The 57,671-nt window shown below is 36.8% G+C and carries 30 protein-coding genes and 1 pseudogene; 16 read left to right on the top strand and 15 right to left on the bottom strand.

Annotation, left to right across the window (positions count from 1 at the left end; translation table 11 throughout):
• Nucleotides 1–705: 705 nt before the first annotated feature.
• From ptsN to rlmN, 3 genes are all read left to right on the top strand, one after another.
• A complete protein-coding gene (ptsN, locus tag ACFINA_RS00605) occupies nucleotides 706–1,170 on the top strand; it encodes a PTS IIA-like nitrogen regulatory protein PtsN (RefSeq protein ID WP_375606109.1) in 465 nt (154 codons plus the stop codon).
• A gap of 1,886 nt (nucleotides 1,171–3,056) precedes the next feature.
• Nucleotides 3,057–3,560 (top strand): invasion associated locus B family protein, encoded by a 504-nt coding sequence (locus tag ACFINA_RS00600; protein WP_375606225.1) that lies wholly within the window; start codon nucleotides 3,057–3,059, stop codon nucleotides 3,558–3,560.
• 42 nt (nucleotides 3,561–3,602) lie between these two features.
• Nucleotides 3,603–4,829 carry a 23S rRNA (adenine(2503)-C(2))-methyltransferase RlmN gene (gene rlmN / locus ACFINA_RS00595; protein ID WP_375608992.1) on the top strand — a complete coding sequence of 409 codons (1,227 nt, stop codon included), beginning with the start codon at nucleotides 3,603–3,605 and terminating at the stop codon, nucleotides 4,827–4,829.
• 801 nt (nucleotides 4,830–5,630) lie between these two features.
• Here rlmN and ACFINA_RS00590 read toward each other — a convergent pair.
• Nucleotides 5,631–6,272 (bottom strand): LysE family translocator, encoded by a 642-nt coding sequence (locus tag ACFINA_RS00590; protein WP_375606111.1) that lies wholly within the window; start codon nucleotides 6,270–6,272, stop codon nucleotides 5,631–5,633.
• Between the two features lie 166 nt (nucleotides 6,273–6,438).
• Here ACFINA_RS00590 and ACFINA_RS00585 point away from each other — a divergent pair, with 166 nt between their 5' ends.
• The 6 genes from ACFINA_RS00585 (at nucleotide 6,439) to trxA (ending at nucleotide 18,766) form a co-directional block, all read left to right on the top strand.
• Complete coding sequence (locus ACFINA_RS00585) at nucleotides 6,439–7,674, top strand: argininosuccinate synthase (protein WP_375606112.1); 1,236 nt, start codon at nucleotides 6,439–6,441, stop codon at nucleotides 7,672–7,674.
• 371 nt (nucleotides 7,675–8,045) lie between these two features.
• Nucleotides 8,046–9,707, top strand: coding sequence for a lysine--tRNA ligase (locus ACFINA_RS00580; protein WP_375606113.1), 1,662 nt, complete (start codon nucleotides 8,046–8,048; stop codon nucleotides 9,705–9,707).
• Entirely contained in the window at nucleotides 9,707–11,281 is a 1,575-nt protein-coding gene (locus tag ACFINA_RS00575) for a peptide chain release factor 3 (RefSeq protein ID WP_375607918.1), read from the top strand. The genes ACFINA_RS00580 and ACFINA_RS00575 overlap by 1 nt, the downstream gene beginning before the upstream one ends.
• A 385-nt stretch (nucleotides 11,282–11,666) precedes the next feature.
• Nucleotides 11,667–14,786, top strand: a complete 3,120-nt coding sequence (gene addB / locus ACFINA_RS00570) for a double-strand break repair protein AddB (protein WP_375614916.1) — start codon at nucleotides 11,667–11,669, stop codon at nucleotides 14,784–14,786.
• 2 nt (nucleotides 14,787–14,788) lie between these two features.
• Nucleotides 14,789–18,265: a double-strand break repair helicase AddA gene (addA, locus tag ACFINA_RS00565; protein ID WP_375614915.1), complete on the top strand. Its 3,477-nt coding sequence runs from the start codon at nucleotides 14,789–14,791 to the stop codon at nucleotides 18,263–18,265.
• Nucleotides 18,266–18,442: 177 nt separating this feature from the next.
• Entirely contained in the window at nucleotides 18,443–18,766 is a 324-nt protein-coding gene (gene trxA / locus ACFINA_RS00560; RefSeq protein WP_375606117.1) for a thioredoxin, read from the top strand.
• A gap of 668 nt (nucleotides 18,767–19,434) precedes the next feature.
• On the opposite strand, the gene tsaE is transcribed toward trxA, so the two are convergent.
• The 11 genes from tsaE to gyrB all read right to left on the bottom strand — a co-directional run bounded on the left by tsaE (nucleotide 19,435) and on the right by gyrB (nucleotide 37,861).
• Entirely contained in the window at nucleotides 19,435–19,905 is a 471-nt protein-coding gene (gene tsaE / locus ACFINA_RS00555; RefSeq protein ID WP_375607922.1) for a tRNA (adenosine(37)-N6)-threonylcarbamoyltransferase complex ATPase subunit type 1 TsaE, read from the bottom strand.
• A gap of 51 nt (nucleotides 19,906–19,956) precedes the next feature.
• The gene (locus ACFINA_RS00550) at nucleotides 19,957–22,422 is read right to left on the bottom strand and encodes an ATP-binding protein (protein ID WP_375606119.1); all 2,466 of its coding nucleotides are present in this window, start codon (nucleotides 22,420–22,422) and stop codon (nucleotides 19,957–19,959) included.
• A gap of 34 nt (nucleotides 22,423–22,456) precedes the next feature.
• Complete coding sequence (gene ahcY / locus ACFINA_RS00545) at nucleotides 22,457–23,854, bottom strand: adenosylhomocysteinase (RefSeq protein WP_375606120.1); 1,398 nt, start codon at nucleotides 23,852–23,854, stop codon at nucleotides 22,457–22,459.
• A gap of 713 nt (nucleotides 23,855–24,567) precedes the next feature.
• Complete coding sequence (locus ACFINA_RS00540; protein ID WP_375606121.1) at nucleotides 24,568–25,566, bottom strand: complex I NDUFA9 subunit family protein; 999 nt, start codon at nucleotides 25,564–25,566, stop codon at nucleotides 24,568–24,570.
• 44 nt (nucleotides 25,567–25,610) lie between these two features.
• Nucleotides 25,611–26,930, bottom strand: a complete 1,320-nt coding sequence (locus ACFINA_RS00535; protein ID WP_375614328.1) for a bifunctional folylpolyglutamate synthase/dihydrofolate synthase — start codon at nucleotides 26,928–26,930, stop codon at nucleotides 25,611–25,613.
• Nucleotides 26,931–26,934: 4 nt separating this feature from the next.
• The gene (gene accD, locus ACFINA_RS00530; protein WP_375606123.1) at nucleotides 26,935–27,855 is read right to left on the bottom strand and encodes an acetyl-CoA carboxylase, carboxyltransferase subunit beta; all 921 of its coding nucleotides are present in this window, start codon (nucleotides 27,853–27,855) and stop codon (nucleotides 26,935–26,937) included.
• 993 nt (nucleotides 27,856–28,848) lie between these two features.
• Nucleotides 28,849–29,568, bottom strand: coding sequence for a sulfate transporter family protein (locus ACFINA_RS00525; protein WP_375608984.1), 720 nt, complete (start codon nucleotides 29,566–29,568; stop codon nucleotides 28,849–28,851).
• A gap of 1,879 nt (nucleotides 29,569–31,447) precedes the next feature.
• The gene (coaBC, locus tag ACFINA_RS00520; RefSeq protein ID WP_375606125.1) at nucleotides 31,448–32,869 is read right to left on the bottom strand and encodes a bifunctional phosphopantothenoylcysteine decarboxylase/phosphopantothenate--cysteine ligase CoaBC; all 1,422 of its coding nucleotides are present in this window, start codon (nucleotides 32,867–32,869) and stop codon (nucleotides 31,448–31,450) included.
• Between the two features lie 69 nt (nucleotides 32,870–32,938).
• A complete protein-coding gene (ubiB, locus tag ACFINA_RS00515) occupies nucleotides 32,939–34,525 on the bottom strand; it encodes a 2-polyprenylphenol 6-hydroxylase (RefSeq protein ID WP_375606126.1) in 1,587 nt (528 codons plus the stop codon).
• A 2-nt stretch (nucleotides 34,526–34,527) separates the two neighbouring features.
• Nucleotides 34,528–35,310, bottom strand: coding sequence for a bifunctional demethylmenaquinone methyltransferase/2-methoxy-6-polyprenyl-1,4-benzoquinol methylase UbiE (gene ubiE, locus ACFINA_RS00510; RefSeq protein WP_375608981.1), 783 nt, complete (start codon nucleotides 35,308–35,310; stop codon nucleotides 34,528–34,530).
• 118 nt (nucleotides 35,311–35,428) lie between these two features.
• Nucleotides 35,429–37,861: a DNA topoisomerase (ATP-hydrolyzing) subunit B gene (gyrB, locus tag ACFINA_RS00505; protein WP_375607927.1), complete on the bottom strand. Its 2,433-nt coding sequence runs from the start codon at nucleotides 37,859–37,861 to the stop codon at nucleotides 35,429–35,431.
• 904 nt (nucleotides 37,862–38,765) lie between these two features.
• Here gyrB and ACFINA_RS00500 point away from each other — a divergent pair.
• A complete protein-coding gene (locus tag ACFINA_RS00500) occupies nucleotides 38,766–39,671 on the top strand; it encodes a transporter substrate-binding domain-containing protein (protein ID WP_375614914.1) in 906 nt (301 codons plus the stop codon).
• A gap of 11 nt (nucleotides 39,672–39,682) precedes the next feature.
• On the opposite strand, the gene ACFINA_RS00495 is transcribed toward ACFINA_RS00500, so the two are convergent.
• Nucleotides 39,683–41,215 (bottom strand): YifB family Mg chelatase-like AAA ATPase, encoded by a 1,533-nt coding sequence (locus ACFINA_RS00495; RefSeq protein WP_375606130.1) that lies wholly within the window; start codon nucleotides 41,213–41,215, stop codon nucleotides 39,683–39,685.
• Nucleotides 41,216–41,624: 409 nt separating this feature from the next.
• Here ACFINA_RS00495 and ACFINA_RS00490 point away from each other — a divergent pair, with 409 nt between their 5' ends.
• From ACFINA_RS00490 to ACFINA_RS00480, 3 genes and pseudogenes are all read left to right on the top strand, one after another.
• Nucleotides 41,625–43,589 carry an autotransporter assembly complex family protein gene (locus tag ACFINA_RS00490; protein ID WP_375606131.1) on the top strand — a complete coding sequence of 655 codons (1,965 nt, stop codon included), beginning with the start codon at nucleotides 41,625–41,627 and terminating at the stop codon, nucleotides 43,587–43,589.
• Nucleotides 43,589–48,247 (top strand): translocation/assembly module TamB domain-containing protein, encoded by a 4,659-nt coding sequence (locus ACFINA_RS00485; protein WP_375614913.1) that lies wholly within the window; start codon nucleotides 43,589–43,591, stop codon nucleotides 48,245–48,247. The genes ACFINA_RS00490 and ACFINA_RS00485 overlap by 1 nt, the downstream gene beginning before the upstream one ends.
• Before the next feature lie 429 nt (nucleotides 48,248–48,676).
• A pseudogene (locus ACFINA_RS00480) lies at nucleotides 48,677–48,943 on the top strand (Arm DNA-binding domain-containing protein); the annotation flags it as partial.
• A 1,528-nt stretch (nucleotides 48,944–50,471) separates the two neighbouring features.
• Here ACFINA_RS00480 and ACFINA_RS00475 read toward each other — a convergent pair.
• Both ACFINA_RS00475 and infC read right to left on the bottom strand, forming a co-directional pair.
• Nucleotides 50,472–52,238 carry an ABC transporter ATP-binding protein gene (locus ACFINA_RS00475; protein ID WP_375606133.1) on the bottom strand — a complete coding sequence of 589 codons (1,767 nt, stop codon included), beginning with the start codon at nucleotides 52,236–52,238 and terminating at the stop codon, nucleotides 50,472–50,474.
• A 600-nt stretch (nucleotides 52,239–52,838) separates the two neighbouring features.
• Entirely contained in the window at nucleotides 52,839–53,357 is a 519-nt protein-coding gene (gene infC / locus ACFINA_RS00470) for a translation initiation factor IF-3 (RefSeq protein WP_375614912.1), read from the bottom strand.
• A 196-nt stretch (nucleotides 53,358–53,553) separates the two neighbouring features.
• Here infC and ACFINA_RS00465 point away from each other — a divergent pair, with 196 nt between their 5' ends.
• From ACFINA_RS00465 to dapE, 3 genes are all read left to right on the top strand, one after another.
• Nucleotides 53,554–54,333, top strand: coding sequence for an alpha/beta hydrolase (locus ACFINA_RS00465; protein ID WP_375606134.1), 780 nt, complete (start codon nucleotides 53,554–53,556; stop codon nucleotides 54,331–54,333).
• A gap of 38 nt (nucleotides 54,334–54,371) precedes the next feature.
• The gene (locus ACFINA_RS00460; RefSeq protein WP_375606135.1) at nucleotides 54,372–55,118 is read left to right on the top strand and encodes a M48 family metallopeptidase; all 747 of its coding nucleotides are present in this window, start codon (nucleotides 54,372–54,374) and stop codon (nucleotides 55,116–55,118) included.
• A 226-nt stretch (nucleotides 55,119–55,344) separates the two neighbouring features.
• On the top strand, nucleotides 55,345–56,517 hold the full coding sequence (gene dapE, locus ACFINA_RS00455) for a succinyl-diaminopimelate desuccinylase (RefSeq protein WP_375606136.1): 1,173 nt from the start codon (nucleotides 55,345–55,347) through the stop codon (nucleotides 56,515–56,517).
• Nucleotides 56,518–57,671: the final 1,154 nt, after the last annotated feature.

The raw sequence follows: 57,671 nt of genomic DNA, 5'->3' as shown, positions 1-57,671 counted from the left end.
ACGTGATAATGAGTGATAAATGAAGCTCTCAATGAATGCGTGTGTTATTGAAAGGTAAAAGATATTTATCATATTTTTCTCTGTCGAATCAAATAATATATCGGTGATGCTGTTTTAGGTATTTTGATGGGAGCACCGGTTATATATTGCGGTTATTCAATAGGAGTTGTCGTATTTTATTGGTTTATATCGCCTATTTGAAAATAGGAGCTTGGCTACAGATATCAGGCTAAATCTATAAATCTTTTAAAATAATCATTAAATTTCTAAAAATCTTTATATTCTTGTTATAAGTCGATGTTCAAGCTATACAGTAATTTTCAAAGTAAAGATCCATTTTGCTCAGTATGCTTTTCATCTTAATTTAAGGGCTCATTTTTAAAGAAAGAAAAACTCTGATGGCGGATTATACATCAACTCTTATGACAAGTTTAATAAATTTATGAATAATGGCCTTTTTTAGAGTCGTAAGGAAATTAACTTTATGAACAATTTCATTTCTTTGGTTTCTTATGCCGTTAATGATGATCCGAATACTATTTATTGTTGTTTTAGAAGTGATATGAGATGTATTGAGCTATCACCCATTATAAATTGAAAAGTAAAAACACATGCGATGTTGCGAAAAGTGAAAGAACATTAAGTATCTATAGCGTTTATAGGTTTATTGATGAGCATTTTAGCGTGTAAGAGGAAAATTAAAGTATGAATTTGAGTGAGTTAATAGCACCGGAAGCGATCATTCCGGCTCTTAATGCTAATTCGAAAAAACAGGTTCTGCAAATTTTAGCCGAAAAAGCTTCCAAGCTAACAGGTCTTAGTGAGCATGTGATTTTTGATGTTGTTTTACAACGCGAGAAGCTTGGTTCAACGGGTTTAGGTGGAGGTATTGCGATTCCTCATGGAAAATTACCTGATATTAATCGGATCATTGGTATATTTGCACGTCTTGAAAGTCCTGTTGATTTTGAAGCTCTTGACGACGAACCTATAGATCTCGTTTTTCTCCTTTTAGCACCTGAAAATGCTGGTGCAGATCACTTAAAAGCTTTATCACAGATCGCACGTGTTTTGCGTCACACTGATGTTGTACAAAAGTTGCGCAGTACGCATAATGCCAATGCGCTTTATGCTTTATTGATTCAGACTTCAGAATCAAATGCAGCTTAAAAGGTATTATGAGCGTATAAATTGCGAGGTATGCACTACAGAGCGTAGGAAAGAATATAATTTGCATCTTAAGACTAATAACAAAAGGTTGTGTCATGAGATTTAAGAAAATTACTTCTAAATGAACCTTCTTTTTAAAGAGCAACCAACAAAAACGAAGGGCTTTTCCTTTCTTGTTCTCGTATATTAAAGCATCTAATTATTATGTTCGTGGATTCTTTTATCCTGTTATACTGTAAAAACACTGTCATTTGAGATATAGTGAGATAAATTCTGTAAGTCTTCTTAATATATTAAGTGCTTTTAGAGTGCGTGGTAAATATTTTTAAGCAGGACTTGTCTGTAGAGCCTTTAGTTAAGTGAATCACATGAGTGGGAAGAAAAGAGGAGACCGCTCGACAAGAATCCAAACTTTTTCAGTCCAAATTGGATTAAGAATCTTCGTCCTTTGAAAGCGAGAAAGAAATCAACAGAAAAGTTTATTTGTGCATTGAATTTTTTTGTAAGTTGAGTTTGAGTGTTTAGGGATAATATTTTAATGCTCAAGAAGAAATAAGAAATATATTGTATCTTCAGTATAGCAAGATATTGATTTTAAATATAATTCACTATTTCGCATGTTAGATGAGAGATCCGAATATTGTAAAATTCTCTCATTCCAAACTTGTTTATGTTGAATCAATCAAAACCATTTCCTTGCACGTTGTAAACGGAATTAGCGTGTGGATAAAAACTGTACAAGAAAGGGGTAAAGATGCTTCTTATGAATCGTCTCAAGTATTGAGGGTTGCAGCAAAACATTGGGAGCTGGAAAATAGTGTTATGGTGCCATCTTTCTTCTTCACAAGTGGAGAGATCAACTATTTTATAGATATGATTTAGATGTCTGCTGTTGTATAGAGCTCATGCTAAAAAACAATTTTGTACGGTAAGAATGAAAATTATACCTTTAGGTTGGGTGAAAGAGTTTTTATACATAGGAAGATTTATTTAAGTGTCTTTAATTGATTAAAATATTGTTTAAAAAATGGTAATGTTAGAACTGCTATAGAAAAAAGTTTTATATTTCTTTTTATAAATTACTTAGAAATAAGATAAGGAGACTTTCCAAAAGAATTCTTAAGAAGTTTTTTATAACAGAAAGAAAAATATCGTCTGATACATTAAAATAATACGATTAAGCTATTATAAGCTACTAAAATCATTTTAGAAATTAATAATTGGAGATGAAATATATAGGGAAATAAGATCAAAAGAAACAAAGTTGTATGTGATTATTGAGATAGAATCTAAATTCTTTATGTTTTATTATTAATATCTTGATAATATTTTATTATTTTTACAAGGTTTTTTGAAGGTTGAGAAAAAGTGTTATCGGGACGATGTTGAATACGAAATATGAATGCACTATAATGAGTAAAAGGTGGAGTATTTTGCGAACATAAATGTATTGAATGCATAAAGTCGAGAAGTGATATTCGTAAGGCGATTAAGCTTTTTTGCGGGGAGTCCGGGGTGTATTTTCAAAATTTTGCATCAGATTGCTTGTGATATAAAGAGTATGGTTTATTTCTTAATAGTGTGATGGTATGTTTTCATCTCGTTTTGAGGTTCTATAGCTTAAAGAAATCGTTTTTTATACAAAAACGAAATAAGTAGCGTAAAATGAAGATGTTATTTTTTAATGTGGTTATTGAATAAGAAGTTTATTTTTTGGTAACGATTAAAAGGTCATAATGAAACGTAGAAATCTATTTTGATTAGTTTGAAAATATTTCGCTTATTGAAGGAATTAGGACAATAACACATGAATATCGAGGAGTTTTTGTTGAATTTTTCCAATGAAGAAAATCTTGTTAGAGACTAAAGAAGTGAGCTAAATGAAGATGTTTGAAAAGACTGTTATTGCTGCATCTGTAATGGTTCTTGTTACAGCAGGAGTGGCATATGCACAAACGCCAAGCCGTTTAAATCAATTTGAAGCGTGGGGAGCCTATTCTTATAAATCGCCCAAAAATACGATTTGCTATGTGTTATCGGTACCTTTGAAGGCTCTTCCAACGACAGTTAATCATGGTGATAACTTTTTCTTGGTTACCAAGCGTTCTCATTCACCTATTTCGTTTGAACCGCAGTTCATGGCTGGTTATTCCCTTCAAGAAGGGTCTAGAGTGACAGTGACCATTGGAGGTAAGGATTTTGATTTTTTCACTAAAGATTCCTCAGCTTGGTTGGCGTCATCAGAGCTAGAAAAGCAGCTTGTTTCTGCTATGCGTGCTGGAAGCAATATGACAGTGAAAGCGATATCAAAACGAGGAACGCATACCACTTATACTTATTCCTTAAAAGGGGTCACTGCTGCATTAAATGCAACTCAAAAGTGCCATTAAGGTTTCGATAACTTCTAAAATAGTGATGTGAATTAGAAAGCAATGGCCATTTCCTATGACCTTAGACCAGTTGGTTCATGTTTTGCACGAAAAACAGATAATGTGGTCGTGAAGGAGAGTTCTAAGCTCTCTTTAATTGGTTTGTCGCAAGACGAAATGATGCAAGCTTTAAAGACAGTTGGTGTCCCAGAGCATCAAACGCGTATGCGTGTGCGTCAGCTTTGGCATTGGCTTTATGTACGTGGTGTTTCAAATTTTGATGAGATGCTGAATATTTCTAAAGCAATGCAAGAAACACTTAAGTGTCATTTCTCCATTGCGCGCCCAGAAATTGTTGGAGAACAAATATCAAAAGATGGTACGCGTAAATGGCTCTTACGTTTTCCTGCACGTGGAGCTGGAAGGCCTGTTGAAATTGAAACGGTTTATATTCCTGAAGAAGGGCGTGGTACTTTATGTCTTTCATCGCAAGTAGGGTGTACGTTAACCTGCTCCTTTTGCCATACAGGAACACAGATGCTTGTTCGCAATCTGACTGCAGAAGAAATTTTGGCACAGTTATTGGTTGCACGTGATTGTTTGGGTGATTTTCCTGATAAGAATACTCCTGATGGGGCAATTGTTCCCATTGAAGGGCGCAAAATTACCAATATTGTTATGATGGGAATGGGAGAACCTCTTTATAATTTTGAAGCTGTTAAAAAAGCTTTATTGATTGCTTCTGATGGCGATGGACTTTCTTTATCAAAACGTCGAATTACGCTTTCAACTAGTGGGGTTGTTCCTGGAATTATCCGAACCGGAGAAGAAATTGGTGTTATGTTGGCGATTTCACTCCACGCAGTACACGATACATTAAGGGATATGCTTGTTCCCATTAATAAAAAATATCCGCTTTCTTTACTAATGGATGCTTGCCGTAATTATCCTGGTCTTTCTAATGCAAAGCGAATCACATTTGAATATGTTATGCTAAAAGATATCAATGATAGTTTAGATGATGCAAAGCGATTGATTCAGCTATTGAAAGGGATTCCTGCTAAGATCAATTTAATTCCTTTTAATCCGTGGCCAGGGAGTAACTATCAGTGTTCTGATTGGGATCAAATCGAGCGTTTTGCTGATGTCGTTAATCAAGCGGGTTATGCTTCTCCTATTCGGATACCGCGTGGACGCGATATTTTAGCTGCATGTGGACAGCTTAAATCGGCTTCAGAGCGCTTACGGAAATCTGAACGTTTGCGACTTGAAAATGCTGTTGGTCATTAGTTAATACAATTTTTAGCTATATAGCGAAGCGATATAAAGTCTGTGCTTTTTTGTTTGTAAATTAATATCCAAACCTCGTGCGATAGCATATGTGAGACAGAGATTAAGATTGGATAATTGCTAGACGAACAGTTTCAGCGTTTATATGCTAAATGGGGTAAGAGATTGTCTATAGTCTGTTTGCATAATCTCTGAAATAAGAAGGAAACCTAATTTAGAGGGAATATGAAGTCTTAAGGATTGTAACTAATTTCTACCTTATTATCATACTCATTAATTAGGTTTTGTGTCTTTTAAAAGCATCTACGGTAATACCTTTTAAAAAGTGGAGATTGTGCAGTGCCTCATGCTTTTGTTTATTATTCTTCTTAAATAAGATCACACATCACAAGCAAAACAGAGAATCTAACATATAAATACCATTGAGTTATCCATTGATATGTTTTTTAAGTATCTCTTAGTGCACTCTTCATATCACGATAATGCTTGTGAGGAGTATAACAAAAAGCTTCTGTGAAATGTATGTACTCCTACACCTTTATGTTTAATAAAGGTGTAAATTGGTACCACCATTCTATTTTTTAGCTCCCAATGTTGTAACAGCTTTTAGTACTTGAGATGGTTTATAAGAGGTGTTTTTATTCTTTTCTTAGATAGTTTTTATCCATACAAAAACTCCAGCTTCTCTTGTGATGTACAAAGGAAAGGTATTGTTTTATTCAAAATAAACAGGTTTGAAATGAAAAAATCTTATAATATTTGTTTTTATTTAAATTAAAAGCGATACATTACACTTATAAATCAATGTTTTGTAACCACAAGGAGATGGAGGGCAAAGCTGGTAAAAGTACCTGCAATAAGCCAATCGAGAAAGCGAAGATAAAGAGGGTTCTGTTTAAGGATTTTGGTAAGTTTATGCGCTGTAAAAACGACTGAAATTGTAATGGGGAAAGAAATAGGAATATAAGAGAGTCCTAAAAAGAGCAGCTTTTGTGTTGCCATAGGATCATTTGCATTGATAAATTGTGGTAAGAATGTTGCGTTAAAGAGTATGACTTTAGGATTGAGAAGATTAATTCCAATACCAGCAAGATAGTTACGTTTAGAGCTTTGAGGTTTAGAAGATGTTGGTTCAAAGGAAAGTGTCGGGTTTCTCCTTAATGCTTGAAAGGCAAACCATAAAAGATAAAAGGCGCCAACAATTTTCAGAAAAACAAAAGCGTGTGGCGCAGCAAAAATAAGCGCTGATAAACCAAGTGCTACAGCTGTAACCTGAATGGCAAATCCTGTTGCACTTCCCAAGGCGCACATAATTCCAGCTTTTTTGCTTTGTGTAATGGTTCGTCCTACAGAAAGCATCATATCAGGTCCTGGAATAAGTGCTAAAATCAACGATGCTAAAGCAAATTGTACAACAATAGACCACTCCGGTAGAAATGACACGTCAATCTCCTCTTATTTTTAAGTAATGTTCATTATTTATACTTTGAGGCGTCTTTATTTATGCTTTTTGAGTCTTTTTAATGTTGTTTAAAGAGAATTTATTTTTATATTTCTTGTGTCGTTTTAATTTTTTAGAAAAAAAGAACAATTCGTATAGAGCTTTAGAATGAAAAAGTGGAAAAGTATTAGAAAAGTTGTTTTGGCTTATTCGGGGGGATTGGATACGTCAATTATTCTCAAATGGTTACAAAGTACGCTAGGCGTTGAAGTTGTGACTTTTACAGCAGATTTGGGGCAGGGGGAAGAATTAGAGCTTGCTCGTCGTAAAGCTGAAATGCTAGGTGTTAAAGAAATCTACATTGAAGATTTGCGTGAAGAATTTGTGCGTGATTTTGTTTTTCCGATGTTTCGAGCCAATACCGTTTATGAAGGGACTTATCTTTTAGGAACATCAATTGCACGTCCACTTATTTCAAAACGTCTTATTGAAATTGCTAAGGAAACAGGGGCAGATGCCATTGCTCATGGAGCAACGGGCAAAGGCAATGATCAGGTACGCTTTGAACTTTCTGCTTATGCACTTAATCCTAATATAAAGATTATTGCTCCGTGGCGTGATTGGGATTTTAAGAGTCGGACAGATCTGTTTGAATTTGCGCGTATGCATCAAATTCCTGTAGAAAAAGATAAGCAAGGCGAAGCTCCTTTTTCAGTGGATGCAAATTTATTACATTCTTCATCAGAAGGAAAGATTTTAGAAAATCCAGCACTTCCTGCTCCTGAATATGTCCATATGCGTACTCTTTCGGTGGAAGATGCTCCAGATGAAGCAACCAGAATCACTCTTGGCTTTAAAAAAGGCGATGCTGTTTCAATCAATGGAAAAAATTTATCTCCTGCAACTTTACTTGCAGAATTAAATCATTATGGGCGGGATAATGGTATTGGTCGGTTGGATCTGGTAGAAAATCGCTTTGTAGGTATGAAATCGCGGGGTATTTATGAAACACCAGGGGGGACCATTCTTTTAACGGCTCACAGAGCTATAGAATCTTTAACGTTAGATCGTGGCGCAGCTCATTTAAAAGATGAATTGATGCCACGTTATGCAGAACTCATTTATTATGGCTTTTGGTTTTCTCCCGAACGTAAGATGTTGCAAGCAGCTATTGATTTATCTCAAGAACATGTTGAAGGTGAAGTCACGTTAAAGCTCTATAAGGGGAATGTGATTGTTGAAGGGCGCCAAAGTAAAAAATCACTTTATTCCAGTGAGTTGGTAACTTTCGAGGATGATCAAGGTGTTTATGATCAAAGAGATGCGACTGGTTTTATTAAATTAAATGCTCTACGTTTGCGTACATTAGCAAGGCGTCATCAAGGTGATAAAGAAAAGAAATAAAAATTACTTTGATAAGTATCATGTGGGGGAGTGTTTTTGTATAAAACGCTTAATTTAAGAATTTTTACCTGTTGGTTTTTACAGTTCTTTCGTTGAATGTTAGATTTTTCGTTTTTTTGCGAATGACGGTAATAAGCAAGATCCACGAAAATAATAATGAAGGCTCTGATAATCAAAACAAGACAATTTTGCTTTATAACGTTCAATGTTTTTGATTTTTATCAGAACAAAATATGTTTACAGTGAGGGTGGTTTTTGTATTGTGACTTAAGAGTATAAAGAAATTTACATCTTTTTGCTTGCTATTATTGACGAATAAATTCAAGAACCATACACCCTATTTTGGAAGATTATAATTTTTAGGATAAATAATGATGCGTAATCAGTGTGATGCCCTTAGCCTTACGCCTGAATTAAAGGATGCGGCTGCTCAATCGAGAACTTGGCCATTTGAAGAAGCACGTAAGATTATCAAACGGTATGAAAAGACGGGTTACCCAGACAGTATAATATTTGAGACCGGTTATGGACCTTCTGGTTTACCGCATATTGGAACTTTTGGGGAAGTTGCACGTACAACCATGGTGCGTCATGCATTTCATATTCTCACAGAGAATAAAGTAAAAACAAAATTGCTTTGTTTTTCTGATGATATGGATGGTTTGCGCAAGGTTCCTGAGAATGTGCCAGATCGCGAGAAGATGGAACATTATCTTGGTCAACCGTTGAGCCGTGTACCTGATCCTTTTGGAGATGATTATCCTTCTTTTGGAGCGGCAAATAATGCGCGGTTACGGGCTTTCCTTGATCGTTTTGGTTTTGATTATGAATTTGCAAGTGCTACGGATTATTACAATTCTGGTCGTTTTGATGAAACACTTTTAAAAATTCTTGCTTGTTATGACAAGGTGATGGCAATTATTTTACCAACATTAGGTGAAGAGCGACAGGCGACCTATTCTCTTTTTTTACCGATTTCTCCTTTTTCTGGAAAAGTATTACAAGTACCAATGATTGCGCGTAATGTTGAAAAAGGGACAGTTACTTATATTGAACCTGAAACAGGAGAAACCATAGAAACAGAGGTTACAGGGGGTAAAGTTAAGTGTCAGTGGAAGGTCGATTGGGCTATGCGTTGGGCAGCGCTTGGCATTGATTATGAAATGGCAGGAAAAGATCTTATCGATTCCACAAATCTTTCTTCTAAAATTTGTAAAGTACTGGGTGGAAAGCCTCCAGAGGGATTTAACTATGAACTCTTTTTAGATGATAAAGGGCAAAAAATTTCCAAATCCAAGGGAAATGGCTTAACCATTGATGAATGGCTTACATATGCTCCAACAGAGAGCTTAGGGCTTTATATGTTTTCAAAGCCCAAGACAGCAAAACGGCTTTATTTTGATGTTATTCCCAAAGCTGTGGATGAATATTATGCGCATCTTTCTGCCTATGGTCGTCAAAGTTGGCAAGAACGGCTCAATAATCCTGTATGGCATATTCATAATGGTTGTCCACCGCAGGTTGATTTACCTGTACCTTTTGCGATGCTTTTAAATTTGGTAAGTGCTTCAAATGCAGAGAATGCAGGGGTTCTTTGGGGTTTTATTTCTCGTTACGCTAAGGGAGCAAATGCGCAAACTTGTCCAGAACTTGATCAATTGGTGAAATTTGCCATTAAATATTTTGATGTTTTTGTTAAACCAAACAAAAAATTTCGTATACCAGATGACAGCGAACGAGCAACATTAGCACAAATTGATGCAAAATTAGCCAATTTGCCTGAAACTGTTGATGGCAACACACTACAAAATACACTTCTTGATGTTGCGCGGTTAACGGAACGCTATCAAGATCATAGCAAAAAAAGCCCTGAAGGTGGGCCTGGCGTTTCCAATGTTTTTTTTCAAATGTTGTATGAGGTCCTTTTAGGACAAGAGAGAGGTCCACGATGGGGATCATTTATAGCGCTTTATGGGATTAATGAAATGCGTGCACTGATTGCTGAAGCACTTGCACGACCTATGGAGGAATAATGGAACGAAGAGTACAGGAAGTAAAGCGGCGCCGTACATTTGCAATTATTGCTCACCCAGATGCTGGGAAAACAACATTGACGGAAAAGCTTTTATTGTTTGGTGGTGCTATTCAACTTGCAGGAGAAGTAAAAGCCAAAAAAGATCGTATTCAAACTCGTTCTGACTGGATGAATATTGAGCGTGATCGTGGTATTTCTGTTGTGACTTCTGTGATGACGTTTGAATATGAAAATCATATTTTTAATCTCCTAGATACCCCAGGCCATGAAGATTTTGCAGACGATACTTATCGCACGCTTACAGCGGTTGACAGTGCTATCATGGTATTGGATGGGGCCCGCGGGATTGAGCCTAGAACACTAAAACTGTTTGAAGTGTGTCGGATGCGGGATATTCCTATTGTTACTTTTATCAATAAAATGGATCGTGAGGCGCGTGATCCTATAGAGCTTTTAGATGAAATTGAAGAAAAGCTTGCTCTTGATACCGCCCCCATAACATGGCCCATTGGGACGGGTAAAGATTTCGTTGGGACTTTTGATCTTCATCATAACCGTTTTCGCCAAAAAGATGATGAGATAACCCAGCGGATCGTTTCAAATCCCAGTGAGGTTGTCCATTTACTTCCCCAATATCAACGTTCCACTTTTCTTGAAGGAGTAGAACTCGCTCAAAGTGTTTGCAAGAATTTTGATCTTCAAGCTTTCCGTGAAGGTCATATGACTCCGGTTTATTTTGGTTCAGCTTTACGAAATTTTGGTGTTCGTGATTTGATCAATGCGCTTATTGATTTTGGTCAAAGTCCTCGTGATCAAAGTGCAGATCAGCGCAATATCATAGCAACTGAACCTAAAATGACGGGATTTGTTTTTAAAATTCAAGCGAATATGGACCCTAATCATCGTGATCGTATTGCATTTTTTCGGGTATGTTCGGGAACACTTGAACGTGGTATGAAGACAAAATTGGTCAGAACAGGAAAACCGATGACACTTTCTGCTCCACAATTTTTCTTTGCGCGTTCGCGCCAAATTGCTGATCAAGCCTATGCCGGTGATATCGTAGGGATTCCTAATCATGGAACATTGCGTATTGGTGATACTTTGACTGAAGGAGAAGATATTCTTTTTAAGGGAGTACCCAATTTTGCACCAGAGATTTTGCGTCGTGTTTGTTTGGGTGATCCAATGAAAGCAAAAAAGCTCAGAGAAGCTTTGCAACAAATGGCTGAAGAAGGGGTTGTGCAATTGTTTATTCCTGATGATGGGTCGCCTTCTCTCATTGGTGTTATTGGTGCTTTGCAAATTGATGTTTTAAAAGAGCGATTAAAAATAGAATATTCTTTGCCAGTGAATTTTGAGTCTGCACGCTTTAATTTATGCCGTTGGATTTCAGCGCAGAGCAAAGATGAGTTGCAAAAGTTTCTCAACAATCATCGCTCTGCTCTTGCGTATGATTTAGAAGGTGATCCAGTTTTTTTAGCGGAGAACCATTTTTCATTAAATTATGAAGCAGAAAGAGCTCCTAAGATAAAATTTTCTACTTTTAAAGATTATCAGGTAAGCTCTTAATGTAAAGAAGAATTTTTTATGTAACAATTTGGTTGATAATGATTTTTCATATCGAGTTAGGGATCTGAATATTGTTATTTTTTCTGAAAACAAAAGGAGTATGTAAAGAACACTTTCAGGTTGTATTATATAAAGAGAGAAGTAAATTTATTTATAATATTCAATAAGTTATAATATATTTGTAATTGTAACGTCTTTTAAAATTTTGATATATTTTTTCACAATAGCTTAAGACAAGGTCATATATTTAAGTATTTTGAATGTCAGTTAAAAATCTCCTGTATAAATAGAGCTTTTCAGTTTTTTCTTGTATGAAAATTGTATACAGTCAAAATAAAGCAAATAATCAATAAGATGAAATTTGTTATTCCCAATATGAGATCATATGACTTATAAGCCACGTGTCTTTTCTATATCTTCTGGAACGGCTTTTTTGCCTCACTTTGTTGATGCACTGCTCTCTGGTACCCTTATTGATAATTTTGCTCCCAATGGAGACATTCAAACTGCTCTTGCTGATAGCCTTATTTATGTTCCGACACGTCGTGCTGCGCGCGCTTTGCGTTTAGCTTTTGTTGAAAGAAGTAATACACACTCAACCTTTTTACCAACTATTCGTGCTCTAGGAGATGTCGATGAAGACAGTTTCCTTTTTGTTGAAAATCATACTAGCGCTTTAAATCCGCCTATTGGAGAAAGTGAACGCCTACTGCTTTTAGCGCGCCTTATTCGTCCATGGCGTGAAAATTTACCTGCGCATCTGCGTGCCATGTTTGGTACAGAAGATGTGCTTATTCCAGCTCATAGTGCTGATGCAATTTGGCTTGCTCAAGATTTAGCACACTTGATGGACGAAATTGAAACAGAAGGAGCAGATTGGTCGAAACTTAAAGATATTGCCCCTGACATGGTCGCTGAATGGTGGCAGATAACGCTCGATTTTCTGACTATTGTTACGCAAAATTGGCCACAAATCTTGACAGAAAGACAACGAAGTAATCCCGCTGAATGGCGTAATCAAGCACTCACAATGCATGCAGAGAATTTACGACGTACGAAGCCTGATAAACCGATCATTGCAGCTGGTGTGTCAGGTTCTATGCCCGCAGTTTCTCATCTTTTAAAGGTTATAGCTTCTCTGCCCAAAGGGGCTGTTGTTCTTCCTGGCCTTGATTTTTATATGGATGAAGAACAATGGAATGCATTAAGCACAAGCAATAAAGAAAAAACAGCTTGCGATTTTTTTGATCCTGCAGAAAATATTTTTAGCCATCCTCAATATCATTTAAAAAAACTTCTTTCTCTCATGGGGTGTCAACGTCGCCATGTTTGCGAAATTGGCCAACAAAGTAGCACAAAGAAAAGACGAATGGCTCTTTTATCGGAAGCATTGCGACCTGCTTCTACGACAGATAAATGGATACAAATTGTCCGTGATGATTATGAGGCTCTTTGTGCAGACTGGTCATTTATTGAAGCTATCAATGAACGTGAAGAAGCTCTCGCTATTGCTGTTGCTTTACGCAAAGCTATTGAAGAACCCCAAAAAACCGCAGCTCTTATTACAAATGACCGTAATTTAGCACGCCGTGTTACTGCGGAATTACAACGATTTGGAATTGAAGCAAATGATTCAGGGGGAATACCACTTGCCCAAACATTGCCTGTAACGCTTTTGCGGCTTATCTTAGAAAATGTATTACAACCTGATGATCCCATTGCTTTTCTTTCTCTTCTTAAACATCCCCTTACAACACTCCAACAAAACCGTCATCGTTTACGGGAAATGGCAGAAAATTTTGAACTTTTTGTTCTTCGAGGGAATACAGGGCGCATCAATCTTTGCGAATGTGATCAATTTCTTGAAAAATGGGTTGAAACATCTTTTCATAATAGTTCTGAAATCAACGCTCTTGATCAGCAGAAATGTGAAGAAGCACGTTTCCTTTGTCATCTTTTGAGGACAGCTGTTGAACCTTTAACATCTCTTATGAAACAAGAGAAAGAGTGCACCATCAACGAAGCTGTGATAGCAACTGTTGAAGTTTTTGAAAATTTTGGTCGCGATGAGGATAACTCTCTTGCACATCTTTATCAACACGAAGCAGGACAAGCCTTATCAAAGTTCTTACGTGAATTGGTCAGTGATCAATCAGGATTAACATTTCATCTTTGCGAATGGCCTGCTATGTTTTCTGCATTGATCGCAATGCGTTCCGTTACACCTTCTCCTGGAGGACATCCACGTTTATTCATCTGGGGTACTTTGGAATCGCGTTTGCAAACGGTTGATACAGTGGTCATCGGCGGTCTTAATGAAGGGTCATGGCCGATATCAACCCGAAATGATGCTTTTTTATCGCGACCGATGAAAATGATGTTAACTCTGGAGCCACCAGAGCAGCATATTGGTCTTTCCGCGCATGATTTTCAATGGGCGATGGGAATGGATAAAGTGGTGATGAGTCGCGCATTGCGCGTTAATCATACGCCTTCCATTCCTTCACGTTGGCTACAACGCTTAGAAACCGTCGTAGGACAACAAGTTTGGAAACAAATCCGTGCACGAGGTGAAATACTCCTTCATTGGGCAAAGATGCTTGATCATACAAACATGATTTCTGAGGTGAAGCGTCCCTGCCCTGTACCACCTCTTGATATGCGTCCACGTCATTTTTCAGTTACTGAAATAGAAATATTACGGTATGACCCTTATGCCATTTATGCTAAAAAAATCTTAAGGCTCAAACCACTTAAAGCCCTTATTCATAATTCTAGCGCTCCTGAACGTGGAACACTTTATCACGCTATTCTTGCAGATTTTTGCAGACAAATAAAAAATCTAAATGCTGCAAATGCATTAGATGTGTTGCTTGCTATTGGACGTAAAGAGTTTGATAAATTCAATTTTCCACCGGATATTGAAGTGATTTGGTGGGATAGTTTTGAAAATCTTGCTCCACGCTTTATTCAATGGGAACAAAGTTTAGGACTGCGAGAGCGATATTCGGAAGTGGTATCACAAAAAATCCCTATAGGAACAACAGGGGTAACCCTTTCAGGACGTGCTGATCGTCTTGATGTTTTGCCAGATAAAACGGTTGAAATTCTAGATTTCAAAACCGGAACCCCTCCTTCATCAAAACAAGTTCGTGAATTATTATTTCCGCAATTGGCTTTAGAAACAGCTTTACTCATACAAGGGGGATTCCCAGATTTTCAAGATTTTACCCCCTCAAATTTATTTTACATTCCTCTTAACAAAAAAGGTGAAATTAAATCCCAATCAATTCTTTTAAAGAAAAAAGACGGAAAAACTCATCTAAGTGCTGTTGATCTTGCTAACAATGCATGGGAAAATCTTATCGCACTCATAACTTATTATCAAAATCCACAACAAGGCTATCTTTCACACGCAGTCCCTATGTTAAAACAATATGAAAGTGACTATGATCATCTGGCACGCTTATGGGAATGGTCAAGTGGTTTTCATAAAGAAGAGTAATCATGACGTTTTTTTCTATTCCTGAAGCCGCTCTTGATGCACAAGCAACAGCAACACATCCCCAAAAAAACGTGTGGGTTTCTGCAAATGCAGGATCTGGAAAAACCCATGTTCTAACCGAACGTGTTATCCGTTTGCTTTTAAACGGTACGCCTCCAGCACGTATTTTATGCCTTACTTACACGAGAGCCGCCGCTGCTGTTATGCAATCACGAATTTTTCGCACACTCTCCAGCTGGAATGAACTCGATGATGCGCAGCTTAAAGAAATCTTATCGAAGTTTGAAAACAAACCTATCAGTGCAACAAAAATAACCTATGCGCGCCAACTCTTTGCTCGTGCTTTAGAAACACCTGGTGGTTTGAAAATACAGACTATTCACGCATTTTGCGAATCTCTCTTGCATCAATTTATGCTAGAAGCCAATATTGCTGGACATTTCGAACTCATAGATGATGTCAACCGCAAGAAATTACTACAAGAAGCTCGCTGCCAACTTTTGAAGCATCATGATGTACAACCCGCTCTAAAACAGCTGCTTAAGGTTATCAGTGAACATACTTTTAACCAATTGCTGTATGAAGCAGCTGAAAAGCAACATAAACTGTCTGATTTTTTGTCTTCTCTTCTGTCTGAAAATGGAGAAGAAAAATTGCGGTCGCTGTTTGATTTAGCACCTGATGAAACAACCCAATACCTATTGGAACAAATGCAACAGATTGCGCGCCTTCCTGTTTATGCTCTTAATCATTGTGAAATCAATGGCAGTCAAAGCTTCAAGGATATGGTGGTAAAACTTTCCCAATTAGAAGAGGTACATGATGAGACAAATATTCTCAATAGTATTTCTGATATTTATTTTACAACAAAAGGTGAGCCACGGAATTTCTCAAATTTATCTCGTAAAAAATCAGACGAAATTTGGCCTTTTATTCAACAAATGCTTGAAGATAAACAAAGCGAGCTTTCTATTCTTTTAGAGAAATATCAATGCGCAAAAGTTGCGACCCTCAATATGGCGGCTTTTCAGCTTTGTGCCCTTTATCTCAAAATTTATGCAAATTTAAAAAAAACCAATGGTTTTTTAAACTTTGATGATCTCATTGAGCGCACACTCCATTTATTGCAACGTGAAGGTGCAAGCCAATGGGTGCACTATAAACTTGATAAGGGTCTTGATCATATTTTGCTTGATGAAGCACAAGATACGAACCCTGATCAATGGAAAATTATTCAATTTTTAGCGCAAGAATTTTTTACAGGTCATAGTCAACGTGACAATATACGTACTCTTTTTGCTGTTGGAGATGAAAAACAGTCTATTTATTCCTTTCAGGGCGCTGCACCAGAAAATTTTGCTGCAAATGGGAAAATTATTCAAAAAAAAGCACAACAAGCAAAGCAGAAATTCGAAAAAATACAACTGCATTACTCTTTTCGCTCTACAGCAGATGTTCTTAAAAGCGTTGATCTTGTTTTTGAAACACCAGAAAATTATAAAGGGCTTTCGGCAGAAAATACAAAAACCATACACGAAGCTATCCGTACTCACAGTCCAGGTGAAGTTATTTTATGGGATGCTATTTCTAAAGAAAAAGACGAATTTCCTGATGATTGGCATGTAACTGTTGATCATTTAGATACACCAGCAGTACGTTTGGCAGAAAAAGTTGCTGAAACTATTGCAGGCTGGTTACAAAAAGGAGAAATGCTTCCAGCAAAAGGGCGGTTATTGCGTGCTAGTGATATTATGGTTTTGGTTCGTAAGCGTGATCAATTTGCCCTAGCGCTTTCTCGTGCCCTTAAACAACGCAATATACCTGTCGCTGGTGCAGACCGTTTACAACTTACTAAACATATTAGTATCCGTGATTTAATGGCACTTGCGCGTTTTGTTTTGCAGCCACAAGATGATCTTTCTCTTGCTTGTGTTTTAAAAAGTCCCCTTTTTGCTCTTAGTGAAGAGGAACTCTATCTGCTTGCCGCACAACGCACTGGCTCTCTTTGGCAAAGTTTGTGTACGCATACATCATCGCGGGTATCTTTTAAAGATGCTTTTGAAAAGCTGAACCATTATCGTACTTTAGTGGATAAAATACCAGTCTTCGAATTCTATAGCCATATTCTGAATAATGATAAGGGAAGACAAAAAATTTTAGCGCGCTTAGGCTCGGAAGCCAATGATGTGCTTGATGCTTTTATGGACTACACACTCGCGATTCAAAAAACGGGGTTACCAGGATTACAAGCTTTTTTGGAAACATTAAGTGTCAGTGAACCAGAAATTAAACGTGAGTTTGACCAAAATCATGAAGAAATTCGCATCATGACTGTTCATGCTGCAAAAGGACTGGAAGCTTCCGTTGTATTTCTGGTTGATCCTGGTAGTGCAATCTGGCATCCTCAGCATTCACCTCACTTGCTTGAAGTTCCCTTGAACAATGCACATTTGAGTGATCAACAAGCTTTTATCTGGTGCCCTAATGCAGAATTCGATACAATGCCCTCTAAACAAGCAATTTTGCGTTTAAAAGAGCGTGCAGAAGAAGAATATAGGCGCCTTCTTTATGTAGGAATGACACGCGCTGAAGATCGCTTGTTTATTTGTGGATATAAAAGTCAGAAAACGCCATCTCATACATGGTTACAATTGGTAAAAAAAGCTCTTGAACCTCATGCGGTTTCTATAAAAGGCCCTGCGGAAGATATTGCAGCTTGGCGTTATTGCATTACACCGCCTTCTTCTACTTCTATAATCCCCGAAATCGCCTGTTCTGAATGCCAAACTTTACCGCCTTTGCCTGCTTTTTTCTCTCATAAAGTACCAGCAGAACCAATTCTCCCAAAACCGTTAAAACCCTCAGTAGCGAGCCTTTCTATTGAAGCTGATACAGAACCTTCCTCAAGTCCAAAACAATTTACTATTTCACCTGTTTTAGGAGAAACGAACACAAACAGAGCTTTTTCCATTGAATACGGTAATCTCATTCACCGATTGTTACAATATTTACCCGATTGTCCCCCACAAAAACGTCGAGATTATGCTCAAAACTATCTCAATATCAAAGCCTCTCATTGGCATGAGAGCCAAAGAGAAGATGCTCTTTGCCATATTTGGAAAATATTAGATCATGTTTATCTCAACCCCCTTTTTTCTGAGCATTCACGTGCTGAGGTTTCCTTAATGGGCATTGTAAAAATTCGTGGAAAAGAACAAGTAATCTCTGGTCAAATTGACCGTCTCTACATCACGCAAAACAGCATTATCTTTGCCGATTTTAAAACGGGAACCCCACCAGAAAATGAAGCCGCTATTGCTTCCCATCATTGGTTGCAAATGGCTCTTTATCGAAAATTATTGCAAGCTATTCATCCCGATAAAGATATACAAGCTCTGCTTATCTATAGTAAAGAAGCCAAAATTTTCAAACTTTCTCCAGAAAAACTTGAGGCATTTCTTAGTGAAGTTGCCTTATAAGTTAGTCTTTTCCTTGCAAAGCATTTTTACACTTTATTTACTTTCATAAAATCGCTCAAACAAACACAACGCACAATCTCTGATGTAAAAAAGTCCTTTAATAATTTATCTTTGCAATAACTTGATATGAATTGTTATTATACCAATCTATAAAAAGTGAATATAAAGGATAAATCAATGACGTGTATAAAAGTTGATAAGGATAATTTCGAAAGTGAAGTTCTAACCTCTTCCACCCCTGTTGTGGTTGATTTTTGGGCAGAATGGTGTGGCCCTTGCAAAGTGATTGCTCCAATTTTGGATGAAATTTCAATAGAAATGCAAAATCAAGTTAAAATTGCTAAGGTAAATATTGATGAAAATCCGGAACTGGCTACCCAATACGGAGTACGTTCTATCCCTACATTACTAATGTTTAAAAATGGAAATATTTCATCGAATATGGTTGGCGCTACCTCTAAAGGACGTCTTTCTGAGTGGATAAAAAATGGCCTTAGTTAATGCCATACACAGTAACGATAAAGGAGAGAAATTTTAGTCTCTCCTTTTGATTTTTTTACATTCCTTTTCTGTAATACATTGTAATAGCAATTCAATTAAATCAAAAATTCAAATGATTTTAAGAATCCACACTGTTATACGTAATTCAATAGATCATTTTTTATCAAAAAATTGTCCTGTATGAACAATGTAGGCAATTCCTTGTTTATATGCGTGCCAACGAATATTTAAGTGAATGATATTTTCTTCTTAGATAAGACTATTGAGATAGATAGTGCTTTCAACACATAAAAGGAGATTTTAAGCAAAAACTTTGCAAATTACTTTTTTGAAGCTCACAATTTTTAAGCAGAAAGAAACAAGCAATTCACTACAGGTTATATAATGCTCTTCTAAAGGGTTACCACTTCAATTTAAAATTCTCTTATACTATTCTCTAAAATCAAAATTGTAGGTATCAGATTCTCTAAAATAAATTGATGAATTCCTATAAATTAACGACTGTTCTTTGCAATTTATGTCATTGTTATATGAAAGAGTCAGCATTTCACTTCATCTTCCATGGTTGGTGCCTCCATTGAAGCCTTATTTATGTTGTCCATCATCTCAAATTTCATAGGTAGTACTGAGGTATTATCAAATTAAAAATGATGATGTCCATGTTTTTTTTAAAATGTACGAATTGCGAAAGACTGTTGCAAACATTCAATGGAATGTTGCGCTGATTTAACTGTTACATGACGCCCATGTTCTTTATAATGTAAGGTGAGTGCAAAAGTGGCAAGCTCTAAAAGAGCTGTATTTCTTTCTGGCCATTCAACAAGTAAAATATTTTTCTCACGAGCTTCATGAAGCCCTAATTCATCAATTTCTTCTGCCATAGAAAGGCGATAAAGATCAGCATGAATAATTTCAAACTTTGGAAGTTGATAGCTTTGCACAAGAGTAAAAGTAGGGCTTGGAACATCCATAGTGTTATCGTTCGCAAGTGTTTGAATGATTGTACGTGCAATGGTTGACTTTCCAGTTCCAAGATCTCCTTGCAGCGTTACAAGATCTCCTGGCTTTAAAGAAAGAGCTAAATTTTGTGAAAAAAGCTTTGTTGCCTCTTCATTTTCAAGAAAAAAACTAAAATTCATTAAAAGTTCCATGAAATGGATGAAAAATTTTTGTTATCATAAAGGTTAAAATTAAAAAATCGTATCTCCTTTGGAGAGTGGGAAAAAACATTTAACTGTTGTTCCTTTTCCAGAACCGGTAAGAATTTCAACATGTCCACCGTGTAGTTCAACGAAACTTTTTACAAGGGAAAGGCCAAGACCCGCTCCCGCACGCCCACCATGGTGTGAATGGGAAGAAAAACGTTTAAAAATACGATCAAGGACATCTTCTGGGATGTCAGAGCCCTGATTGTGAACGCTAAAGACAATGTTATCATCTTGTTCATCAACGCAAAATTCAATAGTACTCGCCTCCGTTGCAAAATTAATAGCATTACTCAGGACATTCACAAAAATTTGATGCAAGCGCTTTTCATCAGCAGAAATAGAATTTAAGGAAGGAGAAATTTGTTGTAAAAGCGTAATATGACGTCCATTAAGGCGATCTTCTACACGTGCTACTGCTTGTATCATAGCATCGGCAATGTTAACCGATTTTATGTCCAACTCCATAATGCCTGCATCAAGGGTAGCAAGATCAAGAATATCGTTAACAATATTTAAAAGAGTTCCTGATTCTGAATGAATGTGTTCAAGATATTCTTGTTGACGTTCATTGATAGAACCGAAAATTTGATCACGTAAAATATCGGAAAATCCAATAATATTGGTGAGAGGTGTGCGTAATTCATAAGAAACATGTTGGACAAATTCATTACGCAAACGATCAGCACTTTCTAATGCTTCATTTTTTTCTTGAAGAGCACGCGCAACATGGACAGTGTCCGTAACATTCACAAAAGTAAGCATCGTTTGTCCATTAGGAAGAGGGACCAGAGTATAGTCAATAATCATATCATTTTTAAGATCTATACGACCTGAAAATGTTTCACGTTTTTCAGCAAAACCGGTAATGAACTTGGTAAATTGATCCCATTCTTGCCCCAAGGTTAAGGCTGAACAATGGCTTTGTAACTGTGTAATATGGGTTCCTTCTACCAGTAAATTATAAGGAAGAGACCACAATTTCGACAAGGCAGGATTCGATAAGCGAAGGCGTCCATCAGTACCAAAAACGACCACACCTTCAGAAAGTTTATCAAGTGTTTCACCTTGTATTTTAATAAGTGTATTATAACGGCGCTCAAGATCAATTTTTTCGGTAAGGTTTTCGTAAAGCCAAGTGACACCTCCTTGTGGATGAGGGTTCGAGACAACACGCACCGTACGCCCATCTGGAAGATTCCAAATTTGTTGGTTCGATTCTGTTTGCCAATAGGCTTTTAAAAGTTCTTCTTTCCATGCGCGCCAATCAGGGTGTTCAGCAATGAGCCCCTTTTCACGTAAACGTTCAAGAAACAATGTATGGCTTGGTTCACTTTCTAAAAAAGAACTCTCCAACGGCCATAAAATTTTGAAAGCGTGATTACAGAATTTTAATTTTTGGTTTGTATCAAAAATGGCTACAGCTGTTGAAATTTGGTCAAGTGTTTCACAATGACTTTGAAGAACATATCTTAATTCATGAGCAAGATTTTCATAGGCGCTGTCATCACGTGCAAAAGCTGCCATCCCTTCAGCTGTTGTAATACGTGTGAGATGAAAACGGTGCCGTTCTCCACCAATAACCGTATGAACATGTTCTTGAAAAATTGTTTCTGTTTCATCTGTTTTGCGTTGTGTATTTTCATTGAAAAGATCCCCCACGTCATCACTGTCTTCACGAAAGTCTGTCATTTCTCTAAAGGCGCGATTGATAAAACAAACTTTTCCTTCACAATCTTTTATCCATACGGGCTCTTGAATAAGATCAAGAAGATTACGCTGCATTCTCAGTTCAGTAAGAAGGCGGGCGATATCTTTCTGTAAACGAGCATTTTCACTCTGTTGTTTTGAGATATCTTGAAAACGAGCAATGGCGACTGTTCCTGCGATGACTCCTGTAACTTGTAGCAGTACATTGTTTGTGGTGGTGATAGAAAGATCAAAAGGGTGACATTTACAACGGAGTTGAGTCAATGCATAATCAAGTTCTCGCAGAGAATTTTCTTCAACCCAGAGCTCAAAACGCTGAAAATCTTTCTGATCGATTCCTATTTTTTGCAATGTGGAAAGAGCACCAACAACATGGGGTAAGGTTGTTGGATTTTCCCAAATAAGAAGGAATTGCTCGGTTTCTTCCAGAAGCCATTCATAATATTTAAGTTTTTCAGAAAAATTTGCCTGAATTATCTTCAAAGGCTTCTGTGCAGTTTTTTTTGCACGCACGGTAACAGCTATACATGAGAGAAGTGAAGCACAAGAAATTCCTCCACACAGCGCTAAAAGCAGCCATGGACCATTCGGCAAAGTGAAGAAAAATGGTAAATAACCTTCCAATGACTGAGAAAAAGCGCATGTTGGAGAAAAAAAGAAAAAAAGGCAAAGTATATACGTATAGATTCGGATCTCTTTTTGAGTTTTTTCTTTGGGGTTATAGTCACCAAAGCTGAGCACGACATCTTTCCCTTTTTTAACCCAAGGAAACGTATTAGTAACGGTAATGGTTTGGTTTATAAGGTCCTTGTGGTGAGACTCCAATATAAGCGGCTTGTTCTTCTGATAAAACACTTAATTTTATTCCTAACCGATCCAGATGTAGACGTGCAACCTTTTCATCAAGATGTTTAGGCAAAACAGTGACTTCATTTGTATAGTGTTCTGTACGGGTAAAAAGTTCAATTTGCGCTAAAACTTGATTGGTAAACGAAGCTGACATGACAAAAGAGGGATGCCCCGTCGCATTGCCGAGGTTTAACAATCGTCCTTCAGAGAGCAAAATGATGCGTTTTCCATCGGGAAAGGTGATCATATCAACTTGTGGTTTAATATTCGTCCATGGCAAATTTCTAAGGGCAGCGACTTGGATTTCGTTATCAAAATGACCAATATTTCCAAGAATACACATATCCTTTACTTGTCGCATATGATCTAAACGAACAACATCTTTATTGCCTGTTGTCGTGATGATAATATCAGCACTGGAAGCAGCATCATCCAAATTAACAACTTCATAGCCATCCATAGCGGCTTGAAGAGCGCAGATAGGATCAATTTCTGTTACTTTAACACGAGCCCCAGCACCAGAAAGAGATGCTGCTGAACCTTTTCCTACATCACCATAACCACAGACAATGGCAGTTTTACCAGCGATCATCACATCTGTTCCACGTCGAATACCATCGACCAATGATTCTTTACATCCATATTTATTATCAAACTTTGATTTAGTGACGCTATCATTAACATTAATAGCAGGAAAAGGTAGAAGTCCTTCTTTTTGTAACTGATAAAGACGGTTTACACCTGTTGTGGTTTCTTCGCTTACACCTTTAATTGCTGCGCGCTGTTGTGTAAAAAAACCTGGCGTTGCATCCATACGCTTTTGTATTTGTTTGAAAAAAATTTCTTCTTCTTCTGTTTTGGGATGCGATAAAATATCTTTATTTTGTTCTGCACGACTTCCCATTAAAATATAGTTTGTGGCGTCAGCTCCATCATCTAAAATAAGATTGGAAGGATTACCATCTGGCCATTGGAAGATTGCATCTATATAAGTCCAATATTCTTCCAATGTTTCACCCTTAACGGCAAATACAGGAATGCCAGTTGCGGCGATAGCTGCTGCTGCATGGTCTTGCGTAGAAAAAATATTGCTAGAGCTCCACCGTATATCGGCGCCAATTGCTTTTAATGTTTCAATTAAAACAGCTGTTTGAATTGTCATATGCAATGAGCCAGAAATACGCGCTCCGCGCAAAGGTTGGCTGGAAGAAAACTCCTTACGACAAGCCATCAAACCAGGCATTTCAGTTTCAGCAATATCAAGTTCTTTACGACCATAAGCGGCAAGTGCAATATCTTTGACAACAAAATCTTGAGCTGCCATTCTTCATTCCTTTAAAATAATTTTTTCCAAGACGGTAGGAGAAATTAAAAAAAAATGCAAGACAAGAAGAGGACTTCTTTATGTGAAAAAGCTCTTTTAAAATCTCCATAAATTTGTGCAACAAATATGCATTTATGGATCTGAGTAGTGATGTTACTGACAGAGTAGGAGATCTTCATGATAAGTTTTATTATATAAACAAAATTCTATCCTTTTCACGTAACTTTAAAGCTTTTAAAAGTTTCCAGAGGGAATACCTTTTAAATAATAAAAATGGTGCATTGCTTTACAGTTTTTATATCGATTTTTATGGGATAATATCGAAAGTAGTATACTCGTATTCTACTCACTTATGCGGTTTTTGAAAAAGGAAGAATTACTTTAATCTCATTATTAAGCTTTTTGGCAAAATAATATAAATGCAAAGCCATAGATTATCATGTTTATGGATAGGCAGTTCAGGATCGGTTCTTTAGGATTCCAATGTTGCACCTGCTCTTGGATAAAGACAGTTTATAAGAAGTGCTTTTCTCCTGTTTCCAACAGTTTTTATCAAAATACTATAGATGTGCGAGGAAACATGTTTTGTGATACTAAATGGAGCATTAAAAATGCAAAAACATCACTCTATTGAACACTCTGATTTTAAAACCGCTAACAACGCACTATGAATTATAAATCAAATAATTAACTCAGTTTTAGAAGAATTTATTCTAGACGAGTAGGTTTTGGGAAAATTGACCATGTGGACGAAATCGCCAGAGATAACTTGGCAAGAATGCAGTCATTGCTCTAGGAGTAATTCCTACTCCTTCTAGAGTATATCCATTCTCTATAGCTTCTTTAGAAACAATGTTATCCATTTGCAAAAAGCGTATTTGATTGGCTGTTACGAGCGTTGGCACAAGAGGCAACTTACCAATCGTTCCTAAAACTCCTCCAATCAATAGACCGACAGAAAGAGGCATAGATAGGATTGTTTTTTTACGATGAATGATTTTAAGTATATTTTCAAGAGCATTTTGGAGGGTGATAATCTGGGGACCACCAAGATCATATTTTTTTCCCCAAGCTACCTGTCCATCTAAAGCACGTGCTATAAACTCAGCAACGTCACCAACATATACGGGTTGCAATTTGCTTTTCCCACCTCCAAAAAGAGGCATAATTGGTAAAAAACGTGACAAATCTGCTAAGGTATTAAAGAAACAATCTTCTGGTCCAAAGATAATGGATGGACGTATAATAATTGCCTGAGGATTCTTGTTATGAATGATTTGTTCACCCATAAACTTAACACGTGCATAAAGACATGCAGTGTTTTCGCTAGCCACAAGAGTCGACATATAGATGAGAGGAATACCAGCTTCTACTGTTAATTCAGCAACATTGTAAGCACCATCAATTTGTGTGCTTTTAAAATTCGATTGATTTGCTTGTTTTAAGCTACCGGGTAAAAACACTGCTGCATCAGCTCCAAGCAATGCGCGTGCAACAGAGGCACGATGCTTGATATCTGTTTTAAGCATTTGGGTTTGTCCTACTTCTCCTATTTGTAGCATGTAATAAGCTTTTTGTGGACAACGAACAGCGATGCGAACGCGATATCCCCGCTTAGTCAAAGTTTCAACGACATGTCGTCCTACAAAACCGGATCCGCCAAAAACAGTAATGAGTTTAGGATGTTGATAAAGTGCACAATCAAGTTGCATGATTAAAAGGTCTATCTTTCAAAGCTTTAAAAATAGCTAATTATCTAGCACGGTGGTGTTTTATTGTCACGCAAAATATCACCCGCAAGATAAAGAGAACCACTAATAAGGACAATAGCCTCTTTATATTCCATTTTAATTTTATACAAAGCATCTTGTAGATGTGCTTGTGGAGTAGCAAAGATTCCTGCTTTTTGGGCTGATTCAGCTAAGTTTATTGGAGAGAGACTGGCGTCATTGTTAATAAGCGGTATCGTATATACTTTATCGACAAGGTTTGCTAAAGGACGAAAATAACCGACAGCATCTTTGGTATTAAGCATGCCAGCAATCATAATAATGGGACGATCTGTTTTTTTTCTCCATTGTGTAAGTTCTGCCGCAATAACTTTTCCTGCAGCAGGATTGTGACCACCATCTAACCATAAATCAATATCAGGAGATAGTTGATCAACCAAAAGCCCTTGGGTAAGACGCTGCATTCGTGCGGGCCAATAAATATTCTTCAAAGCGTCATTTATGGTTTGTTCTGAAAGTTGAAAACCCGCTTGATAAACTGCTTCAAGAGATGCACCAGCATTAGCAATTTGGTGGTCTCCAATAAGGTTAGGAAGAGGAAGGTCCATGAGACCTTGATGGTTTTGAAAAACCATACGTCCATGTTCTTTATAGCTTTGATAATCTTGATCAAAGAGAGCATAAGATGCTTTATTTTTATCGGCAAGGGGTATTAAAGTAGCAAGAGTTTCTTCATAATTCTGCTTTCCGATGACCACTGGAACGTTTGGTTTTATAATCCCCCCTTTTTGAAAAGCGATTTGAGCAATTGTGTTTCCAAGAAAATTCTCATGATCATAATCAATGGGCATAATAAGCGATACAGCTGTTTTGTTAACGACATTGGTAGCATCAAAACGTCCTCCCAATCCAACTTCTAAAATAACAACATCAGCTGGATGTATACTAAACAGCATAAAGGCAGCGGCTGTAAAAATTTCAAAAATAGTAATCGGCTCTTGACGATTTACTTTTATAATTTCACGGATTGTCTCTGCCAATTGGTTTTCTGTAACAAGTTGACCACCTCCTTTTTGACCTAACCGGCAGCGTTCATTCCAGTTGACAAGATGAGGTGAGCTATAAACATGAACGCAGTATCCTTCACTTTCCAAAAGAGCACGACAAATTGCGGAGGCAGATCCTTTGCCATTTGTTCCAGCGATGTGAATAACAGGTGGAAGTTTTAAATGTGGATTACCAAGACGCTCTAAAAGGTGAACAATACGCTCTAAAGAAAGATCAAATTTTTTCGGATAATTTTTTAGTAAATCATCCACCACCCTTTGTATTTGACTTTGTTGCATAAACTTAAGCTGCTTTTGTCCTAGAAAGCGATGTTTGAGAGTCTGTTGGGGATGGATCGGAAGGGTTAAAAACAGCAGGGCGTTTCATCATCAAGCGTAAAATACGCGCAATTGTTGTTTTCATTTCTAAACGCGATACAACCATATCAATCATACCATGTTCAAGCAGATATTCACTACTTTGAAACCCTTCTGGTAGGGTTTCACGTATCGTTTGTTGAATCACACGTGGACCAGCAAAACCAATCATAGCGCCAGGTTCGGCAATGTGAATATCACCAAGCATGGCGTAAGAAGCAGTAACACCACCGGTGGTTGGATTAGTCAGCACAACAATATAGGGAAGTTTTGCTTCTTTCAACATTTCAATCGCTACTGTTGTACGGGGCATTTGCATCAATGAGAGTGTTCCTTCTTGCATGCGTGCACCACCAGAAGCAGTAAAAAGAACCAAAGGGCATCTTTCGGCAATGGCAGTATCAAAAGCTTTGATAATAGCTTCTCCTGAGGCCATACCGAGTGATCCCCCCATAAAGGCGAAATCTTGAACGGTTGCAATAATTGGCAAACCCTCAATCGTACCGCGTGCACTCAAAATGTTGTCCTCAACACCGAGTTTAGAACGGTACTCTTTTAACCGATCAATATAGCGTTTTTCGTCGCGAAACTTTAAAGGGTCTGTCACAACTTTTGGATTTTCAAGAGCTGTATAAATACCATCATCAAAAAAATGCATGAGACGATTTTTGGCACTGATACGCATATGATAGCCAGAATTAGGAGCCACAAATTGATTGGCTTCCAAATCTTTATGGAAGATCATTTCACCACTGGTAGGATCTTTAATCCATAGATTTTCTGGAATTTCACGGCGTCCCAATATAGAATTAATTTTAGGGCGAACATAATTTGTAATCCAGTTCATCTTTATAACCTTCCTTTAAAATATTATACACCTTTTGCATGATTTGAAAGAATATAGAATTTAAGCAGTCACATTTGCTTTGCCGGCTGACCAAACGAGTCTATTTAATACTTTTATCAGTATACGTATAGCTCTCACTCCACTGTTTTTTAATTTTTCCAATTTTACAACAATCATATGCATGAAGAGTATTTCCTATAACAAACTTCTCAGAAGTTTTAAGAACTGACATGTTTTTATTCTTTGATTTTTGTATTAAAACTCACTCCTTGCGCTCATTAACAAACGCCTTATTTTCTTTTAATAAAAATGGATATCCAATTAATCATTAATATCAACAATTTTTAAATCAAGAAACCTTATAATATAAGCCACACTCATTCATTAAAGATAATGACTATGATAATGTTATGTTAGCGAAACGCCAACACCAGAGCAATATTTTTTCAGAATGGTTTTTCAAAGCGCACGCTTTTCACATAAAATAGAACGTCAAAAACAAAATATTGTTCTTGTTATGTATTCACGCGTTGCTAGATTTAACAGTCTCAATATTCCCAAAACTCTCTTATGACGGTACCCATGAAGAGTATAATAATCATTTCTCTATGAAGGGTATAAAATACATTATGCTCTCCATTTTTACTGAAATATAAGGTACAAAGCGACACCATCATACTCTTTTTCAGTTTTCAATGCGACGATAATGTTTGCATTGAGAGGATTCATATAAAGATATTTCACGCCTTTTTGAAAGTACTTTTATCCGCATACCACCTTCATTTATGATACATAAACAAACGATTTCAATTGATCCAATATGAATAGGATTAAAATGAGAAACCCTCATGATATTTAGGTTTTTCACTCATATTGTGAAACAATAAATTATCATTATAAATCAATATATTGCTTTAATAAAAGAGAAAGCATAAAATTTTATATTATGCTTTCTTTGGCTGGCAAGTTTTATTAACCTTAAAGTCAAGGAAACTATTTTTGTGTAATGCGTGCCATGGTCTTTTGGGAAAGCATTTTGTGTAAATATGTCATAAAGGCGGCTGCAAAAAGCGGTGTTGCTAAATTAAGAATTGGAATCGAAACAAAAAGCGCTATCAATAATCCTGCACCAAAAACCGTTGTGTAATGAGTATGTAAAAAAGTACGTGCATCTTGCTCTGTTCGAAAACGATAAGCAGCAAACAAGAAATATTCATGACCGAGCAAATAACCATTAATAAGATAAAAAGCAATTAAATTAATACCTGGTATGAAGAATAAAATAAAAGCAATTCCATTACCAAGAAGGCTTAAAATAACAAATTTAAAGGAAATGATAAGAGAACGCTGAAACGGCAAAGCTTGTCCAATAGGCTCATTTGGGTAATCCTCTTTTTCAATGATTTCAGCAGCAGAATCAATGAAAAAACCACCAATCATAGCGGTGATTGGTGCAATCAAAAAAGCTAACAAAAGAGCCAAACCAAGATTAAAAATGATAAGCATGCTAAAACCAATCCATCCCGCCCAACTAGGGAGTCCAGGAAGAAATTGAGCAATCCAGGGCCAAAAGTAAGACACAAAAAGTTGGTGCACACATAACCATAAAATGGTGAGAATGAAAAAAGTAACCCCCAATGCTTTCAGTATCATAATACGATATTGCGAGGTCAGAAGACGTTGTAAAGCACGATAAGCAGCAGTAAAAATCATAGATTAATAAACTAAGGAAAGAAGCAAAAAAAACAAGAAATATATTTAAAGTATGTACAGTGTAATTTTTTCTTTCTTTGAATTACAAGATTTTTTTCAAAAACATTATAAAAAACGGATAAGGCTCCTTTATTTAAAATAAAGTTTGAATAAATAGAAATTTTGATTTTTAAAACAAAGAAGAATTTAAAAAGCAGCTGTTGTAGAAGAAGTTTTTATTATTTTTGTACATAGTGTAGATTATTGCGTTTATATGATATATGTAAAAAATTAAGGAATAAGAACTTTGGAGAGGAAAGTTATTTACTTCTATTTATTCAGTAGATTTATCTAACTTAGTTTATTTAAGTGCTTAATTGTTTTACACAATTCCTAAAATTCTGTACTTTTCTACTATTTGGCAGCATGCTTTTGCCTCTCGCTTTCAAAAAAATATTGAGTTCAATGGAATAGGGGTAACGTAGTAGCTCCGTAGATATTCTAATTTTGGGCAACAGAATGATTAATATGATAGAAGTGGAAAAAATAAGCTTAGGCGATTGACCGTCCGATTCCATGGAAGAGCAGTTTTTTGAGAAGAAGCAAAGAAAGGGAGATGTCACTGATGCTTAAAAATGATGAGATTTTGAATTTTAAAAGCCATAAGTGCAATGAAGTAAGAATTCATTGAAGCACTTTTCATACAAGTGGTGCACTGTATCAAATAATTTTTAGATAATAACACCATTAATTTATGAAGAGAATTGATCATTTTCAACTTGAATAAGAATCCAAAATATAGAAATATTCTTTAATTTCAAAGTCTCTATTCAACATCAAAAAATTATTTACGTGCACATTATAGGCGAGACCAATGTATGGGTACAAAGCTTTCGATAAAAGAATAAAAATGCTTCTCATGAATCGTCACAATGTGAGGATATCATGGATAAAATTCTAGTCTTTGTGGTCTTGGTATGCTGGAGAGAGGAGACAGACATTTAATCTTAAAGACCGATCACTGAGGAAAATAATAAAAGCGTCAGTTTCATAAACTTATAGACAGTGGTACAATGAATTTTGTCTACACTCTTTATGAGCGTCAGTGTGAGGTATGCTTAAAATTGCATTGAGATATTATAATATATTAATTTATACATCATTTTCATAGTGAATAAGAGCTTCAAATAAAGTTGTCATATTTTCTCATGAGCTGTTCTCATCATGAAACAATCAAAATCATTTATTCGTATATTATAAATAGGACCAATATGGGGATAAAAACATTGAAGAGAGAAAATGCTTTTTATAAATTTTATCCAGTGCAAGAGCTTTCTCAAAATTAATGTTAGGCAAAGTGAATGATAGCTTGTTTTTTTATAAGCTGGGGAGACAGTAGTGCAATAGATCCTACTTTTATGAAGGCTAGAGTGAGATGTGATTTTTTTAAAAAATATTTTCCAACGCTTGTCACACCCATTTCGCAACAGCGCTTGTGAATGGTCTATGGGTAAAGCTCTCGTGAATAATATAAAACTTATAGGGCATCACTATACTCTTAATAAAAAGAGTACGTTGGTGCCATCATCCTTAGTGTTGTCCGAGACAAGCTCTTGGTTCTTGAGACGGTCCATTATAAGCGCTTTTAGTTCTTTCTTAAACGTTTTGTATTCATACAGTTATCCTTGTTTAAAACGTGCAAGAAAATGATTTTTATTGATTCAATATGAGAGAGATTGGGAATGAGAGAATCTTACGATGTCTGGGATTCTAATTTAATATGAACAATGCTAGGTTATCATTATAAATCAAAAATATTATATACTAATTGAGATGGATAGACACCTATTATCAGTTCTATTTTATAAGGTGTTTTAATATCAACGCGTTTGAAGAGTTCTTATTTGCAAAGGGGTATATTTTTCTCATGAGGAGTAGATGTTTGGGGGGCAAAAAATGATACAATCACGTTTGCTAATTTTTGCGCTACGTGTTGTTTACTCATATGAGGCCATTGTTCAACTTTTTTTCTACTTACGAGATAAACTTGATTTGTATCAGAACCCATGACACTTGTACCATCTACTTGAAGAGAAATATCATTAGCAAGAATGAAATCAGCTCCTTTTTCAACGCATTTCTTTTGCGCATTAGCAATAATATCGCATGTTTCAGCAGCAAAACCAATGACCAATGAGGGGCGTTTTGGAGCGTGTCCAATCGTTGCTAAAATGTCAGGATTTTCAACCATTTGAAGGGATGGTGGTGTTTTATGAGCATCCTTTTTAATTTTGTGTAAAGATTGGGTTTGACTACGCCAGTCACAAACAGCGGCAACAAAGATGGCACCATCAGCAGGCAATGCGGTTTGAACGGCTTTTAACATCTGTTGTGCTGTTTCAACATGAATTGTTTTTACTTCTTGTGGGTCTGCAAGATGAACAGGTCCACAAATAAGTGTTACTTTTGCACCCAAATGTGCAAGAGCGGTTGCAATGGCATGACCTTGTTTACCTGAGGACCGATTAGCAAGATAACGTACTGGATCAATTGGTTCATGGGTAGGGCCAGAGGTAACGATGAAATGGCGGTCAAAGAGAGGTTTTTCATGCACGTTCAAAAGATTCTCTATAGCAGCGACAATAGTTAAAGGTTCGCTCATACGTCCATATCCAATCTCGTCACGTTCAGCCATATTTCCGATTTCTGGTCCGATGATATGAACGCCATCTGCGTGCAATTGTGCAACATTACGAATAGTTGCTGGATGCACCCACATGGCTGGATTCATGGCGGGTGCAATCAAGAGTGGACAGCGTGCTGCTAAAAGGACACAATCAGCCAGATCATCTCCTATGCCATTGGCTATTTTTGCAATGCGGTTGGCTGTAGCAGGAGCTAAAATAATCAGATCAGCATCACGTGCTAATCGGATATGTCCGATATCATGTTCTTCTTCGCGTGAAAATAAATCAGTATATACAGTACCACCGCTTAAAGCTTCAGCGGCTAAAGGCGTAATAAATTTTTGCGCCGCTTTTGTCATCACAACTTTTAAATCTGCTCCACGTTCTTGTAAACGGCGAATCAAATCAAGGGCTTTATAAGATGCAATACTTCCACCAATAATAAGAAGGAGAGATTTTGATTTCAATGATTGCACTTCAACAGCACTGGCATGAGAGGGGAGTGTGGTGTGAGTAGGGGGATTGCTTAAAAGACGGCGGGCTTCTTCTTCCATAGAAATACCATTTTGCGCGGCGCGTATGCGCAAAGCTTCTTTGGTTTCAAGAGACAGGTTACGAATAGTAATACTGGCCATAAAATACCTCCAAGAAGTAAAAATGATTTCAATGATTTCATTGTTGATATTTTTAGCATATTAAGGAGATTAGAAAAGATGAAAAAAGTAAAAAGTAAGACAAGCGCAACAAAGTGCAATGATGAAAAGACTATAACGACCATAACGGTTTCTGTGACTTTGTTCCACAGCAAGTTGTTTGAGGGTAGCAGGAGAAAGATTAAAACCTGTTTTTCTCATTTGATTGAAATCTTCTTCTATTCGTTGGAAATTTTGAACCAATTGTGGTGTTTTGCGTGCCAGCGAAAGGAGAGCTTTTGCTCCTTCACTAAAGTCTTTTGCAACGCCTACGGGTCCTAAATTTTTACTAATCCATTCTTTGACAACGGGTTCAGAAGCTTTCCACATATTAAAAGTGGGGTCTAATGTACGGGCAACACCTTCCACGACAACCATTGTTTTTTGCAGCAATAAAAGTTCAGGTCGCGTTTGCATGTCAAATAATTCAGTGACTTCAAATAATAAAGTGAGCAATTTAGCCATGGAAATGCTTTGTGCTGATTGTCCGTGAATTGGTTCGCCAATAGCGCGGTTGGCTTGCGCAAAGCTTTCGATATTATGGTGTGAAGGAACATAGCCGGCCTCAAAATGGGCACGTGCAACTCGATGGTAATCGCGGGTAATAAAGCCGTAAAGAATTTCAGCAAGGAAATGCTTTTCTTTTTTGCCAAGCCTTCCTGTAATGCCTAGATCAACAGCAACAATACATCCTTTTTCATCTACAAATAAATTACCAGGATGCATATCGGCGTGAAAAAAACCATCACGCAGTGTATGACGAAGAAAAGATTGAATAAGCGTAATAGCAAGCGCCTTCAAATCAAAACCTGCTTCTTTGAGTTTGGAAGTTTCGGATATTCTTATACCATCAATCCATTCCATTGTAAGAACATTACGCCCTGTCCGTTCCCAGTCAATACGTGGAACCCGAAAGCCTGTATCATGTTGAATATTTTCAGCCATTTCAGATATAGCTGCTGCTTCTAAGCGTAAATCCATTTCAAGTCGTGTTGTTTGTGCTAAAGTATCCACCACACAAACAGGACGAAGCCTTCGAGAGGCAGGGATATAGCGCTCTTGTAAATGAGCAATGAGATAGAATCCTCTAAGATCTTTAGAAAAACGTGCTCTGATATTGGGACGAATAACTTTTACAGCACATTTTTTCTTATGGCCAGTTTCATCACTATATTCAGCTGGATGAACTTGAGCAATAGACGCGGCGGCAATGGGGGGATAAAAATTTACGAATAAATCATCAATAGAGCGACCAAGAGAACTTTCAATTTGAGCAATAGCGGCAGTGCAAGAAAATGTTTGGACGCGATCTTGTAGCTGTGACAAATCTTCCGCAATATCACGCCCAACAATATCAGGTCTTGTGGCAAGAAATTGACCAAGTTTTATGTAAGAGGGTCCAAGCTTATTAATGGCATATGAAATATTTTCAGATCGTTGTTTCTTTTTTGTTTTGCGTCGTGCTAATGCACTCGCTATACGATGACATAGCGCTGGAAATCCTTGAAGATCATCATGAGGGAGAGCACTTAAAACACCTTCACGTGTTAAAACCCATCCTGCACGCATCAATTGAAAGTAAGGGGAAATTTGCACCATTTTTAAATTTTCCAACCTGAATGCAGCGCTGCAATCGCACCGGTGAGATTGCGGTACGATACCCGCGAAAACCCCGCATGCTTGATCATATGGGCAAAATCATCTTGCTTAGGAAATTTGCGGATAGATTCAACCAAATAACGATAAGCATCGCCATCATTTGCGATAAATTGACCCAGCTTAGGGATAGCATGGAAAGACCAAAGATCATAAATTTTATCCAACAGAGGCATCTCGACATTTGAAAATTCTAAGCATAAGAAACGTCCACCGGGCTTTAAGACACGAAAAGCTTCTCTAAGGGCTTGATCAATATGAGGAACATTGCGAATTCCAAAAGCAATCGTGTAAGCGTCAAAGCTTTGATCTTCAAAAGGTAGATGTTCTGCATTGGCTTCAACAAAATCAATCAGAGGGGCAAGACCATTTTTTTGTGCGCGTTTTTTGCCAACGCTGAGCATTGAGCCATTAATATCAAGCACTGTAGCATGGGCTTTTTGGCGTGAAGCATTAAGAATACGAAAAGCAATATCACCTGTACCGCCAGCGACATCAAGAACTTTCCAATGAGAAAGTGCTGGTGGGGAAAGCCAAGCAATCATGGAATTTTTCCACACACGATGTAGCCCCAATGATAGGATATCATTCATCTTGTCATAATTTTCAGCGACAGAATGAAACACACCATCCACCATGGATTGTTTTTGTGTTTCATCTACTCTTGTAAAACCAAAAGAGTGCTCCATGCCACCCTTGGTTCCTACACGTTCTGTTTCAATTGCCATGTATATGATCTACCTTATTTTTCTTTTATCGTAAATGAAATAGAGAGGGAATGTTCAACTACGAAAAAACAACGTATAAAACTACGACGTTTACACAGCCAAAAACAGAAGAGTATCTTTAGATATCAAGATTGGCAACGCTTAAGGCATTGTCTTGAATAAAAATACGTCTAGGTTCAACTTCATCACCCATGAGACGAGAAAAGAGTGAATCTGCATCGGTTGCATCATTAATTTTTACTTGTAAAAGAGAACGTGCATTGGGATCAAGCGTTGTTTCCCAAAGTTGTTCAGCATTCATTTCCCCAAGACCTTTATAACGTTGAAGAGTAACACCTTTTTTACCGTTTGTAAAAATGCTCTCTAAAAGGCTCATAGGACCAAAAATACGCTCTGTTTTATCTTTGCGACGTAAAAGAACAGGAGGATGATATATGTCGATAAAATTTTGGGAAATGCGATCAATTTGGCGTGCGTCAGTTGAATTTATAAGTCCCACATCAAGCGTAACAACATCTTTAACACCACGTAAAATACGCTCAAAACATAAACTTCCATCTGCTGTATATTGTCCACTCCAACCTTGTTCCATATCATCAGCAATCAGATTAAGGCGGAGTGCTACAGTATCTGCTATTTTTTGCGCTTTTTCTTGTGTTGCAAAGACTTCAAGATTAAAAGCGCCAACAATTGCTGCTTGTTCAACAATATTACGGTCATAACGGGTATGAAGACCATTTAAAAGTTGACGTAATATACGAGCATCTTTAGCGAGTTGATACAAATCAGCTCCTGCACGAACTTCTCCCGTTGAAAGCTCAAGCGTTGTTTCTTCTAATCCAGTATCGATCAAGAATTCTTCAAACGCTGCTTCATTTTTAATATATTGGGAAGATTTTCCACGCGATACTTTATAAAGAGGAGGCTGAGCAATATAAAGATGTCCACGTTCAATCAACTCGGGCATTTGTCTAAAAAAGAAAGTGAGCAGCAGCGTACGAATATGGGCTCCATCAACGTCCGCATCTGTCATGATAATAATCTTATGATAACGTAATTTATCGGGTGAAAATTCATCCTTACCGATAGACGTTCCAAGAGCTGTAATAAGTGTTCCAATCATATCAGATGAGAGCATGCGGTCGAAACGTGCTCGTTCAACATTGAGGATTTTACCACGAAGGGGTAAAATTGCTTGATTTTGACGTGAGCGCCCACTTTTTGCTGAACCGCCAGCCGAATCCCCCTCGACAATAAAGATTTCTGATTTTGCGGGATCTCGTTCTTGGCAATCGGCAAGCTTTCCTGGTAGAGAAGTGATATCAAGCGCCCCTTTTCGTCTTGTGAGTTCACGTGCTTTGCGTGCTGCTTCACGTGCTGTTGCAGCTTCTACCACTTTACTAATGAGAAGTTTTGCTTCATGAGGATGTTCTTCCAGCCATATTGAAAGACCTTCATTGACCAAACTTTCAACAATAGGGCGCACTTCAGAAGAGACTAACTTATCCTTTGTTTGTGAAGAAAATTTTGGATCAGGAACTTTGACAGAAAGAATAGCTGTTAATCCTTCACGGCAGTCATCACCGGTTAAGTTCACTTTTTCTTTTTTAGCAATACCTGAAGATTCAGCATAGCCATTAATTTGGCGTGTAAGGGCACTTCTGAAACCTATCAAATGAGTTCCACCGTCACGCTGAGGGATATTATTGGTAAAACACAAGACCTTCTCATGATAGGAATCATTCCACCATAGGGCAACATCAACGCTCATACCATCCTTTTCACTTGTAATATAAATAGGAGTATCAAGCAGCGCTTTTTTTGATTGATCAATATATTTCACAAACTCTATTAATCCACCTTCATAATGCAATTCAACGGATTTAATATCAGCATGACGCTCGTCAACAAGAAGAATATAAACCCCAGAATTTAGAAAGGCTAATTCCCGTAAACGACGCTCTAAAGTTTCAAAATCAAACTCAACCATAGTAAAGGTTTCAGAGCTTGGTAAAAATCTAATTTCTGTTCCACTTTCTTGATCGCAATCGCCAACAACTTTTAATGGAGCATCAGCTACCCCGTGGGTAAATGATATTTCATGAATTTTACCATTGCGTTTGATTTGCAATTTAAGCCAAACAGAGAGTGCATTCACAACAGAGACGCCAACACCGTGTAATCCGCCTGAAACTTTATAAGAGTTTTGATCAAACTTTCCGCCGGCATGAAGCTGTGTCATAATAACTTCAGCTGCAGAAATACCTTCTGTTGGATGGATATCTGTCGGAATTCCGCGTCCATTATCACGAACAGAACAAGAACCATCAGCATGGAGTGTGACGTTTACAAGAGTTGCATGACCGGCTAAAGCCTCATCGATAGCATTGTCTACAACTTCATAGACCATATGATGTAACCCCGATCCATCATCAGTGTCACCGATATACATCCCAGGACGTTTGCGTACAGCATCAAGACCTTTGAGAACTTTGATAGAAGCCGCATCATAGTCATGGCTTTTTGCCGGTGAGGTTATTTCATCACTCATAAGTTAGTCCATTCCTGTGTTCAATTTCAATATTTTATCCGCTTTTTTAAAGCTCAATGTTCTGATAAGTTATTTATGGAATAACCACATTAAACATTTACCGTATATCAGATCTAGATTCAATATCTGTCGATATATAATGGAAAGAATGATGAAATGATATGACACAATTATACAGTAAAATACCGTCATTTAGGGTGATAATATAAGACAAGTAAGCACCTCTTTGGTATATTTAAGTATTTTTACAGTGCGTGGTGAATATTCAGGGCAGGGCTTGAACGCCTTTAGTTAAGTGAATCACAATGAGAAGACTAAAGAAATTAAAAGCGTAATTTATCGAGAGAAGCTGACTGTTTACAGAACAGCGTTGGTACGAATCCTTTTCCTTTAAAATTTGAGGACGAGGCCAATTATGCTTTACGTAAACTTTAAACGTAAATTTTAAAATTATGTAAAGAGTAGTATTATTGTTTATTTTTGCATATGCATAATATTTCAAAATTAGTTGTGCATCTTTATGTTACACTAACGAGACTTTTACTTTCTTACCTATAAATCAATCTTCAATCTTAATGAAGTTAATATTACGCGTTCTCTAAGTTTTTTAACTTTTTGTATGTTAAATTGAGGTGAGAATATTGTGTATATTTGTTTGTATTATTCCTGTCCATGGAGGTTACATTTCTTATTCAAAATAAAACGCTATTGTGCGGCTTATTCACGCAATTTTTTAAGAAGTATTTTCAATGGTTTCAAAAAAATATATGAAAACTGTTAAATTTTTTAACAGTTTTAAAAAATAGCAAGAATTTTATTTATTAAACGCCAGATATTTTGGTGAAGTGCGTTAGATAATAGTTAAGGAGAGTTGCATCTTAGTTTTGAAAATGGGGGAGAGATTTTGAAAATAAAAAAATCTATATATGTAAAACATCTTCAATTGCGTCTACGGTATCTTTTATTCAATAATCCATACAATATTTTTATTCGTATTTTATTTGTAGCAGGGGGGGTTCTATTTTCCTCTTACGCAGAAGCTGAAAGGCTGCCTTCTTTTTTTGATTCGCATGAACATTTGGTACAACCTGATACAACGGATATCTTTCGTTTGCGTTTTGTAACAACTTTTGATTTTCCTCCTTTTAATTTTCTTGATAAAACGGGGCATCTTGCAGGTTATAATATCGATTTATTGCGTGCTATTTGCTCAAAATTAGAATTAGAGAAGTTTTGTGAAGTAGAAGTTGTTCCTTGGAAAGAGCTTGTAGAACATGTTAACAATGGTGGTGCAGAAGTTATTATTGCAGGTTTAAAAGAAACAAATAAAACCCAGCAAGATCTTGTTTTTACAAAGCCATATTTGCGTTTTCCAGCGCGATTTGTTGCTACTCGACTTTTAAATCTCGATGAGCCAATAAGTGATCAATTGGTACATTTAACCAGTGGTGTTTTATCTAAAAGTGTTCACGAAAAGCTCTTTCATCACTATTTTCCTGAAGCCAAAGGACAAGAATTTAAAGGCAGGGCGGAGCTCTATAAAGCGTTACAGGAGCGTAAAATTGATCTTATTTTTGATGATGGATTTGCTTTATCTTTATGGCTAAACGATTCAAAAACCGCGAATTGCTGTCATTTTGTTGGGGGGGCATATATGGCGCCACAGTTATTGGGGCAAGGAATGCAGCTTGCTGTTGCAAAAAAGAATGAAAAATTGGTTGATATACTCAATTATGCGCTGAAATCTTTAGAAGAGGATGGTAAACTTACAGAACTTTATTTGCGTTATTTTCCAATAAGTTTTTATTGATGAGTAGTTTTTTAGTTAAGGGCTGTTAATCTTTCTGCGCCTAGTCGATAGGAAATAGCTTCTGCGAGATGATAGCGTGAAAGAGTATCTGATCCGTCAAGATCAGCAATTGTGCGTGCAACTTTGAGAATACGATGATAAGCGCGTGCAGAGAGGTGCATTTTTTCACTCACATCTCGTAAGAGTATGGTCGCACTTTTATCAGGAATGGCAATCTGTTCTATAATTTTGGCAGGGCAATCGCCATTGGTACGAATATGATCAAACCCCATTGTTGAAAAACGTTTAGCTTGAATGGTACGGCACCGTGCGACGCGTTTGGCAACGTCGCAGCTTTTTTCTGATTGTTCTGGTTGCATAAGGTCCATAGCCGTCAAAGCAGGGACATCAATCCGTAAATCAATTCGGTCAAGCAGAGGACCAGAAATACGGGACTGATAATCGATTTGACAGCGTATCCCTTTAGGGCAAACATGGTCTTTTTCGCCTGCCATACCACAACGGCAAGGATTCATTGCGGCAATAAGTTGGAATCGAGCAGGATAGCTAATATGGTGATTAGCGCGGGCGATAACTGACTCCCCACTTTCTAAAGGTTGACGAAGAGAATCAAGAACCTGTGGAGAAAATTCAGGCAATTCATCAAGGAATAACACACCATTATGAGCAAGGGAGACCTCTCCCGGTCGTCCTTTAAGCCCTCCACCAATCATTGCGGCCATGGACGCAGAATGATGTGGGGAACGAAAGGGGCAATGAAGTGAAATGGTATTATGAACCGTTTCTCCTGTAATAGAAGCAATCAGAGAGACATCTAAAAGCTCACGGCTATCAAGAGGTGGCAAAATGGAAGGTAAGCGTTGCGCTAGCATAGATTTTCCAGCACCAGGGGGACCTACAAACAAAAGGTTATGGCGTCCAGCAGCACAAACTTCTAAGGCACGTTTGGCTGTTTTTTGTCCTTTGATTTCGCAAAGATCTGGAAGCTCAGTTTCGATAGTATATTGGCGCGGTTGTGGACGTTTTTGAATTTGGGTTCCTTTGAAATGGTTGACTATAGTGAGCAGAGTCTCTGGGGCAAGAATATTTATTTCTGCATTTGCCCATGCTGCCTCAGGTCCACATTGAAAAGGACAAATCAGTCCTTTATCGAGTGATAAAGCTGTCATGGCGGCTGGTAACACACCATGAACAGCGGTAAGTGAACCATCTAATGATAATTCTCCTAAAATGACATAGTCTTCTGCTACTTCAGGAGGGAGGATTTCCATAGCAAGCATTAAGCCTACGGCAATTGGCAAATCATAATGTGATCCCTCTTTAGGTAAATCAGCTGGTGCAAGATTAATCGTAATTCGTTTAGTAGGCATAGAAAGTCCACAAGCGTGGAGGGCTGCTTGTACACGTTCACGGCTTTCTGCAACTGCCTTATCAGCTAATCCAACAATAGCCATTCCTATTTTACCAGACGAAATCATAACCTGTACATCGACAGGGACTGCTTCTAGACCGCGAAAAGCAACAGTTGTAATACGTGCGATCATTTATTTATTTTCCCCCTTTAGACTTGGTAGAGACAATCATATCTATTTATAAAAATCAAGAAGCATCTCTATAGCTTTTTTTATAGAGAGAACTATATACGTGGGCAGTTTTTTAGCATTCCCATGGAAAGTCATTTGTACAAATTTAACCATGATGATATGGGACGCAATAAAACATTTATAATAAGCTAAATAAATATGTTAAGAAAAAAAAGAATGAGGCTGTTCGTGTTATACAACAGTGCAGAATTTTATGAAAATATAAGGGGAGGATAACGTTATGTATCGCAGAGTGTTATTTGATGTGATAAAACGTGTAAAATGTGCAAAGTAATTATATTTACCTTTCTTATTTTTATATTATTTAAAGCGTAGTAGATGCAAAGTGTATTATAAGGTATCTGATTTTATGGTATACCAGACAAGAATTTTGTTAAAATCAGGGACTATGCGCTGTGTATTTATAGGCTTGTGTTTTACTTTTTCTTTTCCACAGCCACTTGCTGCATTTGATTTTTTCGGCATCCCTCTTTTTGGTCAAAAGAAAACAAATTCTTCTTCACATTATGCTAAAAGTACAGAGAAATTTTATAAAGTTGATGTTGTTGCACCGCCAGGTGCACCATTAGAAGGTATAAAAATAGTTAAATCTGTTTCTTCTCTTGTTGCTGATAAAGAGAAAGCATCCGCCAGTTCTTCTGGTTTGCTCGCCAAGGCGCGTTCAGATTATCGAGCAATTCTTTCTGCTCTTTATGCTGATGGACGCTATGGTGGTATTATTAGTATTAAAATTAATGGCTTAGAAGTCGCTGATTTAAGTCCGGTAACTCAACTTCCAGCACGGTCCAATATTGTTATTACAATTAATGCTGGTCCACAATATGTTTTTAGTATTGCAAATATTGATAAAGTAGCTCCGTTTGAAAAACGTAAAGCGCATAAAATGCCCACAATTGAAGAATTGGGCTATAAAGTTGGGGCTATTGCTAAATCTGAAACTATTTTGAAAGCAGAAAAATGGGCGATAGAAGGATGGCGGCAACAAGGTTATGCTAAAGCTAAAATTATGAAGAGTGAGGTCGTGGCTGACCATGCTGCGTTGCGTGTTGAAGGACGGATTGTTGTTGCTCCTGGACAAAAGGCTTATTATGGTCCTTTAAGTGTGCGTAATATAAGTAAGAAACCACGTGTAGATTCAGCTTATATCGCGTGGATGACCGGATTGAAACCAGGGCAGATATACGATTCCGATGCGTTAGCTAAGGGAAATGAACGTCTTGCGCGCCTTGGTGTTTTTCGTGCTATCAATATACGTGAGGCTGATACTATTAATCTAGATGGACGTTTACCGCTTGCACTTGTTGTACAAGAACATAAACCGCGTCGTTTTGGTGTAGGCGGTAGCTATTCAACTTTAGACGGTGCCGGTTTTGAGACTTATTGGATGCATAACAATCTTTTTGGTCATGCAGAGACTCTTAAAATTGAAACAAAAATAACTGGTGTTGGTAGCAATAAAAAGCAATCATATAATTTTAAAAATTTTGATTATCTTTTCGGAGGCACATTTGTAAAGCCCGGTGTACTCACGCCAGATACAGATTTCAGGTCAGAATTAAAAATACAACAAGATGTTTTAGAAAATTATACGACAAAAGCCATCAAAGGAAAATTAGGTATTACGCATATTTTTAATGGTAATCTATCGGGACAGGCTGCTGTAGAAGTTTCAAATGGTTATTCACGTGATGTCTATTTTGGGAGCCGTAATTTTACAACAATCGGTTTCCCTAGCGGCTTGATTTACGATAGTCGTAATAATAAGTTTAATGCAACAAAAGGTTTATATGGTGAAGTTTTCATTGAGCCTTTTTATGAGATGCGTTTTAGCAACTTTGTTGCAAAAGTAACAGCAGAAGGTCGCTCTTATTGGGCGTTGGATGAAGGGGATCGTTTTGTTGTTGCTGCGCGGGCAAAGCTTGGTACAATTCTTGGGAATGATACAGCACAAGTACCCGCAAATACGCTTTTTTTTGCTGGTGGTGGGGGCTCTGTTCGTGGTTATGCTTACCGTAATATTGGTATCAAAACAGAAAATGATGGGGTTGTTGGTGGACGGGCGCTTATTGAGGGGTCAGCAGAATTGCGTGTTTCTTTAAATGATAAAATAGGGTTTGTCAGTTTTCTTGATGGAGGTTTAGTAGGGGAAAAGGCGAATTTTGATTTTTCTCAAAAAATTAAATGGGGAGCCGGTATAGGAGGTCGTTATATGACGGGTCTTGGTCCTTTACGCGTTGATTTAGCCTTTCCTTTAAAGAGAGAGAAGGGTGACCCTCGCATTGGTTTTTATGTGGGTATAGGGCAAGCATTTTAATGAAAAAAGGTGCACGTTTATCAGCTTTCTTCTTTGTATTTTTGTTTTTTGGGGTGGGTTGTTTTGTTTTTGCGCAAAGAGGAGACATTCTTCCCTCTAGCGAAATGAAAACAGATGATCGCTCATGGTTTGTTTCTTTAATTGAACGAAAGCTTTCAGCGCCTAATCGTCAAGTTCGTTTACACAATATGCAAGGGACACTGTCTTCTCAAACATCAATTGATACTATTACTGTCAGTGATAAAAAAGGGGTTTGGCTTAAAATTACCAATGCTAAAATGGATTGGAATCGTCTAGCGTTGCTGAGAGGGCGGATGGATATTAACCAGCTTTCGGCAGAACAGGTTACATTTTTACGCAAACCGCAAGGCAACTCTTCTTTTGTTTCTTCCCTTGAGACAGGTAAGTTCTCTTTACCAAAATTGCCGCTTGCTCTTTCTATCAATACACTTACAGCCCAACATGTGACATTTGAACAGAATCTTTTTGGTTTTTCTGCTGATATATCCTTAAAAGGCAATTTCACCTTGGCTAGTGGTAATTTTGATGTCGATATAGCAGCTCATCGTTTAGATGCACCGGGTTCTTTTTCTGTTCTCACCAAGATATCTGATAGTAATCGTACAGCTCAAATTGATATTTCTGCTAACGAACCACAAAATGGTATTTTGGCGAATATTTTTAACATTGAACAACGTCCGGCATTAAATCTCGTCATGAAAGGTGATGGTACTTTTGATGATTTGGTTATCAAACTTTCTTTAGAGTCTGATCATCATTCTATTGTAGATGGTAATGTTATTCTTGCAAGCGTTCCAGAAGGACAGAGTTTTTCTACGAAACTAGAGGGAACACTGAGCCCTTTAATACCTTCTCAATATCGTAGTCTCTTTGAATCTAATATAACATTAAAAGCAAAGGCAAGAAGAACAAAAGAAGGTTTGACACACCTTGATCAGATGGTTATTCAGAACAAAGCAATGAATGTTATAGTCAATGCTGAAATAACCGCCGATGGATTCTTGCGACGGCTTTTTGTTGATGGCAAAATGGCTCTTGATAACGAAAAGGAGTCTGTTCATTTATCTGTATCAGAAGTGCCAAAACCTGCGAATACTCTTGCTTTGAACATTGACTATGGTCGCGAAGGGCAACAATCTTGGAATGGGCGGTTGGTTGTAAGTCATTTAAGCAATAAAAATATTTATATTCGCGATGCAATTTTTGATATGGGAGGAGTAAGCGAAAATCTTGATAATGTAGCTTCTCGTCATGTTGGTGTTCAGGTTAAAGGGACGCTTCAAGGGGTTAAAAAGATTAAGGGAGCGTTAGTAGAAAATTTAAGCCAAGCGGTTCATGTGCATTTAGATACTGATATTGTTTCGAATAAACCAATTTTGATTCATGATCTGAGTGTTACGGCTCAGGGTTTTTCTTCTTGGTTAAAAGGGACAATGGAGAATTTTGTTTTTAAAGGCGATCTCGGTTTAAAAGCTCAAACATTAACTCCTTTGGAAGTGTTCAGTAAACAATCACTTTCTGGTAATGCAGATATTAAAGCCAAAGGAACGATCAGTTTATTGAGTGGCATTTTTGATCTCCAATTATCAGGAATGGCTGACGATATGAAAATAGGCATGCAGTCTTTTGATCGTTTATTCAAAGGAAATACTAGTCTTTCAGGTGGAGTTGCTCGAAATACAAAGGGCTTCATTTTACGTCATTGGAATTTGAAAAATCAATATACAAACATAAAGGCTAATGGTTATTTTTCAGATGAAAGCGCTAAAATGGACTTATCTGCTCAAATATCTGATTTGTCCAAATTAGACCCAAAGATAAGTGGTGCACTTACAATTCAAAGTACGGCGAGAGGGAGCAATAGCCATATAAAACTAAATACACGTGCTCATGTGGCTGAAGCACTCTTTGTGGGGAAGAAACTTCAAAACACAACGTTTAACATAGAGGCACTTATGGATAATACAGCACCGATTACTTCTTTAACAGGAGTTGTAAAAGGTGAAGGAACTTTTGCTAAGAAACCTTTGCATTTATCGGCCTCTTTTGAAGATTCTCATAAAATTCGAAAACTTGAAAATATCGATATTAGAGGGGGAAATGCAAAAATAACCGGTGGTCTTTCTCAACAACTTGGAGGTTTTTTGAAAGGAGCGCTGCATATTGATGCCGATGATATTTCCGTACTTTCAGCGTTATTTTTGCAGGATGGTAGTGGAAAAGTAAAAGGAGATTTTATTTTTGATGAACAAAATGGCAGACAAAAAACCAATGTGAAGGCGCATGTTAACCATTTGAATTTTTCCAAGAATAAAATAAAAAAATTGGCAATAGATGCTGATATATTCGATCCTTTTGGCATGACTCAGTTTGAAGGAGTTCTCAATGCAGAACATATTCAAACACCTTTGGTAATGGTCAATCGTTTAAATGCTCACGCTGATAGGAATAATGGACAAACGGTTTTTACTGTTCAGGCGATGTTGCATGATACTCTCAATGCACGGCTTTCTGGTCGTTTAATGGTTGAGGAACTTCCAGAAAGTATAAAACGAGAAGTGCAAATTGAAACTGTGGACTTAAAACAACATACTTTTCATGCAACATTGCTGAAGCCATCCATAATTGCTTTTGATAAAGATGGAATAACAATCAATGAATTAGGAATTGCAATAAATGGGGGCAACATCATCTTAGCAGGGAATATTCAAGATACCCTGAATTTACGACTTACAATGAATGCCCTTCCTGCTACTTTAGTCAATTTGTGGAAATCCGATCTTGGAGCAGCAGGGAGTGTAACAGGGCAGGTTATGATTCGTGGTCATTTAAAAAAACCTGATATAAATTACGATATAAAAGGTGAGGGACTGACAACCGTTGCTTTTCAAGATAAAAAAATTATGCCTTTTTCTCTTTCTGCTACGGGAAACACTGTAGATCAAAATCTTACTTTGAATGCAAATTTAACAGGAGAAGGAGTACAAGCACAAGCTCAGGGGCATATATCTCTAGAGAAAAATGCGCTTGATTTTCATATTAATTTGCAAAATTTATCTGCGCGTTTGGCGAATGGTTTTATTGCAGGACAAGCACTTGATGGGACAGTGATAGGTAAAGTTGATATTGGTGGAAGAATGAAGGATCCATCTGCTCATTTTGAGCTTTCTAGTCAAAATTTAACCGCTATGACGCCTAAAGGACCGATGTCAATCAATATAAATGCTCGTGGTTCTTATAAAAAATCGACATTTCATATTGAAAATATGATAGCTACTGGAGATAAAGGATTAGATCTTTCCATCCATGGGCCTGTATCTCTTAATGGTTCAGAGGCAAAATTAAACGTTAAAGGGATAATGCCTCTTGATTTTGTTAATCTCTTATTAGCCAAGCGTGGTGCACATATAACGGGTACAGCAAGAATTGATACAGCTCTTAATGGGGCATTATCAAAGCCACAATTGATAGGAAATATTTCTATAGGCGACGGTAGCTTTTTTGATTCACAAACAAATGTAGGATTGAATAATATAACAATTGAAGGCAAATTGAAAGGTGATCATATCCTTATAGAAAAAGCTTCAGCTTCTTCGTTTGAGGGGGGAGGAATTTCTGCTTCAGGTCGTATTTCTAATGGTCTAGAGACAGATTTGATATTTCATCTTGATAATGCCAATTATAATGATGGTTCTATGATTCTGGCAACATTATCAGGTGAGATGACAATGACAGGTCATTTTTTAAATGATCTTGTTCTTGGTGGTGATATCATCGTTGAAAAAGCTGAAGTTTTTGTTCCTGATCATTTTAAAAGTGCCAAGTTTCTTGATGTTAGAAATAAGAATTTAACTAAATCGATTCAAACAACACTTGAACGTGCTGATGTTAAGAACACGAACAAAAGCAAAAGCCGTATAGTTACACAAGAATCTTCATCTGTCGTGCTATCAAATATGCGTATTACTGCACGCAATCAATTTTTTGTACGCGGAAAAGGCTTAGATGCTGAACTGGGAGGACGCATTAATCTAGCAGGTCCATTGAATGATGTGCATCCAGTTGGTGAATTTAGAATGATTCGTGGACGTTTTGATATCCTGTCGCAACGTCTTAATTTCGATCAAGGACAAGCGAGTTTTAGTGGTAATCTTAATCCTACGGTTTATTTTGTAACCAACAATAACAGTGGTGATATTCGCGTCACTGTAACTGTAAGTGGGACGGTTGATAATCTTGATATTAATTTTTCATCACAACCAAATTTGCCTCAGGATGAGATTTTGGCGCGTTTGATTTTTAATCGCTCTCTTAATGAATTATCACCATTTCAGATTGCTCAACTTGCAGCGGCAGCGGCTGATCTTGCAGGTGGTTCTAATACATCTTTGTTGAATACTTTACGAACTAAAATTGGACTTGATGATCTTGATGTTATCGTTAATGAGAAGGGTAATACAGGCTTACGTATTGGACGCTACATACACAATAATATTTATTTGGGCTTTGAAGCAGGGTCTGATGGAACAACGAAAGGGACAATTAATTTAGATATTTCGCGTCATCTCAAAGCTAAAGGTGCCATAGGAAATGAACAAAATTCTAGTATAGGTCTCTTTTATGAAAGAGATTATTAAAGATTGAATTTAAAAAAACAATTTCTTCGTTTTTTGTCTCTCATTTCTAAATCTGAGGAAGAAGACATAGACTAGAAATACTATAAAAGAAGAAGCTTTTTGTTGAGGCTTGAAGAGAACTATCTGAAATATTCGATTTATTCTCTAAAGGGACAAAATCTTCACGAAAGATAGTATGTTATTTTGCTGCTATATATTTATTTCAGAGAAATACCTTATCTTGTTTTCAAGCCCATGTGGTGCTGTTGCCTAAAGAATGTAGTGTGTGCAATATATTGATTTATAAAGATAATTTATCGTTATTCAACTTGAATTAGAACTATGCATATCATACGAATTTCTCTCGCGTTGAATCAATCAAAATCATTCGGCTTGCATGCTACAAGCTGGGAATCCTGTGTGGATAAAACTATTAAGAAATGACTAAAAATGCCTCTTATGAATCATCTCGAGAGCTAAGAGCTGTCGCAACATTAGGGGCTGGAAAATAGTGTAAATGGTGCCGGCTTGTTACTCCATAAGTGTAAAGATGGGGAGCTTAATGGATTTATCATTATACAATTCACGGATGTTATCGCGAAATGGGTTTGGGAAAGACTTTGAGAGAGGTTTCTTTAAAACAAGCAGGTGAATTTGCAACACAATGGCATTCTGTTTTTACGTGAAGGACATGATTCCATTAAAGAACGTGATAAATAAAAGCGTGAGGCAAGCGGAGAATTCATAAGATATTGATTTTATTGTCAAACGCATTTGAAGCAATACTTTTTAATAATAAAAATTACCTATTATTTTAGATTTTTGTTTATTGTATTTTTGAATGAGATCACTTTTCTTATAACAAATAGCCCTCCAAACAGAATACTCCAAAATATAACATTATTGTGTTGCAAGTTCACGTGCTTGTTTTAAAGAAAAATTTCTCAGTGTGCACTTGAGCCTATTTCATAAGATTGCTTGTGAAATGGTATAAAATACCTCTTATGAATGGTATAAAATCCATACTACCGTTATTAATAAAGGTATAAGTATTTATTAAAGATATAAGCCGGCATTATTATCTATTTTTTAGCTTGTCATGTTGACGATAACCTTTGCACTTGAAAGCATAGAGGTATTTTTATTGCTGATCTTAAGAGTTTTTATAAACACGCTAATGTCTCTTATGGCGCACAACAAGTGCTTTGGATTGATTCATCCTCAATATAAAGAAGATTTGCAATAAGCAAATTACATCGTATTTTTTATTTGAGATGTAAAATAATAAATTATGATTATAAATAAGTGTTAAGATGTATGTTGACAGGTATTTTTGTAAAAATATTTATCAGAGTTATATGTCGTATTTTTCTATTTTAGCGATTAAAAGAAAGAGGAATGTCATTTTGCTTTTCATCTGTTTTTTTGCATATTGAATCATAGCCTTATATAAGCATTAACGTTGTGCATTTGTAAACTCTTCAAGCAGTTAAGGTATTAGAGGAATATCATTTTAGTTTCTAGATGTAGAAAAAACAGCAAAGCTTGCTTTAAAGCAAGCTACAACAGTAAAAAAAGTTTTATAAAATCCTCTCTTATTTTTCAATGTTTTTCTTACACGGAGTGTATCTATAATTTGCAGCACAATTTATAATTGTTAGCTTATTCTATTGTACTATAAAAGACCGACATTTGAGGTGAGGTGATATAAGATATGTAATTTTGACACAGTATTCTGAAAACACGTGGTAAATATTTTAGGGTAAGCCTTGTATAAGTGAATCACATAAGTTGTTATCAAGCGGAATGAACTCAATAAAAATCTAGATTGTTACAGATCAGATTGGGTAGAATCTTTGTCCTTTAAAATGTGTAGAGAAAAAAATTATCAGTGCAGGGATAAACACGGATAAAGGTTGTATTAATCCAGATTCCTCCTCCGTAACAATTTTTTCAAATCTTGATGCTCTCTTTTTCAGGGATTCACAACACTTATGAATGTTTCAACACTTATTTGAGGAAGGGAAGGGGTTTTTGAAGTTTCGTGGTTAAAGTCAATTGCATTCAACAAAATAGCGAGTAAAGGTTTCATTTAAATCCAAGAAGTTTATTTTCAATAAACCATAAATTCTTTGCCAATTCTTGATTGAAGTAATGCTTTTTCTTGATAACAAGTCTTTTTTTATAAATGAAGCATTACCTTCTATCCATTTTTTATTTCAAATCTTATTTAAGGATCTAGAAATTAGGGGGTATGTTTTTTGAACTGGATATTATGAAGTTTTTTATAAAACCCATGTTCTTTTGCGAGCAATTCTTTTTGAGTACCTTGTTCAATTAGTTGTCCATTTTGTATGACCACAATTTTATGAGCACGGGCAATTGTTGAAAGGCGATGAGCAATGATAATCGTTGTGCGTCCTTTGGTAAGGTGATGAATAGCTTCATTAATTTGCGCTTCGGTGTGTGAATCGAGCGCACTCGTTGCTTCATCAAGAATCAGAATTTCACTATCGTGAATCATTGCTCTAGCGATAGAAAGTCGTTGTTTTTGCCCCCCTGAAAGATTACAGCCATTATCACCTATCTGTGTATCATAACCATTTGGCAAACGCATAATAAAGTCATGAGCATTTGCTGCTTTTGCTGCTTCGATAATTTCGTCATCACTAGCCCCTTCTTTTCCAAGTCCGATATTATATTTAACAGTTCCTTGAAAGAGAAAAGTATCCTGTCCTACATAGGCCATCAGGTTTCTCAGAGAGCGAAATGTTGTGTAGCGGATGTCTTGATCATTAATTAATATGCGTCCTTTTGTGGGATCATAGAGTCGCATAATAAGGTTAATAAAGGTAGACTTTCCCGAACCTGATGGTCCCACCAATGCTGTCATTTTTCCAGCTTCTATTTCTAGGTTTATGTCTTTCAATACCATTTTGTTCTCAGTGTATGCAAAAGAAACGTGTTCGAAGCGAATAGCTCCTTGCGTTTTATTCAGATCTTTAGCTTCTTTATGTTCTATAACTGTAAGAGGATGGTCGAGTATTTCAAACATCGTACGGATATTGACCAATCCAGATTCAATTTTAACACGTACATTTGCTAGTCTTTTTGCGGGTTCATAAGCTAAAAGTAAAGCAACAATAAAGGACATAAATTCACCTTGAACACCTGCGCGTTGGGTTGCAAGGTAACCGGAAAAACAGATAATACCAGCAATGGCAACACCTGTGAGCGTTTCCATAATCGGATTGGTAATAGCTTCGAGTGTTGCAATATTATTTGTTTGTTTTTCAACATCACAAATGGCTTTGTCCATTCTTTTCTTCATGACTTCTTCTAGTGAAAAAGCCTTAATGACTCGAATACCAACAGCAGTTTCCTGTACGATTTTTATAATTTCACCAAGTGAAAGGAGCTCTTTTTCCATAAGGCGGCGAACGCGTTTTAAAGCCATTCGAACGCCTAAAAAAGCTAGTGGTCCTACGATTAAAGTAATGGCAACTAATATAAAGTTTTGAATAAACATGACAAGCAACAAACCACTAACGGAAAGCAAATCACGTACAAAAGTTGTGATAATAGTATCAATGATATTACGTACAGCTGTAGCATTGTGGGTTACGCGAACAAGAAGATCAGATGAAGTGTTATTATGATAAAAAGAAACTCCTTGTTCCATAAGTCGGGCAAAAATTTTGCGTTGTTGTTCAGCAATGATACTATTGCCTGCTTTGTTTAGAAAATAAGTTTGGGAAAAAGTTGCAACTCCTTTGAGAATAAAGATAAAAGCAATGATGCTAGAAATCAAAACGATCATAGGAAAATTTTGCGCATCAATAATCTGATTAACAACATCACGCATCATCCATGCACTAGTTGCAGTTGTACCAGAAATGATGATCATTGAGAAAATAGCTGCACTGTACCAACGCGCATGTTTGTGAAAATTTTCTCGCAAAAGACGGATAATAAGATGTTTATCAAAAGAGGAAATTTGTTTTTTGTCCATAAAGTGCTTCTATATTTTCTTGTTGTTTTATGCAAGATTGAAGCACTCTTAGATTAAAAAAATCCATAAATCTTTTGTACAAAAATAGCCTTTTCTTTCAAGGTTCATCCATCAATTTCACGACGGTGAGAGTGAAGAATATAGTGCAAGGTTTCTGTGAAAAGTATAACGAAAATTTGTTGTTTATTACTATCTTTAGTTAAATAAAAAGTACGGGCGAGTCTCATCATTATTATTTACTAATTTCCATATTGTAATAGCCTTTGGCACTTCAAATGGTTCACAAAAGGCATTTCTGCTTTTTTTAATAATTTTATGTATGCATTATCTCTGTTTGTGATGTGCAAGCAGAATTATTTTGTCGGATTCATATAGAAAGAACTTGAAATAATAAGACCTTACGATGTTTGAGCTTTTTCATTTAATATGCAAAATAACGAATTCTTTTTATAAATCAATCAAGCACTGTTAAACTGTTAAAAGGATTTATACACATTTATAAAACCTTAAAAGCACCACAAAAACTCTATGTGGTGCTTCTAAATAACACTATACACATCATTTTGATGAGTTGCATGCGAATATTATTCCAATGCAAAACTATTTAGGTGCTATCACCATCATCATTTGCCTGCCTTCAAGCTTTGGCTCCAATTCGATTTTGGCAATTTCACTTGTATCTTCTTTCACACGCTGAAGAAGCTTTAATCCAAGATCTTGGTGAGCCATCTCACGACCACGAAAACGCAAAGTAATCTTTACTTTATCACCATGATCAATAAAGCGATGAACAGCCTTGAGTTTGACTCCATAATCATGGACATCAACATTTGGGCGCATCTTAATCTCTTTGATTTCGATGACTTTTTGCTTTTTACGTGTTTCAGCAGCTTTTTTTTGGGTTTGATATTTTAATTTTCCCAAATCGATGATTTTACATACAGGTGGCTCCGCATTTGGTACAATTTCAACCAAATCAAGTCCCGCATCTGCAGCCATAGCAAGAGCTTCTTGTATCGCAACAACTCCCTTATGTTGTCCCTCATCATTGATAAGCTGAACATGAGGTACCCGAATATCCTGATTTGAACGTGGTCCGTCTTTTTGGGTAGGTGTCATTTTAAACGGTTTACGAATGGTTTATGCTCCTTAAATTTTGATTCAACTACAGTTAATTTAATATACAATTATGCACCTAAAAACAACAATAATTCGTATCTTTTTCATTATTTGATTTATTACTTTTTGGAATGATTTAGATTATAAAAGTTTTTCTCTTAATTTAAAGAAATTGTTTTATGGAGGATAAAGAATCATGGATCAAAATATTCCTTGTCAGTTTTTTTCGTTTGAGAACACCGCACTTGCGGTACGCTATCGCAAGGGGCGCCAATCTCCAGGTTTGGTTTGGCTTCCTGGCTATCAATCCGATATGTTGGGAAGTAAGGCAACGTTAGTTGATCAGTTTGCTCAGAAGAATGATTTGTCTTGTTTACGTTTTGATTATTCTGGACATGGAGAATCTGAAGGTGATTTTTTTCAAGGAACAATTTCGCGTTGGGTTAAGGAAAGTTTAGCGATTTTTGAAACCTATTGTGAGGGTCCACAAATTTTGATTGGTTCCTCTATGGGTGGGTGGATTGCGCTAAGGCTTGCTATGATGCTAGCACAGAAAAATAAGAAGCTTGCTGGCATGATATTGATTGCTCCAGCGCCTGATTTTACACAAACATTGGTGGAACCAAAATTAGGCCCAGAAGAATGGAAGGTTTTGGAAGAAAAAGGCTATATTGAACGACCTGCAGTTGATGATATAGAGCCAATGCCCTTTACAAAAACATTGATTGAAGATGGACGCGAAAATTGTGTTATGAAAGGATGCATTGATGTTGGGTGTCCTGTCCATATTCTACAAGGGATGGAAGATGAAGATATTCCCTATCATCATACATTGACTTTACTTGATCATTTACCTCTCCATGATGTAACATTGACACTTGTTCGTGATGCAGATCATCGCTTTTCTCGTCCACAAGATTTAGATTGCCTTGAAACAGTATTGAGATCTTTTATTAATCAGATTAATGCAAAATAAGGGGTATATTTATTTATTAATGATGAAGATAAAAATATATGAGCATTTCTAAACAGCATTTTATTTTTTCTGATCGCTCTGTACCTGTACGGGTGCGGGAAAATAAGTATGCGCGCCGTCTTACCTTACGTATCGATGCCAGAAATCAGGAGATTTGTGTAACAACACCACCAGCGATAAATCTCTATGCGGTTGAAAATTTTATTGAAAAACATCGGTCTTGGATTGAGGCACGTCTTGCTCGTGTACAAGTCTCTCCTGAAAATGCTTATCTCAAAGAGGGGGCGACAATACCTTTATTGGGCGTTTCTCATACCATAAAGCATAGAAAGGGACGTGGAGTAACAGAAATTGTTACAGCAGATGCGGAGCAAGGGCCTGAAATTATTGTTTATGGTCAATTAGAATATCTTCCAAGACGCATTGCTGACGTTTTAAAAAAACAAGCGGCGCTTATTATAACGCCTTTGGTGGCACTTTATGCTCATCAGGTAGAACGTAAAGTCAAATCCATTTGTTATAAAGATACGAGAAGTCGTTGGGGCTCTTGTTCAATCGATAAGCGTCTTTCTTTTTCTTGGCGCCTTATTATGGCACCAAAAGAAGTTGTTGAGTATGTTGTTGCCCATGAAGTTGCTCATCTTGTTGAAATGAATCACGGACCAAGATTTTGGGCTCTTTGTGAAGAGCTATGTCCTGATAGTAAAACATATCGAGCTTGGTTGAAAGAAAATGCTCCTAGACTGCATGCAATTAATTTTGATTCATATAAATTAGAGGCGTAAAAAACTTTCAAATGAAGGCAATATTTAACGGAACTTTTTGTTGAGTGTTTTGTTGAGTGTGTGCTTGCTCATGCATCATAATGAGGAAGCCATTGAAGCTCTCAGCACGATTGTTCTCCCCTGCTTGGTTTGCTGAGTGTCTTCAATGTTTTTGCTTTATCTTTTTTGTAATTCAGCGTAATAACTCTAAGTTCCGATGACTTATAAAAAAATGGGAAGGGACCTTATGTCTGTTCTTACAGATCCACTTCAGCTATTACAGGCACTTATTCGTTGTCCTTCTGTTACACCTCATGAAGCAGGGGCTTTATCAACTTTGGAACAATTTTTGAAAAAAATGGGATTTCACGTCGATCGCCCTATTTTTACGGATAAAAATACAGATAATGTTGAAAATCTTTATGCAAAAATGGGAAGTGAAGGACCCCATCTTATGTTTGCGGGTCATACGGATGTCGTACCGCCAGGCGCATTGGAAGATTGGACTTATCCACCTTTTGAAGCTGTTATAGATCAGGGGAAATTATATGGGCGGGGTGCTGTTGATATGAAGGGTGGTATCGCTTGTTTTATTGCGGCTCTAGCGCGAGTTCTTGAGAAACAGTCCATTAAAGGAAGGGTAAGCCTTTTAATTACAGGTGATGAAGAAGGACCTGCCGTTAATGGTACGGTAAAACTTCTCAAATGGGCAGAAAAAAAAGGCGAAAAATGGACTGCGGCTCTTGTGGGAGAACCAACAAGTGTAAAGACTGTTGGTGATATTATCAAAATTGGTCGTCGCGGATCGATTTCTGGTATCATTATCGTGAAAGGTCGCCAAGGCCATGTTGCTTTTCCAGAACGGGCTGCCAATCCCTTGCCTTTGGCAAGTAAGCTGATTCAAGTATTGACACAAACAGCTTTAGATAAAGGGACAGAGAATTTTCAACCGAGTAATTTAGAACTAACAACCATCGATACCGGTAACTTAGCAGTCAATGTTATTCCAGCGCAGACAACGGTTCGTTTTAATATACGCTACAATGATCTTTGGACAAAAGAAACACTGATGGAGGAAATTGAAAAGCGCCTTGCTTTGGTGCAAGCAAAAAACAATAGTGATCAATATCCCTCTTATCAGCTTGAATGGATTCCAAGTTTAGGGGATGTTTTTTTGACTAAAAATGATAAACTCATTCAAACTGTATCTAATGCGATTAAATGTGTAACAGGGAGTATACCAGAATGTTCTACTTCTGGTGGTACTTCAGATGCGCGATTTATTAAGGACTATTGCCCAGTGGTTGAGTTTGGCTTACCAGGGCAAACGATGCATATGGTAGATGAGTGTGTATCTCTTGAAGCCGTGGAAACGCTCACTGCTATTTATGAGCGTTTTATTGTTGATTTTTTTGCATAAAGAAATAATTGTTGGTTCAAAAATACCTTTGTCTTGTTGTGCCATAAGATAAGGTGTGGTGATACGAGACTCGTAAAACTTAATATATTAAGTAGTCTTAGAGTAAGTGATGAATATTCTTAAGTTGGGATTCTTGCCTGTAGAGTCTTTAGTTAAGTGAATTACATAATTGAAAAGCCAAAAGAGACCTGTTTGAAGAAGCAGAACTGTTTAGACCATATTGGATTGAAAATATTCGTTCTTTAAAGTGTAGAAAGGAAGTCACACGCAATCATATATGGAAAACAATGAATATTATATCATCATTGTGTGATGACAGATTGGAGCCATAAAGACACACAAAAACATGCTGCTATTGTAAAAAGTTCGTACAACGTAAATGCATTCATTCATACCACATGTCTTATATGATTTCTGCATGTTCATAAAATGCTTTCCTTGTTTCAATGAACTTCTTTTAAAATAAAGCCTATAGAAATACGCTTCAAGTTTATTTTATCCATATATTTTGCCATACTCTTTGTTACTCCAAAGAACCTTTATTGTAGAAAAAATCATTATGAGATAGAAAGTAAGCTTATCCAATCAGCTTTAATATTTTTGATGATAAAGATATATAGAAATTCTTCTGTAGCATCACATTGACTTTTTTAGTCAAGGATTGTCCTATATTATTATTTTCAATTAGTTATAAAATAACCTTAAAGGACGTGTATAGATAGCCATAAGCATGTACACATACAAGTAAGGTGATATGCAACGAATACCATTTTGCTCGCCAACGAAGCAATGCCGATTCATATTTAGTATATTTGTGATTTTATAGCATTGTATGTTTAATAAAATTCGTGATTTTGCTGTTACCTTATAAATCAATACCCAGCACACAACGGCATGTCTCAAATATTGGTTCACAATTTTCTTTGTTACAACAGTTTTTATATGTCAGGGTGAGATAAAATGTTGCATGTATATCTGTTTTTGTAATCTCTTAAGATACATCACATTGATTTATAAGAATAATTCATTGTTTTGCATGTTGGATAAGAGCCCTAATATTCGAGGATTCTCTCATTTCAAACCTGTTTATCTTAAATCAAGAGAAATCATTTGCTTGCACATAACAAGCGGGGATGAGTGTGTGGGTAAAAACT

Origin of the sequence: Bartonella sp. AC10YNML (assembly GCF_042196825.1) — a bacterium.
Lineage (GTDB): Bacteria > Pseudomonadota > Alphaproteobacteria > Rhizobiales > Rhizobiaceae > Bartonella.
This window is presented reverse-complemented; position numbering and strand designations above follow the sequence as displayed.

What these genes read in the sequence shown, in the direction of transcription:
- ptsN (WP_375606109.1), top strand. Translation starts at nt 706, where the DNA reads ATGAATTTGAGTGAGTTAATAGCACCGGAAGCGATCATTCCGGCTCTT.
- ACFINA_RS00600 (WP_375606225.1), top strand. Translation starts at nt 3,057, where the DNA reads ATGTTTGAAAAGACTGTTATTGCTGCATCTGTAATGGTTCTTGTTACA.
- rlmN (WP_375608992.1), top strand. Translation starts at nt 3,603, where the DNA reads ATGGCCATTTCCTATGACCTTAGACCAGTTGGTTCATGTTTTGCACGA.
- ACFINA_RS00585 (WP_375606112.1), top strand. Translation starts at nt 6,439, where the DNA reads ATGAAAAAGTGGAAAAGTATTAGAAAAGTTGTTTTGGCTTATTCGGGG.
- ACFINA_RS00580 (WP_375606113.1), top strand. Translation starts at nt 8,046, where the DNA reads ATGATGCGTAATCAGTGTGATGCCCTTAGCCTTACGCCTGAATTAAAG.
- ACFINA_RS00575 (WP_375607918.1), top strand. Translation starts at nt 9,707, where the DNA reads ATGGAACGAAGAGTACAGGAAGTAAAGCGGCGCCGTACATTTGCAATT.
- addB (WP_375614916.1), top strand. Translation starts at nt 11,667, where the DNA reads ATGACTTATAAGCCACGTGTCTTTTCTATATCTTCTGGAACGGCTTTT.
- addA (WP_375614915.1), top strand. Translation starts at nt 14,789, where the DNA reads ATGACGTTTTTTTCTATTCCTGAAGCCGCTCTTGATGCACAAGCAACA.
- trxA (WP_375606117.1), top strand. Translation starts at nt 18,443, where the DNA reads ATGACGTGTATAAAAGTTGATAAGGATAATTTCGAAAGTGAAGTTCTA.
- tsaE (WP_375607922.1), bottom strand. Translation starts at nt 19,905, where the DNA reads ATGAATTTTAGTTTTTTTCTTGAAAATGAAGAGGCAACAAAGCTTTTT.
- ahcY (WP_375606120.1), bottom strand. Translation starts at nt 23,854, where the DNA reads ATGGCAGCTCAAGATTTTGTTGTCAAAGATATTGCACTTGCCGCTTAT.
- ACFINA_RS00540 (WP_375606121.1), bottom strand. Translation starts at nt 25,566, where the DNA reads ATGCAACTTGATTGTGCACTTTATCAACATCCTAAACTCATTACTGTT.
- ACFINA_RS00535 (WP_375614328.1), bottom strand. Translation starts at nt 26,930, where the DNA reads ATGCAACAAAGTCAAATACAAAGGGTGGTGGATGATTTACTAAAAAAT.
- accD (WP_375606123.1), bottom strand. Translation starts at nt 27,855, where the DNA reads ATGAACTGGATTACAAATTATGTTCGCCCTAAAATTAATTCTATATTG.
- ACFINA_RS00525 (WP_375608984.1), bottom strand. Translation starts at nt 29,568, where the DNA reads ATGATTTTTACTGCTGCTTATCGTGCTTTACAACGTCTTCTGACCTCG.
- coaBC (WP_375606125.1), bottom strand. Translation starts at nt 32,869, where the DNA reads ATGGCCAGTATTACTATTCGTAACCTGTCTCTTGAAACCAAAGAAGCT.
- ubiB (WP_375606126.1), bottom strand. Translation starts at nt 34,525, where the DNA reads ATGGTGCAAATTTCCCCTTACTTTCAATTGATGCGTGCAGGATGGGTT.
- ubiE (WP_375608981.1), bottom strand. Translation starts at nt 35,310, where the DNA reads ATGGCAATTGAAACAGAACGTGTAGGAACCAAGGGTGGCATGGAGCAC.
- gyrB (WP_375607927.1), bottom strand. Translation starts at nt 37,861, where the DNA reads ATGAGTGATGAAATAACCTCACCGGCAAAAAGCCATGACTATGATGCG.
- ACFINA_RS00495 (WP_375606130.1), bottom strand. Translation starts at nt 41,215, where the DNA reads ATGATCGCACGTATTACAACTGTTGCTTTTCGCGGTCTAGAAGCAGTC.
- ACFINA_RS00490 (WP_375606131.1), top strand. Translation starts at nt 41,625, where the DNA reads ATGGTATACCAGACAAGAATTTTGTTAAAATCAGGGACTATGCGCTGT.
- ACFINA_RS00485 (WP_375614913.1), top strand. Translation starts at nt 43,589, where the DNA reads ATGAAAAAAGGTGCACGTTTATCAGCTTTCTTCTTTGTATTTTTGTTT.
- ACFINA_RS00475 (WP_375606133.1), bottom strand. Translation starts at nt 52,238, where the DNA reads ATGGACAAAAAACAAATTTCCTCTTTTGATAAACATCTTATTATCCGT.
- infC (WP_375614912.1), bottom strand. Translation starts at nt 53,357, where the DNA reads ATGACACCTACCCAAAAAGACGGACCACGTTCAAATCAGGATATTCGG.
- ACFINA_RS00465 (WP_375606134.1), top strand. Translation starts at nt 53,554, where the DNA reads ATGGATCAAAATATTCCTTGTCAGTTTTTTTCGTTTGAGAACACCGCA.
- ACFINA_RS00460 (WP_375606135.1), top strand. Translation starts at nt 54,372, where the DNA reads ATGAGCATTTCTAAACAGCATTTTATTTTTTCTGATCGCTCTGTACCT.
- dapE (WP_375606136.1), top strand. Translation starts at nt 55,345, where the DNA reads ATGTCTGTTCTTACAGATCCACTTCAGCTATTACAGGCACTTATTCGT.